At 39.6% G+C, this 45,195-nt stretch carries 32 protein-coding genes; 10 read left to right on the forward strand and 22 right to left on the reverse strand.

Going from position 1 to position 45,195, the window contains the following annotated elements; all coding sequences use genetic code 11:
- Positions 1 to 123 precede the first annotated feature (123 nt).
- The 12 genes from OLM34_RS10445 to OLM34_RS10495 form a co-directional block, all read right to left on the reverse strand.
- Positions 124 to 1,320, reverse strand: a complete 1,197-nt coding sequence (locus tag OLM34_RS10445) for a RagB/SusD family nutrient uptake outer membrane protein (protein ID WP_264407154.1) — start codon at positions 1,318 to 1,320, stop codon at positions 124 to 126.
- Positions 1,321 to 1,352: 32 nt separating this feature from the next.
- The gene (locus OLM34_RS11440; protein ID WP_320051513.1) at positions 1,353 to 1,688 is read right to left on the reverse strand and encodes a hypothetical protein; all 336 of its coding nucleotides are present in this window, start codon (positions 1,686 to 1,688) and stop codon (positions 1,353 to 1,355) included.
- A 3-nt stretch (positions 1,689 to 1,691) separates the two neighbouring features.
- Positions 1,692 to 4,250 (reverse strand): SusC/RagA family TonB-linked outer membrane protein, encoded by a 2,559-nt coding sequence (locus tag OLM34_RS10450; RefSeq protein ID WP_320051514.1) that lies wholly within the window; start codon positions 4,248 to 4,250, stop codon positions 1,692 to 1,694.
- 621 nt (positions 4,251 to 4,871) lie between these two features.
- Positions 4,872 to 6,491 carry a glycoside hydrolase family 43 protein gene (locus OLM34_RS10455; RefSeq protein WP_264407155.1) on the reverse strand — a complete coding sequence of 540 codons (1,620 nt, stop codon included), beginning with the start codon at positions 6,489 to 6,491 and terminating at the stop codon, positions 4,872 to 4,874.
- 16 nt (positions 6,492 to 6,507) lie between these two features.
- Positions 6,508 to 7,575 carry a pectinesterase family protein gene (locus OLM34_RS10460; RefSeq protein ID WP_264407156.1) on the reverse strand — a complete coding sequence of 356 codons (1,068 nt, stop codon included), beginning with the start codon at positions 7,573 to 7,575 and terminating at the stop codon, positions 6,508 to 6,510.
- A 25-nt stretch (positions 7,576 to 7,600) separates the two neighbouring features.
- The gene (locus OLM34_RS10465) at positions 7,601 to 8,980 is read right to left on the reverse strand and encodes a pectate lyase family protein (protein ID WP_264407157.1); all 1,380 of its coding nucleotides are present in this window, start codon (positions 8,978 to 8,980) and stop codon (positions 7,601 to 7,603) included.
- Positions 8,981 to 9,007: 27 nt separating this feature from the next.
- Positions 9,008 to 10,177 (reverse strand): glycoside hydrolase family 88/105 protein, encoded by a 1,170-nt coding sequence (locus OLM34_RS10470; protein ID WP_264407158.1) that lies wholly within the window; start codon positions 10,175 to 10,177, stop codon positions 9,008 to 9,010.
- 43 nt (positions 10,178 to 10,220) lie between these two features.
- Complete coding sequence (locus OLM34_RS10475) at positions 10,221 to 11,900, reverse strand: glycoside hydrolase family 28 protein (protein WP_264407159.1); 1,680 nt, start codon at positions 11,898 to 11,900, stop codon at positions 10,221 to 10,223.
- A gap of 68 nt (positions 11,901 to 11,968) precedes the next feature.
- Positions 11,969 to 13,594, reverse strand: a complete 1,626-nt coding sequence (locus OLM34_RS10480; RefSeq protein WP_264407161.1) for a fibronectin type III domain-containing protein — start codon at positions 13,592 to 13,594, stop codon at positions 11,969 to 11,971.
- Between the two features lie 20 nt (positions 13,595 to 13,614).
- The gene (locus OLM34_RS10485) at positions 13,615 to 15,579 is read right to left on the reverse strand and encodes a RagB/SusD family nutrient uptake outer membrane protein (RefSeq protein WP_264407163.1); all 1,965 of its coding nucleotides are present in this window, start codon (positions 15,577 to 15,579) and stop codon (positions 13,615 to 13,617) included.
- A gap of 27 nt (positions 15,580 to 15,606) precedes the next feature.
- Positions 15,607 to 18,843, reverse strand: a complete 3,237-nt coding sequence (locus OLM34_RS10490) for a SusC/RagA family TonB-linked outer membrane protein (RefSeq protein WP_264407165.1) — start codon at positions 18,841 to 18,843, stop codon at positions 15,607 to 15,609.
- 45 nt (positions 18,844 to 18,888) lie between these two features.
- Entirely contained in the window at positions 18,889 to 20,355 is a 1,467-nt protein-coding gene (locus OLM34_RS10495; protein ID WP_264407167.1) for a pectate lyase family protein, read from the reverse strand.
- Positions 20,356 to 20,783: 428 nt separating this feature from the next.
- Between OLM34_RS10495 and OLM34_RS10500 the strand changes: the two genes are divergently transcribed.
- From OLM34_RS10500 to OLM34_RS10515, 4 genes are read left to right on the forward strand one after another with little or no spacing between them, the layout of a single operon-like run.
- Positions 20,784 to 25,220, forward strand: a complete 4,437-nt coding sequence (locus tag OLM34_RS10500; protein WP_264407169.1) for a hybrid sensor histidine kinase/response regulator transcription factor — start codon at positions 20,784 to 20,786, stop codon at positions 25,218 to 25,220.
- Entirely contained in the window at positions 25,217 to 26,419 is a 1,203-nt protein-coding gene (locus tag OLM34_RS10505) for a DUF4861 domain-containing protein (protein WP_264407171.1), read from the forward strand. Before OLM34_RS10500 ends, OLM34_RS10505 begins: the two co-directional genes overlap by 4 nt.
- A gap of 35 nt (positions 26,420 to 26,454) precedes the next feature.
- Positions 26,455 to 27,864: a glucuronate isomerase gene (uxaC, locus tag OLM34_RS10510; RefSeq protein ID WP_264407172.1), complete on the forward strand. Its 1,410-nt coding sequence runs from the start codon at positions 26,455 to 26,457 to the stop codon at positions 27,862 to 27,864.
- Positions 27,865 to 27,895: 31 nt separating this feature from the next.
- The gene (locus OLM34_RS10515; RefSeq protein ID WP_413777225.1) at positions 27,896 to 29,146 is read left to right on the forward strand and encodes a tagaturonate epimerase family protein; all 1,251 of its coding nucleotides are present in this window, start codon (positions 27,896 to 27,898) and stop codon (positions 29,144 to 29,146) included.
- A 115-nt stretch (positions 29,147 to 29,261) separates the two neighbouring features.
- Here OLM34_RS10515 and OLM34_RS10520 read toward each other — a convergent pair whose 3' ends face one another.
- From OLM34_RS10520 to OLM34_RS10535, 4 genes are all read right to left on the reverse strand, one after another.
- The gene (locus tag OLM34_RS10520; RefSeq protein ID WP_264407174.1) at positions 29,262 to 30,389 is read right to left on the reverse strand and encodes a hypothetical protein; all 1,128 of its coding nucleotides are present in this window, start codon (positions 30,387 to 30,389) and stop codon (positions 29,262 to 29,264) included.
- Positions 30,390 to 30,516: 127 nt separating this feature from the next.
- On the reverse strand, positions 30,517 to 31,362 hold the full coding sequence (gene lipA / locus OLM34_RS10525; protein ID WP_264407175.1) for a lipoyl synthase: 846 nt from the start codon (positions 31,360 to 31,362) through the stop codon (positions 30,517 to 30,519).
- Between the two features lie 151 nt (positions 31,363 to 31,513).
- A complete protein-coding gene (locus OLM34_RS10530; RefSeq protein ID WP_264407177.1) occupies positions 31,514 to 33,673 on the reverse strand; it encodes a S9 family peptidase in 2,160 nt (719 codons plus the stop codon).
- Positions 33,674 to 33,855: 182 nt separating this feature from the next.
- Positions 33,856 to 34,116 carry a hypothetical protein gene (locus tag OLM34_RS10535; RefSeq protein WP_264407178.1) on the reverse strand — a complete coding sequence of 87 codons (261 nt, stop codon included), beginning with the start codon at positions 34,114 to 34,116 and terminating at the stop codon, positions 33,856 to 33,858.
- Positions 34,117 to 34,323: 207 nt separating this feature from the next.
- Between OLM34_RS10535 and OLM34_RS10540 the strand changes: the two genes are divergently transcribed.
- From OLM34_RS10540 to OLM34_RS10565, 6 genes are all read left to right on the forward strand, one after another.
- The gene (locus OLM34_RS10540) at positions 34,324 to 35,499 is read left to right on the forward strand and encodes a TlpA disulfide reductase family protein (RefSeq protein ID WP_264407179.1); all 1,176 of its coding nucleotides are present in this window, start codon (positions 34,324 to 34,326) and stop codon (positions 35,497 to 35,499) included.
- Between the two features lie 227 nt (positions 35,500 to 35,726).
- Positions 35,727 to 37,781, forward strand: coding sequence for a M3 family metallopeptidase (locus OLM34_RS10545; RefSeq protein WP_264407194.1), 2,055 nt, complete (start codon positions 35,727 to 35,729; stop codon positions 37,779 to 37,781).
- 276 nt (positions 37,782 to 38,057) lie between these two features.
- Positions 38,058 to 38,381 (forward strand): RNA recognition motif domain-containing protein, encoded by a 324-nt coding sequence (locus OLM34_RS10550; protein ID WP_264407180.1) that lies wholly within the window; start codon positions 38,058 to 38,060, stop codon positions 38,379 to 38,381.
- Between the two features lie 112 nt (positions 38,382 to 38,493).
- Complete coding sequence (gene tsaB, locus OLM34_RS10555) at positions 38,494 to 39,180, forward strand: tRNA (adenosine(37)-N6)-threonylcarbamoyltransferase complex dimerization subunit type 1 TsaB (RefSeq protein ID WP_264407182.1); 687 nt, start codon at positions 38,494 to 38,496, stop codon at positions 39,178 to 39,180.
- 25 nt (positions 39,181 to 39,205) lie between these two features.
- On the forward strand, positions 39,206 to 39,391 hold the full coding sequence (locus OLM34_RS10560) for a CDGSH iron-sulfur domain-containing protein (RefSeq protein ID WP_264407184.1): 186 nt from the start codon (positions 39,206 to 39,208) through the stop codon (positions 39,389 to 39,391).
- A gap of 174 nt (positions 39,392 to 39,565) precedes the next feature.
- On the forward strand, positions 39,566 to 40,642 hold the full coding sequence (locus OLM34_RS10565; protein WP_264407185.1) for a family 20 glycosylhydrolase: 1,077 nt from the start codon (positions 39,566 to 39,568) through the stop codon (positions 40,640 to 40,642).
- 18 nt (positions 40,643 to 40,660) lie between these two features.
- Here the strand turns inward: OLM34_RS10565 and folD are convergent, their stop codons facing one another.
- The 6 genes from folD to OLM34_RS10595 all read right to left on the reverse strand — a co-directional run bounded on the left by folD (position 40,661) and on the right by OLM34_RS10595 (position 44,892).
- Positions 40,661 to 41,542 carry a bifunctional methylenetetrahydrofolate dehydrogenase/methenyltetrahydrofolate cyclohydrolase FolD gene (gene folD / locus OLM34_RS10570; protein WP_413777226.1) on the reverse strand — a complete coding sequence of 294 codons (882 nt, stop codon included), beginning with the start codon at positions 41,540 to 41,542 and terminating at the stop codon, positions 40,661 to 40,663.
- An 11-nt stretch (positions 41,543 to 41,553) separates the two neighbouring features.
- Positions 41,554 to 42,879: a signal recognition particle protein gene (gene ffh / locus OLM34_RS10575; RefSeq protein WP_264407186.1), complete on the reverse strand. Its 1,326-nt coding sequence runs from the start codon at positions 42,877 to 42,879 to the stop codon at positions 41,554 to 41,556.
- Positions 42,880 to 43,065: 186 nt separating this feature from the next.
- Positions 43,066 to 43,404: a hypothetical protein gene (locus OLM34_RS10580; protein ID WP_264407189.1), complete on the reverse strand. Its 339-nt coding sequence runs from the start codon at positions 43,402 to 43,404 to the stop codon at positions 43,066 to 43,068.
- Between the two features lie 42 nt (positions 43,405 to 43,446).
- The gene (locus OLM34_RS10585; RefSeq protein ID WP_264407190.1) at positions 43,447 to 44,013 is read right to left on the reverse strand and encodes a hypothetical protein; all 567 of its coding nucleotides are present in this window, start codon (positions 44,011 to 44,013) and stop codon (positions 43,447 to 43,449) included.
- Positions 44,006 to 44,299 (reverse strand): hypothetical protein, encoded by a 294-nt coding sequence (locus OLM34_RS10590; RefSeq protein WP_264407191.1) that lies wholly within the window; start codon positions 44,297 to 44,299, stop codon positions 44,006 to 44,008. Before OLM34_RS10590 ends, OLM34_RS10585 begins: the two co-directional genes overlap by 8 nt.
- A gap of 35 nt (positions 44,300 to 44,334) precedes the next feature.
- Positions 44,335 to 44,892 carry an RNA polymerase sigma factor gene (locus OLM34_RS10595; protein WP_264407193.1) on the reverse strand — a complete coding sequence of 186 codons (558 nt, stop codon included), beginning with the start codon at positions 44,890 to 44,892 and terminating at the stop codon, positions 44,335 to 44,337.
- Positions 44,893 to 45,195 lie beyond the last annotated feature (303 nt).

Here is a 45,195-nt window from a genome sequence, read left to right on the forward strand (position 1 = left end):
AAATATAGATTAATATGCAAGCAAATAGGATACTGATTTTAGTGCATTTTTGAAAAATTTAAACCGTCCCTTCCGGGTGTCACTGAATTGAAAATAAAAAGTCAGAGACTTTTCGGAGTGGACTCAATCATTGAAATCTAATAATTGGTATTTAGTTGCAACAGCTGCTTTTTGTTCAGCAGAAGCGGTTCCTTTATACAGATAGATAGCCGTATCCGTCATATTTACGTACTTACCTTTATTTGCCGGATTATTCATCATCCAAACTTGTTTAAAAGAGCCGTTCCAACGCTGATCAACGGCTTCATCGAAAAGATTCACAAAATACAATGTCGGCATAAACCGATTGAATGGTCTGCCGTTCAAAATATCTCGTTTCATTCCGGGTTGATCATCATATTTCATGCAAAAAAGTAAATGTCCATTATGCCCCCCATTACGAATAGTATAATCATCGTATTCCGGTTTATTGTATAAATGATCGTTCGAAAATTCCACATACCAAATTACTTCCGAATTAGTTGGTCCGTCAGCATTAGACATATTCCAAATCGATTTATAATCAGGATTCAATGAGAATAAACCGCTTTCGATAATTTCAATGGCTAAGTCTGCCGCTTGTTTGTATAACTGAGAATTATCGGTTTCAGATGCTCTAGTTAAAGAAAGTCGAGCCTTAAGAGCTTTAGCAGCCCAAATCGTAATTCGTCCCCCATTGTTCTTTTTATCGGATAAATTACTGTTTATGCAAGAATCCAAATCATTAAAAATTTGTTCATATATCTCTTCAGGTGCCGTTTTATTAGCCGTTGTTTGAACGCCGATCGTTTCTTCTGTAGTAAAATGAGTTGCACCCCAAGTTTCAACAATATGCCAATAATAAAAAGCCCTCAAAAAACGAGCTTCGGCAACCCGTTGCTTTTTTAAATCAGCCGAAATTACTGCATTTTTTGCTCTGCCAATAGCTGCATTACATGAATTGATTCCACGATACAAATATTTCCAGTAATTGGTTAAAGGTGTATTCGTTCCATTGAAGGCTATAGGATCATAATCATTTAACGTGGTATTTGTATTTCCAGCAGCTTTAGTGAAAAGATCAGTCCCTGTTTCAGTAATGCCATAAGCATCTTCTCTTCCATACCATAACCGTAATGGAGTGTAACAAGAATTGATCAAACTTTCATATCCGCTTTGGGTAGTAAAAAAAGGATCAGATGTCAGACTGTTTCTGTTTTCTTCTTTCAGAAAATCTTCACATGAAGCAAGAAATAAAATTGCTCCAAAATACAAAAGATAAGATAATATTTTTGCTTTCATAATGTCTTAATTTAGATGGATATTAAACGCTTTTAAAAATCAAGATTAAGGCCAAATACAATTTGCCTTGTCATGGGAAAAGATTCCCCTCCTCCTCTTTCCGGATCATAATCTTTTAATTTGCTAAAGGTAAACAGATTTTGTCCGGTAACATAAAGTCTCAGATTATTAACGTGCCATTTGCCAATTAGATCTTTAGGTAAGTTGTATCCAAAATTTATATTTTTTATTTTAAGAAAAGAGCCTTTAACAATCCCTAATGTACTAAAATACAATCGACTAGTTTGTACTACACTGGCATCCGGACGCGGAAAATCATTGGAGGGATTTTCAGGAGTCCAATAATTAACTGCAGCTCCATTTTCCAACCCTTAAGCTTTATAACTTTTATAATAGGTATAATCAATATATTGCCCAATGCGCGCATATGCAAAAATAGAAAGATCGAAATCTTTATATACGAACGTGTTATTCATCCCCAATGTGAAATCGGGACGCTGCTTAAATTTTACACGATCGTCAATATCTATCTTGCCGTTTATATTTATATCTTCCACCTTAATTTCTCCGGGTTTTGTTCCATATTTTGTTGCCTCTTCTGCTTCATCTAATTGCCATATGCCTATTTTTTTATAATCGTAAAACACTTTTATAGGATAGCCTACAAACCAACGATTCTCTATATCGGCTGTTACACCTGACGAAAGTTGAGTAATTTTTTCTTTACTGGTTGAAAAATTCAAATCAGTAGTCCATTGAAAATTTTTATTATTTACATTCAACGTATTCAATGTTAAATCCAATCCCGTATTTTCCGTTTTACCAATATTTTGCATTATACCGTTATATCCACTTGACATGGGAAGAACACGTGAAAGCAACAAATCATCGGTATAAGATTTAAAAACATCTGCCGTTAAAGAAATGCGATTTAGAAACAATCCCAAATCAAGGCCTAAATCATAAACGTCAGTTGTTTCCCATCCCAAATCAGGATTGGGCACTGATTTTGGATAATATCCCAACGCCAGTTTATTGTTGAAAGAATATTGAGAAGAACCTAATCCGCCTAACGTAGTATAAGGATCAATAGCACTATTACCGGACTTTCCCCAACTTATGCGGAGTTTTAAATTGGATACGGCCGATACATCTTTCATAAAGAGTTCTTCATTAATTCGCCAACCTAAGGCGACAGATGGGTATGAAGCCCATTTATGACCCTCTGCCAATACAGAAGACCCATCTCTTCGCAAAGATGCCGTCAGTAAATACCGCTCTTTAAATTTGTAATTTAAACGTCCGAAATATGAAAAAGTGTTGGTTTTAGTATAATCGCTCCCTATTCTGATTTCCTGTGAATTAGACTCTAAAAAATGATACAACGTATAAGCAGATGGCTGATTTTTACCTGTCCCCAAATAATACTCATAAGTATTGCTAATTAACGAAGTTCCCATCATTGCCTGAATATTGTGATCTTCTTTTATCCTTTTGCTATAGTTCAAAATATTCTCCCAAGTGATATTGGAATTTGATGAAATGTATGCACCTGAACTTGAGGCAACACCTGCACCATCCAGGGTCATTTTATCATAAAAATATCCTTCCCTTTCGTTCGAAAAATCAATTCCAACGTTCGACCTGAATTTAAGATCATTTATAATATCCCAATCAACATAACCCGTACCGAAAAAACGTTTATTTAACACATTATCTGCAGTTGCTCCCGGTACATCATCTAACAACGGGTTCATTTGTGAAGGATAGCCGGGAGACGGATAGGGATTAATCGTCCCATCATCATTATAAGCTTTTGCAATGGGAACAATTTTGTTTGCCATATTCAACGGATCTCTGCGTTTATCCTGATCTTTGTAGGTATAAAGGATATTAGCTCCAATTTTAAAATTGTCAAAAATGGAATGGTCCAACGTGACTCTCCCGCTATACCTGCCATATTGATCGTTAACTTTGAAAATTCCCTTTTCATTCATGTAACCTAATGACAACGTATATGAGGTTTTGTTGTTTCCACCCGACATGGATAATTCATAATTTTGAACGTATCCGTCATTTATGAGCAGGCGGGGAAAATCTTCCATTTGCCCTTGATTCAGATACTCTAGCTCCAACGGCGCAAAAATCTTTGAATCATCATCTTTAGAACTCCATTTTCCAGTGGTTCGGTTTGCTTCTCTTTTCAAATCTGCATACTCATATCCATTCGAATAATGAGGATATTTAGACACGGTATTGAGCCCTCCATATGCATTGAGAGAAATCCGGGTCTTACCCTCTTTCCCTCGTTTGGTGGTAATTATTATTACTCCGTTTGCACCTTTTGATCCATATATAGCTGTAGAAGATGCATCTTTGAGAATCTCGATAGATTCAATATCTGTTGAATTAAGATCTATGCTGCTTCCATATGGAATACCATCAACCAAAATAAGCGGAGCATTACTTGCAGTGATGGATCGTTCGCCTCGAACTGTAAAGCTAAGTCCGGCACCTGCCTGTCCGCTTGACTTTACTAAATCGACACCGGAAACCCTCCCTTGTAAAGATTCCAAAACATTTGTAGTTACAACAGCAGTAATATCTTTGGGCTTAACGGTGGAGATTGCACCGGTCAAATCACTTTTTCTTTGTATGCCATATCCCACCACTACTAATTCGTCTATCATTCTGACATCTTCCGATAAACGAATGGTTAATTTAGTGTTATTACCTACTTTAACTTCTTGTGTTTTATATCCGATGTAAGAGATAACCAAAATATCTTCGGGATTCGCTTGCAATGAAAAATTGCCGTCGATATCCGAAACCGTACCAATTTGACTATTCTTAATTCTAATGGAGGCACCTACAATTGCCTGTCCATTTTCATCCGTAATAGTTCCCGAAATCATTCTAGTTTGAGCCATGCTCAAACTAGACCATAGCAATGCGAAAACCACACATACTATGTGTGAAATTTTTCTTTTGTGTTTGTTCATCATAATTTAGTCTAATTTAAAAAAATCAATATTAATACATTATAAAAATAAACTTATCGCCATATCGACTATTTTTTGAAAAATACAAATCAGAGATTTATTTTTAATTCCAATAAATTATTAATATTCCATTTACAATATAAATATAAATAAATTAAATATGGGTAGGAAAATTGATTTTTAAAAGGAGGCATATTGTTATTTAACAGATACTTTATGCAGTAATAGCAATTATTCATTTAATTTCTTCCATAAAATTCTCTTCCAAAACTTTTTCCCTGGGGTAATTTAAAGCTTCATCGTCTGACAATTGTCGCGACCATGCAACACGGTGTAAGGTATCACTTCCTTACCTGTGTTTTGATACTCTACAAATGTTGCTGTTTTTCTCTTTCTGATAGCAACTGTACAAGGTATAGCTTGTATCAGGGGCACTCCGTTTATCATTACCGTTTGCGAAAAAACAAGGAAACATGTCGGATATAAACATAGGATCACGAACAGAATATGCGAAAAAAATGCTTTCATGTTAAAATCGATATTTCAGGATTATTCCACTTTAAACCAATCGATTTCTACCCTTCCGCCATCGTTATTCTTTACGGGACGAGAACAGAAAAATCCCATTTTTGCTCCTATCCACTTGCCTTCTTTAGCCATAAATGGTTTTCCGAGTGTTTTAAAAATTTTTCCATCCAAACTGTAAGTGAATACGCAACGTGCTTCAGGAGACACGCGAACCTGAAGATAAAAAGTGGAATCTGTTAATGTCCGTTTTTCGTTGACGATTTCTTTCCCTCTTTTTTCTGCTTGTAAACATTCAATTTGAGAAAGGATGAGACCATCTTTTGTTTTCTCCAGCGACAGCATACCATAGTCCATTCCCATGATTATCAAACCGGTTCTCTCTCCGGTAATAACAGTTGAAGGACGAAAAGTCAACTTCACCGTAGCCGTAAAATTATCGGAAGGAAATTTTTGCAGCAATAAATTGGGAATATCCCATAAATTGATATAATCATCCGGAACAGGAACCGAATACAAAGACAATAAACCGGTTTGAGGATTTGCGAAATACCACCATTCACCAGGATTGGCGTTCCACTGCCATTGCAATCCGAGTGTAGGCGAATTGAAATCATCACTTTCAGGAGGCGTCGCTGCCGGATAATTTTTATCCGTTTTCGGCTTTCTGAAGCTCATAGCCGGTTCGCCACAACCATCATTATCTTTATCCACGCCGATAACGGGCCAATCGTTCTCCCAAGTCATGGGTTGCAAATGTACTACACGTCCAAAAGGACCTTTATCCTGAAAATGGATAAACCAGTCTTCTTCGAATGGTGTGACTACCCATCCACCCTGATGCGGGCCGTTTACAGGAGTATTACCCTGAGCCATAACCATTTTCCGCTCATAAGGACCAAAGATTTTTTCAGCCCTTAAGGCGATTTGCCAACCGGTTGAAACACCTCCGGCAGGAGCAAATATGTAATAGTAGCCGTTTCGTTTGTAAAATTTAGGGCCTTCAATGGTAGGGTCAATATCGTGTCCGTCGTAAACAATTCTACTTTGTCCAATAACCTTTGTTCCTTCGGCGTTCATCTCCTGAACAGCTAACAAACTTTTTATGCCGGCGCGACTACCTGCATAAGCATGGACTAAATATACCTTTCCATCATCATCCCACAAAGGACACGGGTCGATCAAACCTTTCCCCTTCTTTACCAACAATGGTTTCTCCCATTTTCCGGCCGGATCTTTACTTTTAACCATGAAAATACCATAATCAGGGTCGCCATAATAAATATAAAATTCTCCATTGTGATAGCGAATGGATGGGGCCCAAACACCATTGCCATGCTGAGGTTTTGAGAAAATACTATCGGGTTCCAATTTGTCGATCCCATAACCGATAATCTCCCAATTTACGAGATCATTTGAATGAAGAATCGGCAAACCGGGAATGCAATTGAAACTTGAAGCAGTCATATAATAATCGTTTTCTACACGACATATATCGGGGTCGGAATAATCGGCATGTAGTATAGGATTTTTATAGAAGTCGTTCCCTAAATCAGCTACCCATGACTTTGATATCTTATTCTGGGCAATAAGAGGAAGCGATAAGAACAATAAATATGGAAATATTTTTTTGAAAAATCTCATGATAAAATTTTTAAATTTAAGGGCGATTGAAAACCAAAATCAGTGATGGCAAAGGATTGAATTTCACAGAAAACTCTTGATTATTATCAACTTTTTTACGACATAAAAATGATACTATTTTCACAAAATCTTCTTTTAATACCTTTTCAATCGTAATTTGTGCCGCTTCTTCGGGGGTCAATATTTTTGCCCAATTAACCCGTTTGTCTGTATTAGCTCCGTCACCATAATTATTGAATTCGGCATACCGAGCCGTATTCTCATTTTCCGGATTCCCCCAATTGTGCCATCCAGAAGGATGAATCCCTGACGGAAGTTCACAATTCATAAACACGGTCATGGCATAAGGCCGCCACGGTCTTCCAAGATAAACCGACGTCACACCCTCGGCCAATGTTACCTTGCAACGATTGAATATATACCCATATTCAATGTTTTGAGGTGTACTTGCAGCAGTGATATACGAATTCTTTTTGCAATGAAGCACGCATTCTTCAAACCATGCGGTAGCCGAACCGAAAATAAAATCCGTCGTTCCTTCGATATAACACCGATAAAAACATAACCGGTTGCCTTCTCCACCGGTATAAACCGTATCCTGATTCCCCAGCAAACGACAATTCTTTATGATGATGCGATCGCCCTCTGTATGCAGAGCAACAGCCTGGCCTACAGGTCCTGCGGCATTTTCAATCGTAAGATTTTCGAGCCGGATATCATTCCCTCTCACTTGCAGTGTATAAGAACGGAAAGTTCCCATATTCTCTTTTCCTGCATAATCATCATAGCTAATGATGGTTTTTTCCTTGTCTTCGCCTATAATTGCTATGTTGCATACATAATCCGGAATCACAATTTTCTCACGATAAATACCGTTTTTTACATAAATGGTGGTTGGTCCCTCTGGATCAAATGCTCTAACCGAATGGATCGCTTCCTGCAAAGAAGTAAAATTCCCTCTTCCGGATTTATCAACCACAATTTTTTTAGTTATCCCTTTTTCAGTCCCGGAATTGGCACAAGCCACCAAAGGAAAAAACGTAAATCCCAATAAAAAAACAACTACATTAACAAACCTATTCATAATTTTTCGATTTAAATTATTCCTGTCATGGCATGAGATGAGTCACCAAACTATTTAAATACATTTCGAGATAGGTATAACCCTCTTTGGTTTTGTCCTCTGCCCTTTTCCCCGGATAATTTTTTTCCAACCATCCATCGGGAATACCGTCCTGATTGGAATCCCTTTTTAAATTAGAGGTCTTATACACAGGCCATCCACCAACATCTTCCTGACTATCTATCAATCCGCAAGTACTCCCGTTCGACCCTTCATACGTATATGTCCTGTTTGTCACTTCTCGTACATAACGCATATCCACTCTATCTCTTACCAAAGAACAACCACTATATTGTAAAACCATCTTGTAAGCCTTTTCTGCCGAATAAGTGGTAACGTAGAAACCTGGAAATTCTTGCGAAACAAGAATATCCGACAGCTTGACCTGCGGCGCATATTTCTCGAAAGAAGAACCCATCTCAACACCCAATACATTATTTGCAGTTACTTTCGGATTTTCATCAAGATAATTTCCTGAAACATAGAACCTGCCATATGTACCCGCAGGTTGACTGTTTTCTCCATTATCGGCGTCAGGATTCACTATTCGGTTCTTTGAAACTCTGCTTGTCGCCGGTCCGGGTTTATAATAATTATTGATAATATTGTAACTACCTCCTTCGGCTCCGTACACGTTGTTTGAGCCCCAGTTGTAAATCACATTGTTCCGAAAATCCACCTTTTCGAGATCAGGCCTGTTGGTATAACGGCTTCCACAAAACCGGGGATTGCGACTATCGTTATGAATGATAAGATTATGATGAAACGAAGCATTTTGTCCACCCCATATTCCGCCATAGCCATGTTTCCCTTTGGTGTGAGCAGAATTTCGTAAGGCTTCGGAAATGATGCACCATTGAAGGGTAAAGTTGCTGTTGTCGTAAAAAGAAGAAACTTCGTCTACACTCCAACTCATGCTGCAATGGTCGATTATGATGTTTTCATGCCCTTTTCCCGAAAAAGCGTCTATCCCCTCCTTTGCTCTGTCTCCCAATCGAAAACGAAGAAAACGGATAATGATATTATCGGCACTGATAATGGTTTCGTGATCGCTAATGCAAATACCATCTCCGGGCGCCGTCTGACCGGCAATGGTTAAATCCCCATTATCGATTTTTAAAGGACGGTTAAGTCGAATCAATCCCGATACCTCGAACACAATCGTCCTGGGGCCTTTTTGTTTGATAGCCCATCGCAAAGTACCGGGCATTTCGGTATCCTCCAACGAAGTTACAAAAAACACCTTTCCTCCGCGTCCCCCGTCAGCATACATGCCTGCACCCTCGGCACCGGGAAAAGCAGGAATTTGGGCAGAGGCCATCACCATCGATGACCATATAAAAAATAACGACAAATAGGTTTTCATTTCTTTACTTGGAAAACAATTAATACATCATTTATCGAGCAATACGCTCACTTTAATGAAAGGAGCAACAGCCTTTGGGTCATTATCGCGTCGCGGCGTGGAGATGTAATATGCATAACTACCGTCACGATATTCTTTTTCTCCACCCAAACCGGCTACTTCACAAGCATCTGTTACGGTAATAGTGCCATCCGGATTTTCTTTTACAAATCGCTTCACATATTGATCATAGGCGGTTCTCCCTTTTTCTTCGAATACTTTAGGTAAAAAACCGTTTTGCGCACCCTTAACCCAGGTATAAATAAACATGGCCGAACCCGACGATTCCAAGTAGTTTCCCTCAGCACCAACTTTATCCGTTACCTGATACCACATACCAGTGGCCGGATCGCGATATTTTTCGATAGTGCTGGAAATGTCGTTTAAAATACGGATGATTTCTGCCCTGCGGGGATGATTTTCGGGCATGAAATCCAATACATCTACCAACGCCATCATATACCATCCTATGGCTCTCGACCAAAAATTTGGCGATCTACCGGTTTCAGGGTCAGCCCAACGTTGTTGCCGACTCTCATCCCAACCGTGATACAATAAGCCTGTTTTTTTGTCTTTGGTCACCTTTTCTGTACCAATTATCTGATGAGCAACCTCATCGAACAATTGAGGTTCACCAAACCTGGCTCCATATTGGGCCAAGAAAGGGCAACCCATATAAATACCGTCCAACCAAACCTGATGTGGATAAATTTTTTTATGCCAAAATAAACCATCCGATGTTCTTGGATGAGTATTCATCTGGCTTCTCAATAAAGCCATAGCCAACCGATACTTCTTGTCTTTTGTTTCTTCGTAAATCGGGAAAAGCATTTTCCCGGAATTCAACCGGTCAATATTGTATTCTTCCAATCGATAGGTTTTTATCGTACCATCCTCGTTAACAACATTATCGGCATAACTCTCGGCATAATCGAAATATTTTCGATTACCGGTTTTATTCCAAACATCCAATATCGCTCCCAATTCCAAACCATGACAATAATTCCACTTCAACTCCTTTGAAAAATCGACCATCCAACTTTCAGGATTACGTTTCATTTCTGAATCAGCCATCCTTACGTAATAAGGATCGGCTGATTGAGTACAAACAGAAATAGAAAATGTCAATGCTACCATAAATATTCCAATTTTTCTCATTGATTACTTTTTTTGAAAAGTGTTTGTTTTAATAAATCCTTTTCTAGTCCTGACTTATCTTTATTTGATTTTTATCTACTTCCGGGCTTATTTCTATTTTATCTTCCAAAAAAGGTAATAATTCCACAGTTGATGTTCTGCTTCCTTTTACCCTCATCACTTCCTCAGTTGTGTTTTTATCGAAATAAAGATTTACTCCCTTGAAATTTTTCACGTTATTCAATATGTAAGAAGGACCTTCTTCGGCAATTACCGTAACATTATCGAAAACAATATCTTTAGCCTCAGAAAGCTCGGCGCCATAGCGAGCAGTAATGAAAGCATTTTCAAGCCGAATATTTTCAATATTCATCTCGGGTAAACCATTAAAAAACATGGCTCTACGCGCATTTTTAGACACAAGATCTTTAACGAAAATATTCCTAAACACCGGCGTTTCTTCCGTTACGGGATAAAGTTTCTCATCATCTGCACCCGTGTAACCTTCTTCCAATGCTTCAGAAGCCGATCTACCTCCGTAAAAAAGATCAAACAAAAAAGAATCGGTCAAAATATTAAACATATAAATATCCGAGATATAAATGTTTTCTACTATTCCACCACGTCCTCGCCTGCTTTTGAAACGCAAGCCTACATCGGTTCCTAAAAACTGACAATTACTTACCGATATGTTCCTTACTCCTCCCGACATTTCACTTCCTACTACAAACCCGCCGTGTCCCTGAAAAACTTTACAATTATCCACTATTACATTTTCGGTAGGACGCCCACGCAATCTTCCCTGTTCATCTTTACCTGATTTGATGCAGATGCCGTCATCTCCTACATCAAACAGGCTGTTTACAATAATAGAATTCACGCACGATTCCAAATCAAGGCCGTCTCCATTTTGTGCATAAGCTGGATTCCGTGAAAAAATGCCATCGATAATCACATTTTCACACATTAACGGATGAATATTCCAAGCAGGTGAATTTTCGAAAAGGACACCTTGCAAATAAACGTTTTTGCACTCGATAAAATTCACCATTACAGGCCGAAGAAAATCTTTAATTTCCAGCCATTCCTCTTCTGACAAATTACTTGCGGGAACGTTCATATCACTCATCTCGGCACCTTTGAGCGCACCTTCTGATGGATACCAACTATCACCTTTGACTACACCTCCTGAAGCCACAACTTTTTTCCAATGGCTTTCCGTAACTTTGCTTTTTTTAAGTGGGCGCCATGCTTCACCTGAGCCATTTATCGAACCTTCGCCCGTAATAGCAATATTTTCCAGATTTCTTCCCGAGATCGGCGATTGGCAGCGCCGGGTATCCAACCCTTCGAATACTGTTTTTACCAGAGGATATAAATCGAAATCGGGCGAAAACAATATCAGTGCACCTTTGTCGAGATACAAATTGATATTCGATTTAAATACGATAGGGCCGGTAAACCATACCCCTTTGGGTACGATTAATGTTCCTCCCCCTTTCTCTGAAAGACTTTGCATAGCTTTTTCAAAAGCCTCCGTATTAAGGGTAATGCCATCCGGCTTTCCTCCAAAATCCAAAAGGGACACTTTATTATCGGGAAATTCGGGAATCATTACCTTGGGCATCTCAAAAGGTAAGTCCGTATATAAAGAGTCATATTTATATCCTTTTTCATTTGTATTTCCCGCACAGGATATAAAAAGTAAAGCAAATGTCAATAGAAGAGCTGTCGTTTTCCTCATTATTTTTGAATTGATTGATTTTTTATTCTTTTATTTTTTATAGGAAATAGGAACGATAAAATAGAAAATTACCACCACCTTGGATCACCAACCTTATTAACTATCGATTCATGAGTAACTGTAAAATCTGAATGAAGAGGATCTTTGAACAATTCTTCAGAGGTCATGTTTAGAAGAATTACATCATTAATTGGCGAGGCAGGTTCGGTTGCTCCTTCAGGAACATACCAAATAAGATCGGAAGTTCGATAACAACCTGTAACAACGATATTTTGGCAAGAACTCCTCATTCCACCGACTCCGTTTACTGTATCCTGTCCTGCGCCAAAAAGACAATTTTTTAACGTAATCCCTCCAGGTACAGTATTCTTGTTATAATCCAGAAAATAAGAACTGCTGTTTGCTGGAGTATAACAAGTAGTCACATTTTGCATTGTTACTGAATTTACACCTAATGCTTTGCCGCAGACCAGCACTTTATCGGCATGTGCTATTGTTGAATTTACAACAACAATATCCCTAATATAAGCTGCATCGTGTCCATTATTCACAACACCATATCCGCCTATACTATCCATAACACAATTATTAATAGTTACACTATCAATTTGGGAAGCTGTCTGCATTCGTATCACTCCGCGCTTGTATTTGATATCACAATGATTCAATTCGATTTTGTTGGCATTTGCCCCAGATTGGTTGATATTGAAAACATAGGTTCCTCCATAATTTGAATCGGTTTTACGCTTTCCGGTTTGCGTTCCCTCAGTGAAAAATATTTTATCGAAACGTATGGTAGGTTTATCTGCCGCGCTCGATATTCCAAAATTCCCATTGATAGCCATAAGGGCTTTGCCTCTTAAACTTAAACCGGTAGTAAATCGAATGTTATGAGAGATTAAAACGGTTGAGATTTCGTAAGTATAACCACCCATAAGAACTACAGTAACACCTTGGGGATAAACTGTATGAATAGAATCAACAAAATCCTGCGTAATTACGTTCAATGATTCTTTCTCTGTCAAAGATCGAAGATCTATCGTATTTTCTCCAAAATTTTCAGACGCGGTTGTTTGGTACAATCTCTTACCACAATAATCATCATCCGAATAAATCTTTATGACATAGGTTTGTTGAGGTTGAAGTCCCTGAATAATTTTCTCACAGGCCTGGTTATCCGCTTCTGTCAGATCAACCGATTTAACCAATGTATCGTTTTTGAGCACATCAATTCTCGTATAAATCACATCGCTTGGCTCCCACCGTACCCTGACCGCAACATCAATCACATCAGTAGCAGTTGGCGTAATCAACTTAGTGGGATAATCAGCAGTCTTTACATCTTCCAATACATAATATGCTGAAGTGATATCACCTCCTATGGACTTAATACGTATTTGATATTGAGTATCATATTCGAGGTCTTCGAAAGTATATTCCGTTTGATCGGTTGTTACTTCTTTTAAAATGGTTGTAAAGGAGTCTGTAGAAATTTGCAACTGATAAGCCTCAACACCTTTGTACTTATCCCACATTACTTTGATCCATGTTCCCCCATAAGAAACTTCGCGTACAACAGGTCTGAATAAACGAGGAGGATTTCCTAACTCTTCATCTTCTTTACACCCTGACGTTACACAAAGTGCAACCAATATGCCGAAAAACAATATGTTGATATAAACTGATTTTTTCATTGTCTTATCTCTTTAGAAAATTAATTGCTGCTTAAAACATGTCCATACCCATCATTGTTGAGATATTTGCTAGCTCCTATCACTTGAGCCGGAATGGGCAATAAATAGGGAACAGCAGAAATACCTGTCGGATCTGCGTATCCTCGCCAGCTTCGCTCTACATAAGTTGATGGTTCATATGTAATTACGCCTGTTTTGGAATCGGTAATTTTACGATATAAACTTTTACACCAATTTATAGAAGCATACGTTCCCTGAATTTTCCCCAATTCCTCATCAGGAACAATATTTTCGGGTACAGTTTCAACTTTATAACGGGGATTCAAAATCGATATTGTTCCATTATTTCTCGTATAATAAAGAACATCGGCGTAGTTTATATATTTTGCTACTTTAGGGTTTTCCAATTCCAATTCATAAGCTGCCTTACCCATATTATTCAGATCATCTTTTATTTGAACAATTCGTTTTCCATAATTATTCCATCTAACAAGGTCAAACTTACGAAGACATTCTCCTCCAAATTCCCATGCACGTTCATTAACAACAGCTTCAAAAAAATCTTCTTTTGAATTGAGCTTATTGATATAATTCGTTACCTTTTCAGCTCTGTCCTTTTCTACAAATGCCCGACTTCGAACTTTCGTTAACATCTCTTTAGCCAGTGAAGTCGGTCCATTCAACTCATTCTCCGCTTCTGCCAACATAAGCAAAATGTCAGAATATCGCATCAAAGGCCAATTAATTCCGGTTGATTTTGAAGAGGAAGGTCCAAGATCTGCAGGAACCAGCAACCGATTCCATTTACCCGGTGTCATTTTGGTTATACTGTTCATGTTTTGTTGTGTATCAGAAGAATAATAAATCATAGAAATTGTTATTGGCAAACGAAGATCATTTTCATCAAACGAATAATAATAGGTAGGAGTAAAACAAATATACGAACTTCCGCTTCCTTTAGAACTATTTGTAACCGTTACGCCAATACACCAACCTACATCGCCTCCACCATTTACATTCGTAAATGCAACCTCATATAAAACGTCATCATTAACCGTAGTAATCCATCGACTTTCGTTTTCAAATATTTGAGAATAATTCGGATTTAATTCTCTACCTCTCAAAGAAATAAGTTTTTGAGTATAATCTTTTGCCAATTGATAATATTCTTTAGAAGTGCGTGCCGTTTTGGTCGTCTCCCCAATTGTATAGGTTACGGCAAGACTATCGTTGCTCAAGTCCAAGTAATCATCCGCACGTTTCATGGTTCCATCTTCCGTCATCCCATACCCTGCACGAAATAAAGCCAAGCGGGCAATGAAGCCCAAACAAAACTCCCGATTCATCCTTTCAATCCCGTCACTGTACTGATCGGCAAAATACATCCCTTCTTCATGATCAACCAAATCCTGTATCATCCCTGAATAAATGATGTTTTTGTCCGTCCGGGGTTTATCCAATTGCATTCCTGCTTTTGCCGATTCACGATGATAAGGAACATCTCCCCAATAATTGCATAAAAGAAAATATCGACAGGCACGTAAACAATATGCTTCACCAAGCAGCATTTTCATATCAGAATTTCCTTTTTTGTATTCTTCGCTGGCTTCTATTCCTTCGATACACTGATTGGCACGTTCGATTGCCAAATAATTATCGTTCCAACACTTTAAAATATCACCGAAATTTTGGAGTAAACCACCTTGTAATGACCACACGTCACGACGTGAACCATCAGGATTTGCCGAAGGCTCATTTGCCTCAACATCGGTATTTTGCATAAAAACATTCGACATGCGAGAAGTATAAGTATCCTGCGAAAATAAAGCATAGACTCCCAATACCATTTTTTTTGCATCGGAAGCGTTCGAAAAAACATAATCCGAATCGAAAGCCGATGGAGAATCCACATCCAAAAAATCGTTACATGATGCCATAATTAGTAAAGAACAACACACTATGGCTATATCTCTTATTATTTTCATGAGCTTATTTTTTAATTGATTTTTAATTTAAAAGGTAATATTTATACCCAACGTGTATGAAAAACTCTTCGGATAAGACGAATAGTCTACACCCGGAGTAAGTCCGCTTACCGAACTACTTCTAACCGGCGAGCTCACTTCAGGATCATAGCCGGTATAATTTGTCCAGATCCATACATTATTTAATGTACAATACAAACGGAATTGATTACAAGCAAATCTTCGTGTAAAATGTTGAGGAATGGTGTAGCCTACCGTTATATTTTGCAAACGCAGAAACGAACCATCTTCAATTGCCCATGAATGAGGGAACACAGTTGCATTTCCTATACAATGAGGAGACCAATATTTTTTTGGATGAGTTCCCTCGTTCATAGCCGCTAACATTTCGAGATCGGTAACCAATTGACCTTGATTATCCATATAGGTATAACGATTAGCAGAATTCATAAATCCCAATAAATTGGAATACGTGGTTCGATAAGTTTGCGACGAAGCAATCTTGTTGGCGTTATAGATATCGTTGCCATAGACATAATTGAAAAGAATGGTGGCATCTAAATTTTTATAAGAACCATTGAACCCAAAGCCACCGGTGAATTTCGGTGCAGCTTTGCCGATGATTGTTCTGTCGCTTTCATCTACAACACCATCACTTGTAAGATCTTTAAGTTTTAACGATCCCGGCCTTATGGTTACTAATCCGGTAGTAGGCACACCTTCTTTCAAAACATATTTTTTACTAGCCTCGTCATAACTTTCAAAATCTTCGGTCGTATAATAGCCATCCGTTACAAAACCCTGCATCAGACCTACCGGTTCTCCAATTTTTACCAGATAATCATAATATCCCTTCAGATCGGTTCCAGCCCATCCCGATGCATATTCTTGAAAAGTTATACCATCTGTCAACTTATCTACATTAGATCTATTAAATCCAATATTGAAGTTTGCCGAGAAAAAATAGTCTTTATGCTGGAGCAAATAGGCGTTTAATGCCAGTTCTATTCCCTTATTTGATGTCTGCCCCGCATTTTTAAGCTGCGTAGTATATCCCGGTGCTACAATAGGGGCATCCAACAACAAATCTTTTGTCGTATTCCAATAAGCATCTATGCTTCCGCTAAGACGTTCATTAAACAACCCGAAATCTAAACCAACATTGCGAGTGATCATTGTTTCCCAACGAAGATTGGGATTGGCTAATTGGGTGTTTGTCGACTCGTAATAGGAATTCGGTTTATCTCCAATCCCATATGTTTTATCGGTGCGAATCTTGTAATTTAATTTATATAGCGTACTTTTTATTCTGTCATTTCCGGCTTCCCCATAACTTGATCTCAACTTTAAATTCGATATTACATCCTGATTCTTCATAAATTCCTCTTCAGAAATTCTCCAACCTAAAGCAAAAGCCGGAAAATATCCCCATCGATTGTTTTTGGGGAATTTTGAAGAACCATCAGCTCTCAATGTAAAGGTAAAAAGGTATTTTTCAGCATAACTATAATTTAATCGTCCAAAAAATGAAGCTAATTTTGAATCCGGACTAACATAGCTTGTCGATTGTAGCGTTCCTCCGGCCAATCCGATATTTGCAAAAATTTTCTCCGGAGTGAGGTCTATACTATAGCCTGTTGCATACATATAGTTATTATTATCTGCAGAAACATATAATTCTTGCCCTACCATAGCATCTACACGATGATCCCCAAATAAATTTGTATAAGATAAGGTATTAGCCAAACGATAAGAATTTGTATTTTCTTTTTTCCAGTCAACAAGAGGTAATCCGCCAACGTATGATGCATTGGTAGTGTATTGTCCCCAATAGTTTTTTATCTCATTAAAACCATAATCATAATTAAATTCAGATCGAAATCGTAAAGATTTCAAGATATCCCATGTTAGTCCACCACCAAAATAAAAATACCGCTTATTCTGGCGTTTCCAATATTGATCTGCCTGTTCAGATAAAGTTAAATGACTTCGAATATATTCTTCACGTTCTTCTTCGGTTAATGTATTGAGATCAACCTCAATAAAATCGCTCAGTCCTCTCACTGCAGGGGAAGTTACAGCTTGGGTGGTACGTATTTTATATGTACCTCCGGATGTTCCTGAACCGTTTATCTCTGTATCCGATAATCTTGAATTAAAATCAAAGGAAAGGCCATCGGCAATCTTATGATTCAATTTGAAATTTAAATTTGTTCTCCCATAATTGTTATTTTTCATCAATCCGCCATCTTTGTTATAAGTTCCGCTGAGTGAAAACTTTGTTTTCTCGCTTCCCCCTGTTATACTGAGATTCTGTTGTTGAGAAATAACAGAATTTCCAAACATATCTTTTTGCCAGTCTATCCCTTTTTGGTACTTGTAAAGATCCAGATCTTCATATACGCCAAAAGTCCTTTCGAAATTTTTTATATCATCCTCGCCTCCTAATACCGCTTTTTCATAATTGTACATTACATATTCGTAAGGATCCAACACTTCCAATCTTTTAGATAATTGTTTGCTTTGAAAATACCCGTTATAAGAAACCTGCGTTTTCCCCGCTTTGGCACTTTTTGTAGTAATTAATACCACGCCATTTGCACCTCTTGCTCCATAGATTGCAGTAGATGAAGCATCTTTAAGTACATCTATACTTTCAATATCAGCTGGTGCAATATCGTTGATGTTATTCACAGGAAAACCATCGACGATATATAAAGGAGTATTGTCACCGGTAATTGATCCGCCCCCTCTTACTCGAACAATCATTTGAGCATCAGGAGAACCGTCTGCAGTAGTTATCTGAACACCTGCCAACCGGCCTGCCATAGCCTGTGCCGTATTTGTTACCGGTATCTTGGCTATTTGATCTCCTGAAACAGAAGAAACGGCTCCCGTAAGGTCTCTCTTTTTGGTGGTACCATACCCTATAACAACAATCTCATCAAGACTCGAAATATCTTCTTCCATTACAACATTGAGGGGTTCGTCCGTAATGGGAACCTCTACGTTTTTCATTCCAAGATACGAAATTTGCAATGTTCGTGCCGATTGAGGAACTTTTAGCATAAATTTCCCCTCTATATCGGTAACCGTACCAATCGTAGTGCCTTTTACTATCACATTAGCCCCTATTACAGGCTCATCATGAATGTCTTTAACGACACCCGAGATGGTCTTCTCCTGAGCAAAGGCACCTAACACACAAAAAATCAATAGAAAAAAACTGATGGAAAATTTCAGTTTTGCAGTTAATCCATTCATAATTCCATTTTTATAATTATCATTTATTGTTTATTAAACTCCCGATCATTTCTGTCGGTCAATAATTTGGCGGACAAGACTATTGATGTATACTTCAATATCATCATAGGCTAAGCTCAAATCCCTGTCATTGGCATTTGCTTTGTCCGGATCCAATTTCATTCTTATCTCCCACTCATCCGGCATACCATCGTTATCCTTATCTGCAAAAGGTGCAGCACTTTCCAACTTCGGCCATCCACCCACATCATTCTGACTGTCAATTATACCTTTTGTACTGCCATTTGATCCTTCGGCAGTATATGTCCCTTTACGTACATTTTCGATAATTCGTTTATCTACCGTATCGCGCATCAGGGATGCCCCTGCATAGTCGAGCACCTTCCCATATGCCTCTTGTGCCGTATGAGTAAATACATTATCCTCGATGGGATGAGGGGAAAATAACCTCATTGCGGCTTTCTCTTCATCAGAAACTACCCCATAAGAACTGTGAAATTGATTATATACCCCATATGTCCAATTGTCTTCGGTAGCCCTTTCGCTGCCTTCAATATAATTTCCGTCAATATAAAATTTACCCCACCTGTTATAAATCACGCTTGCAGAATCCTTGTTCTTATCGATGGAAATAATTCGCTCTCTGTTTTTGCTTGCGGGTCCGGATTTATAATAACAGTTTACAATATTGACATTCATGGCTTCACCACCATAACAGCTGTTACTTCCCCAATTATAGATTACATTGTTCCTTAAATCCACTAAATCGGTCAAGGCAAACGATTTTCGGGCTTCTTCTCCTAATCGGGGATTTCTACTGTCATGATGAGCTAAAAGATTGTGATGAAAAGAAGCATATCTGCCACCCCATATACCTCCGTAACCATGTGCCCCTTTCACATGCACCGAATTTCGCAGACTTTCGGAAACGATGCACCACTGTATAGTAGTGTTTTCATTGGCATAAAACGAGACACACTCATCGGTTGACCAACTCATCGAACAATGATCGATAATTATATTTTTATGAAACCTCCCTCCCAGCGCGTCAGCTTCTTGTTGTACTTCATCTCCCATACGGAAACGCAAAAAACGGATAATCACATTGTCTGCATTCACTTCAACCGGATAGTTTTTGATGCAAATGCCATCGCCGGGTGCAGTCTGGCCGGCTATAGTGATATTATTGTTCGTAATTTTTAGCGCAGACTTAAGTTCGATAGTACCCGATACGTTGAATATAACATACCGGTTACCCGAAGACTGGACGGCTGATCGTAAACTTCCCGTGCCTGAATCTTCCAGATTGGTAACAAATAACACTTTACCCCCTCGACCCCCCGTGACTTTTCGGCCGAAACCTTCCGCACCGGGAAAAGCATATGCTTCCTCTTCAACAGGAATAGGTTTTTCATCCACAACATCCACCACCCTATTTCCTTTTTCATTACATCCGTAAAAAGGCAACAAAATCCATTCGAAAAACAAACACCATAACAATATATTTCTCATTTTCTGATCCGGTTTAACGTTCGTTTAATGCAATATTTTCACATTTACAATCTATTAATTTGCCTTTCTTGATAATAGATTGTGCTTCATAATTTTACATTTTTATTATAAAAGTTCCTTATCAATATTATATTTTCTGCCCTTTACCGGAGAGATAAATAACTATCAGCGAAAAAATTCTCTTGATTGTACTGTTTTTTATGCACTACTCTTCGGTTAAATATATTTGCAATATTAATATAAATGATTAAAAATAAAGGGGGACAAATTGGTTTTTAAGGGGTGTCATTTTGTTTTAAATAATGAAAAAATGAACATCAAAAAACAAATAACCGTATATTTGTAGTATTAACTCATTTATAATATTGACTTCGGAGTTATTTTGACATTATTAATTTTGTATTTTTATCTGTACCGATATTACCGATATGAAGTCAGAAGCTAAATTTCTTTTCCGGGTGCTATATCTCCTGATTGCCTTACAGGTTAGTAGGACTGAATCATATGCACAATACGAATGCTATTTTGAGCATTACGGTGCAGAGGATGGTTTGCCCCAACATACCGTAATGGATATTTTACAGGATAAAAAAGGATTTATGTGGTTCACTACATGGGATGGATTATGCAAATTCGACGGTTACAAATTCATTACGTACCGTTTGTCTCCAAGCACTAATCCTGAAGCAAAAAGTAACCGGCTGGATTATATTTACGAAGATAAGTATAACACAATTTGGATTCTTTCTTATGACAAACAAGCTTATCGCTTTAATCCTCAAACAGAAGTATTTACAGGCGTTCACTCCCTGGAATATTATAAAGACAAGGAATTTTATACCTCGCAGATCATTATGGCAAAAAGCGGGAAAATCTGGTTGTTATCCGATGACAGTGGATGTATATGCGTAACCGACTCTACCTTTAAAGCGGAAATATTTAATACCCGGAACCAAAATTTAACCGATGATTTTGTAACAACGATTTACGAAGATAAAAAACGAAATTCATGGATCCTCACCGGAAAAGGCCTCACTTTTTTATCTCCCAACCATGATCAAAAGCTATTTTATTTTCATCCGAAATCCGATACGCCATACAAAAAATGTGAACCTTTTTTCGATGCATTGGAATTTGAAGATGAAATATGGTTTGCTTCAAGCAACGGTAGGATATGGCGATACGACAAAGATAACGGCGTATTCTCAGTATTGAAAACCCAGGCCACATCCGACATTATCACCCTAAAAAAAATTTCTTCTGAAAAAATTTTCATTGTTTCAGAAAACAGTGGATTCCTGATTTATAATACTTTTGACGGAAGCATCGACAAATACGATACACAGACCCTTCCCGGGATGAAATCCGACAAAATTTTGAATACCTTCATCGATAAATCGAAAAACATCTGGATGGAAACCGATCAATTGGGCGTTGCAAAATTCAATCCCTATACCAAAAAATACATTCATTTCACACCCTCTATCGAAAGTACAGAGTCTAATGTATTTCCCCCAAATTTCTTTATCTTCGAAGATAAAGAAAACCGCTTATGGGTTCATCCCCGAGGTGGAGGATTTTCCCTATACGATAAAACGGAGGATAAACTCCAACCTTTCTATAATGAACCTTTCGCTCCAAATTGGATGTTTTCCAACATGCTGCATTCGGCATATGCCGACCGGCAAGGAAATCTGTGGCTGGCCACTCGTTCATGCGGATTGGAAAAAGTGATTTTTTATGATTCCAAATTCAAAACCATTCACGTAAACAGCAATATTCACTCTGCAGTCAACAACGATGTACGACCCATTTTTCAGGATTCCGAAAAAAATATATGGATTGCAACAAAAGACGAAAAAATTCATATCTATGATCAAAATATGCAGAAAAAAGGGATCCTCACCGAAGATGGAATTATTGGTGAGGGGCCTTCATTGGCGGGAAGTGCCTATTGCATCATGGAAGACTCGAAAAAGAACATCTGGATAGGAACAAAAGGAAAAGGCGTTTACAAATTGATAAGAAAAAAAAATCCGAATACCTTCGAAATTCATCCTATCCAACACAACCCACACAACCCATTTTCGTTGAGCAACGATAATATTTATTCCATTTTTGAAGATAAAAATGGGAACATATGGATTGGGACATACGGTGGAGGGCTTAACCTGATACGTGGAGGCAACGAAAAATCAGGAATAATAAACGGCAACAACAACCTTAAAAACTATCCTTTGAAACAGGGAGCTCAAGTGAGAATACTATCTGCCGACAAACATGGGAATATATATGTCGGGACAACTTTTGGTTTAATCGTATTCGATGAAAATTTTACCAAACCCGAAGAGATTGTTTTCCGTGTTTATCTGAGAAAAGACAGAGCCAATTCAATTGGAGGAAACGACATATTCGATATCTGCACCACAAAATCGGGGGATACCTATATCGGAACTTTCGGAGGGGGAATAAGTAAAATAGAAGAGACCGACCAAAACGGCTTTCCCTTAACCTTTAAGTCCTTTGGCACATCAAACGGATTACCCTCAAACATTATACTTTCGCTCATGGAAGACAATGACGGTAACCTATGGATCGCAACAGAAGAAAAGCTTACCAAATTTAATCCGCAAAAAGAGACCTTCGAAAATTTCAGTGAAATCAAACGCTTGATGAAAAAACAGAGCTTCTCTGAAAATTCACGTTGCCGCATTCATAACGGAAGCATGCTTTTTGGCTTCTCTCACGGTATTGTCATTTTCGATCCAAAAGATATTGCACACCCCACATTTAATCCGTATCTCGCTTTAGTCCAATTGAAAATTTTTAATCAGAGAATACCCATTTCAACCAAGGGTCCACTGAAAAAAAACATCAATTACTTGGAAAAATTAGAGCTTAAACATGATCAGAATTTTTTCAGCATCGAATTTGCCGCATTGGATTATGTTGATCCCGAAAATATACTGTATGCTTACAAATTAGACGGATTCGATAAAGAGTGGATATATACGGGCAACAATCGAATAGCCAACTACACGAATCTTTCAAAAGGAAAATATACCTTCCGCGTCAAATCGACTAACAGTGAAGGGGTTTGGATGAACAACGAACGCACATTGGCCATTGAAGTATTGCCTCCTTTTTGGGATACGTCATGGGCACATTTCATCTACGTTCTGCTATCCCTTACCTTAATATATTTCGTATTCAAGATATTGCACACCTTTTATGAGATGCGCAATAAAATTATTCTGGAACAAAAAGAATCCGAAATCAAAACGACATTTTTCACCAATATTTCTCACGAAATACGTACTCCTCTCACCATGATCGTATCCCCTATCGAAAATATGCTGCAACGCAACGATACACCCGAACCAATAAAAAAACAACTGACTATCGTAACAAAAAACACCAACCGCCTGCTCAACATGGTGAATCAAATACTGGATTTCCAAAAAATTCAACAAACCTCTTCACTCACGGTAACCAAAATCGAAATCGTTCCTTTCGTTGAGAATATCTTTAATACTTTTTCAAAAAATGCCGAAATACAACACATTGAGTATACTTTTGTAAACAAAGCAGAAGGAGCAATCCTTTGGGCAGACCCGGAAGCAGTAGAAAAAATCCTTGTAAATCTGCTCTCCAACGCTTTCAAATATACTCCGATGGGCAAGTCCATCCGTTTGTCTGTATTCGAGCAAAATGACAAACTGGCCATTCAAGTTGCAGATACCGGTTTAGGAATCAATAAAGAAAAACAAAGCCGGCTGTTTAAACGATTCGAATCGTTTAACGAAGATAAAAGCAAACCCAGCACCGGTATCGGACTTTCTATCGTAAAAGACCTCGCAGATAAACACCATGCCGATATTCAGGTTGAAAGCGAAACGGGCAAAGGAACAACTTTTACGGTGCTGTTTAAAAAAGGTATATTGCATTACGATTCCGATGTTTTGATAAAAGATTCGACGGAAACAAAACAGGAAAATAAACCCTCATTCATAAATGAAGTTTTGAATAAAAATATATCCTTAAACGAAAAAACAAACGAAAAAACCTGTATCTTGATTGTTGAAGACGACGAAGATTTAAGACAATTCATAAAATCCCTCTTAGAAATAGATTATGAGGTGCACGAAGCTTCCAACGGAAAAGAAGGCATGAAAAAAGCGCTGGAGCTTATACCCGACTTCATTATCAGCGATATTATGATGCCTGAAATGGACGGCATCAAATTTCTTGAAAACGTTCGCAAGAACATTCAGACAAGTCATATTTTATTTTTGTTATTGACGGCAAAAACTACGATTGACAGCAAACTCGAAGGATTTGAACACGGTGCCGATGAGTACATAACCAAACCGTTCAGCGTCTCTTATTTTCAAACAAGAATAAAAAATTTATTGAAAAGACGAAATGAACTCCAACAATATTACCGCAATAAAGGATATTCCGAGCCCGATAAAGAAACCATCGAGACCTCTTCTCTGCATAATTTTATAAACCAACAAGATGCCGATTTTCTTAAATCGGTAGATGATTTCATACAAAATCACCTGGGTGAAAACGATTTTGTAGTAGAAGATCTTGCAAGAGAGATGGGGATGAGCCGTACGGTATTTTTCAAAAAAATAAAAGGACTAACCGGTTTATCACCCATTGAATACATTCACGAAGCAATGATGCAAAAAGCTGCCTGCTTATTGAAAACAGGAGAATTCACCGTTAAAGAAATTTCGTTTATGTTAGGTATCTCCGACACAAAATACTTTACGAAATGCTTTAAGAAAAAATACAGTGTCACTCCTGGTGAATATAAAAAGAAACATATAAATAGAACAATCAATAAAGTATGAAAACAAAACTAATTTTGCTTTTAATTACTATCTATTGGGGACAAGAAATTTATTCTCAGCACATAACGGTAAAAAATACGTCAAATCATCCCCTGAAAGATTATACAGTAGAGATCCCGATTGAAAAAATATCGCTATCTTTAGCTCATTATGTTGTTGTGACAGAAAAAGGGGAAGAAATACCGTTGGAAGTGGTTCCCGATCTGAAAGGAATTCAAAAAGCAGTTTTCCCGATTGCTGATTTATCGGCAAATGAAACACGGGTATTTTCCATTAAAAAAGGTTTCGCCCACAACTACCCAAAACGTACATACGCCGAATTGGCACATAAAATAGGAGGAAAATTTGTTAACAACAAATATGAAGGAGGTTTTTCGTGGGTTAAACCCAATTATCTCCGTGTTCCCGATGGATTTACCGATCATGCCTATTATATCAAATATGAAGGGCCCGGTTGGGAAAGCGATAAGGTGGGATTTCGATTTTATTTGGATTGGCGCAATGCTATAGATGTTTTCGGGAAAAAAACACCCCACATCGTATTGCCTTTTGTGGGAGTAGATGGCTACGACAACTATCATAAAATGGCCGACTGGGGAATGGACAATATGAAAGTGGGAGAATCACTCGGCTTGGGTTCTATTGCCATATGGGACGGGAACAAAGCCGTGAGAGTAGAAAAAAGAGATAGCGTGATCTGCTTCATCCCTGCCGACGGAAAAATTCGTTCACAGGTAATGACCACTTATTATGGATGGGATGCCAACAAAACGAAATGCAATTTACAATCACTGATAACCATAGATGCAGGAAGTAGAGCCTCACATATGGAACTAAAGGTGGATAAAAATATAGATAATATTGCCACCGGAATAATTAAAAATGAAAATGCAGAATTCATTCTTCCTGCCCAATCAAATGGCGAATGGTCATACATCGCAACTTTCGGCAAACAAAGCCTGAATAACGATAAGATGGGATTGGCCGTTTTCTACAAAACAAAGCAACTCGAAAAAATAACGGAAGACAACCTCAATCATGTGATCATACTCAAACCTGAAAACGGATATGTCGATTATTATTTCATGCCGACATGGGAACTCGATTGGGAACCGGTGAAAGATAAAGCAACTTTCGAAAATTGCATTAACGAAGTGCTGAACCGGTTAAATCATCCGGTTTCCGTTACCATAAAATAAAAACCATTCGGTTACTTATACAAAAACATATGTTTATGAAAAAAAGTTTTATTCACGAAGATTTCTTGCTTCAAACCGATGCAGCAAAAAAACTGTATCACGAACATGCCGCAAAAATGCCCATTATCGATTACCATTGTCATTTAAATCCGGCATACATCGCAAACGATCATCAATTTGACAACCTGGGGCAAATATGGCTCGAAGGCGATCATTACAAATGGCGCGCTATGCGAACCAATGGGGTTGATGAACGCTATTGTACGGGCAAAGACACCTCGGATTGGGAGAAATTCGAAAAGTGGGCGGAAACCGTTCCTTACACCATGCGAAATCCGCTGTACCACTGGACACATCTTGAACTGAAAACGGTATTCGGGGTAGAGGAAATTCTGAGTCCGAAAACGGCTAAAAAAATTTATGACATTTGTACCGAAAAACTGCGTACGCCGGAGTTTTCAGCACGTGGACTATTGAAAAAATTTAATGTTGAAACCGTATGCACAACAGACGATCCTGTTGACAGCCTCGAATATCATCTGGCTCTGAAAAAAGAAGGGTTCGAAGTAAAAGTACTACCCGCATGGCGTCCCGACAAAGCAATGGCAGTTGAAAATCCCGCCGAATATCGTACTTATGTGGAAAAACTCTCAAAAGTTTCCGGTGTAACCATCACCAAATTCTCCGACCTTATAGAAGCCTTGCGTAAACGTCACGATTTTTTTGCGAGCGTGGGATGCAAGTTGTCCGATCACGGGATAGAAGAATTCTACGCCGAACCATATACCCAAACAGAAATCGAATCCATATTCGACAAAGTATATGGCGGTACGAAACTGTCGAAAGAAGAAATCCTGAAATTCAAATCGGCCATGCTTTACGAAGGTGCTGTTATGGATTGGGAAAAAGGATGGACACAACAATTTCATTATGGAGCTATTCGTAACAACAACACCCGATTGTTCAAACAGTTGGGACCCGATACCGGATTTGACTCCATAGGCGATTTCACGGTGGCAAAAAACATGAGTCGTTTTCTCGATCGCCTGGATGTGGATAACAAACTGGCCAAAACGATTATTTACAACCTCAATCCAAGAGACAACGATCTTGTGGCCACTATGATAGGAAACTTCCAGGACGGATCTGTTCCCGGTAAAATCCAATTTGGCGCTGCATGGTGGTTTCTCGATCAGAAAACAGGCATTGAAGCGCAGTTAACTTCACTCTCCAATATGGGACTGTTGAGCCGTTTTGTGGGTATGCTCACCGACTCTCGCAGTTTTCTATCGTATCCGCGTCACGAATATTTTCGCCGAATCTTATGCAATCTTATCGGCAACGATGTGGAAAACGGCCTGCTCCCGGCATCCGAAATGGAATTCTTGGGAAAAATGGTCGAAAACATTTCGTATTACAATGCAAAAAACTATTTCAATTTTTAAAATTAGTAATTCACTAAAATATACAGGTATCATGATGAAATTAGGAAAATACAGCTTTGGCGTGGGTGACAGATTCTCTCACGAAGGCAAAGCCCAGTTAAGAGCATTAATGAAAGCAAACCATGCAGGATTGGAAATTATACCGGTATGGAATAAATCGAATCGGGAACACATCTATGTAAACTCCCACCCTTCCGATGTGCGAAAAGAAGCCGACGAAGCCGTAAAAGCATTGAATTACAGAGGACCGTACTTTGTAGATGCGGATCATATTAATCTGAAAACCGTTGCTCCTTTTGTTGAGGTTTCCGATTTTTTCACCCTCGATGTGGCTGCTTTCATAGGAAAAGAAAGCAAAAAAGAAGAGATAGAGGCTTTTATTTCTTCCTGCGAAAAGTATTTGGGACAATTACACGTACCGGGCATTGCAAAACCATTGGAAATCACCCGTCAACTGTTGGAAGAAATCGCCAATAAATTTTTGGCTGCAACACAGCAAGCATCCGAAATATATGCTTATCTGAAGAAAGAAAAAGGAGAAGGGAATTTTATTACCGAAGTATCCATGGATGAAGTGGAAACGCCTCAAACACCGGTAGAAATGCTGTTCATCCTGAAAATGCTGGCCGATAAGGGTGTTCCCGTCCAAACAATCGCTCCTAAATTTACAGGAAGATTCAACAAGGGAGTGGATTATGTAGGTGATCTTGATCAGTTTGCAAAGGAATTCGAAGAAGATGTGCTCGTCATTGATTTTGCAGTAAAAGAATTCGGTCTTCCTGAAGAATTAAAGCTCAGCGTACATTCGGGAAGCGATAAATTCTCCATTTATCCGATCATGGCAAAAATCATTAATAAATATAACAAGGGACTACACCTGAAAACAGCGGGAACTACCTGGCTGGAAGAAGTGATCGGTTTGGCCATTGCAGGAGATGACGGATTGACTGCTGCCAAAAAAATATATGCAAGTGCATATGGAAGAAGAGAAGAATTGTGCGCACCGTATGCCGATGTAATCGATATCGACCCGGATAAACTACCCTCTGTGAACGAGGTGAACAGCTGGTCGAACGAAAAATTTGCCAATACGCTGCGTCATATTCCCAATCATCCCGATTATAATCCCAACTTCCGCCAGTTAATTCATGTTGCCTATAAAGTGGCAGCCGAAATGGGTACTGAATATACCGATTTGCTTAAGAAGTATGCTGATATAATCGGTTCTTGCGTGGAAGAAAACATCTACGACCGACATTTAAAACGATTGTTCAATCTATAAGCGGTTATTTTCTCATACAAGAGGCCGCATCAAAATAATAATCAAGCCGCTGAGAATTGAATTTTGAAATTGTCCTCTGATAAAGGAGTACGAATGCAAAGAGGGTGAAAACACATTATGATACACCCTCTTTTTTATTGCCTTTTAAAGAGTAATCCGATTTACGCTTTAAATGTCGAACCATAAGAATGGTATTTTCCAGATATTCGTATTCCAATTCAAAACATTCCGAAAAAAGATTATTCCCGATATTTTCTTCTATCTGCGATTCCGTCCACAACTTTCCTCCCTCAAGATGCATGCTGTTGAACAGGTCTTCTTCTTCTATGTCGGACACATATAAAAAAATCAAGCGTTTGACTCGCTCGTTTTCGAAAACATATTTCAATAAAAACCGAACCGGAATATTTTCGTTTTTGCATTCCTCTTGGATGATGTTGCGTACTACTTCATCCGGATTTAGATTGTTGAAATCGATAAACCGTTCAAAAGGATAATCCAACTTACCGGGATCCAGCAACCGATCCTCATCGCGACACTTCAGATAAATTTTCCCTTTGTATATCACTGCAATTCTCACCACAGGATGCATAAATTTATTTTTCAAGTCTTTGGAAACAGATTTGGCTATTCTCCCTTTCACATCACCATGATCATCCACAACAGGCAGCCATTCTTCTTTTTTGAGTTGCCTGTCGAGCATACGCAAACGCATCATCTCCATCACAATAATGGTGATCAGAATAATTTGAAAAACGGTTTTTACTGCCAATCGATTAAGGAAAGGAGCATCGGGAGAAGAAAATATAAAAAAAGCCAACACAAAGAGCAAATGAATGGAAAGTCCGTATTGCGTTTGAAAAGCAACCCGGAAAGATTCACTCAAATAATTCTTAACCACCGGGCTGGGATTCCTTGCCATCCGAAAAATGATTTTCGAACGCGAAAGACGGGATACGATCAACGACAAAACAAAAATGATTTCTATCAGAACAAACGTTCTGAATTCGTCAATTCGAGGCGTAATAAAAAATGAAAATAGAAACGAGAGAACAAACGTGATAAGCGAAAGATCGTAAATCAACCTGCTTTGCTTTTTTACGACAAAAAAAGAGGTTCCCGCCAACGCAGACGATATGAGCAAAGCCAACCTTAAATTTATTCTCCCGACAAGAAAAGAAAAAACGAGAAAGGGAATGAGCCCGAAGGCAGGGTTTTTCAATAACTTTCGTATACCATTCATATTCACACAAAAAGACAATCAACAGTCTCCCTATAATAACAACTGCCAACCACTTTTGTTCCTTATGGGTAAAAATAAATGATCAACTGCGAACAATCGCGTTTTTGAAGCAGGGATCCCTTTCTCCTTAGTGTTGAAAATAAAGGTCGGCGTGATAAGACGAACGCACGAGCGGTCCGCTGACAGCGGTATCGAACCCTTTCTCAAGGGCTATCTTTCGAAATTCTTCAAACGTATCGGGATGGATGTATTCCCTCACGGGATAATGATTACGAGAAGGCTGCAAATACTGCCCTACAGTGAGCGAACGACAACCGACAGCCAATAAATCGTCCATCAGTTCATAAATTTCATCGCGGGTTTCACCCAACCCCACCATGATACCCGATTTGGATAAAATGCCGTTTTCAGCAATACGAGCCAGCGTTTTGAGGCTCACATCGTACTTGGCCGCACTGCGAATCTGTGGAGTCAAACGACGAACAGTTTCCATGTTATGCGCCATGACATCGGGTCGGGCAGCACAAACCCGGTCAATGAGTTCTACTCTTCCCTGAAAATCGGGCACCAGAATTTCGACAGTTGTTTCCGGATTTTCCCGACGAACTGTCTCAATGGTTTTCGCCCAATGTTCTGCACCAAAATCCGGCAAATCGTCCCGATCGACCGAAGTAATGACAACGTACTTCAACTTCATCAGTTTAACCGATTGCGCCACATTTTCCGGCTCTTCATGATCCAACGGAAGAGGGCGTCCCGTCCGCGTATTGCAAAACTTACACGACCGAGTACAAATATCGCCCCCGATCATAAAAGTAGCTGTCCCCCTATCCCAACACTCTCCCATATTCGGGCAGCGACCGCTGGAACAAATGGTGTGCAATCCGTGCGATTCCACAATCTTTTTCGTTTGCGTAAAACGTTCGGTCTCACCGAGTTTTATTTTCAGCCAATCGGGTTTTTTTATATGCATTGAAGAATGCGGGTTTTTTGCATCACCGCCCGCTCTGTTGCGCTCATTTAAGGGAAAAGAGTAAGACTGTTTTTTCATTGTTTTCCGGGAGATTTCAACACATTATTTAACTATACAGCAAAAAACGCACAATCAATTTCTGAAACAAAAATTACAGGTTTTTTTTATAAAAATCGATCACCTTTTTATACAGATACGTACGTGCGTTGCCGCCATAAATGGAATGATCTTTGTCGGGAAATACAAACACCTCAAACGGCTTATCTGCCGCAATAAGTGCCCGAGCATATTCTATTGTATGCTGAAAATGCACATTATCGTCGGCCGTTCCATGAATCAGAAGCAAATTACCCTGCAACTTATCGGCAAGTTTCACTGCAGAACCGTTATCGTATCCTTGCGAATTTTGTTGAGGTGTCCGCATATACCGTTCTGTATAAACCGTATCGTAAAAGCGCCAATCGGTAACCGGAGCTATGGCCACACCGGCTTTGAAAACACCATTACCGCGACTCATGCTCATCAATACATTATATCCCCCATAACTCCATCCCCAAATCCCAATGCAATTTTTATCGATATAGGGAAGATTGCCCAAGTGGCGAGCAGCCATCACCTGATCATCCGCTTCTTTTGTACCAAGATTCAAATAGATTTGCTTTCTGAACTCTTCCCCGCGTGCAGCCGTTCCGCGCCCATCTACACATGCCACCACAAACCCTTCGTTCAACAAGGCATATTCCCAATCGACCTCATAACAATCGGCAACTTGCTGCGAATTGGGCCCCCCGTACTGAATCATTATCAACGGATATTTTTTAGAAGGGTCAACGTTTGCAGGCTTCAATATCCAACCGTTTAGCTGCGTTATACCATCGGCAGCAGGTACGGTTATAAATTCTTTCTTCGGCACTCCGGCTTCGGCCACTCGCTGTGCTACATCTGCATTATCTTCGAGCGTCCGTATCATTTTTCCGTTGGCATCGTGCAACGAAATCACGGTAGGCGTATGGAGATCGGACCACCGATTAATAAAATACTTCCCGTTCTTGCTGAACGAAGCCGTATTGTAACCCGGTTTCGGGGAAAGTTTTTCGGGCCGTCCTTTATCGATATTGATCTTATATACATTTCGGCGCAAAGGACTTTCATCGGCTGCCACATAAAATACGGTATGGGTTTGTGGATCAACCATCGGCAAATCCGTTACATCATAACTGCCGGAGGTGAGTTGTTTCTGCAACGTACCTGTCAACCCATAAATATAGATGTGACTGTAACCGTCTTTCTCGGAAACATAGGTGAATCTGTCGGGCAAAAAATGAATGGTCTTGAGAAAATCGGAATCGATATAATACGTGTTTTCGTCGCGAAGAATCAATTTTGCAATCGTGGTGCGCGGATTGGCAAAATACATATCGAAACGGTTCTGATCGCGATTGAGCGTCATCACAGCCAGTTGATCGGGACTATTCGTAAAGGCAATCCTTGGAATATATCCGCCTTCTTCCAACGGTACGTCCAACGTTCGGGTGGTTTTTGCTTCTATATTGAATACGCGACATTCTACTTGCGGATTTTTCTCTCCGGCTTTGGGGTATTTGTACGCATAAAAATCGGGATACAATTGACCGTTAAACGTCTGAAAACGATATTGCGGCACCTCCGATTCGTCGGTACGCACATAAGCCAAAAATTTGTTGTCGGGCGAAAATTCCAGCAACCGTGTCACTCCAAACTCTTCTTCATACACCCAACATGTGGTGCCATTGAGAATCTTATGGGTTTCACCATCTTTCGTCACCTGCGATTCGGTATCGAAATCGAATTTTGCCAACCATATATTGTTGTCGCACACGTAAGCCAGCATCTTGCTGTCGGGAGAAAAAACAGGGACCATCTGTTTGCTTTCATTATCGGTAAGTTTGCGCACCAGGTTACGGCGCACATCATGATAATAATAGGTAGCTTTAAATGAATGCCGGTAAATCTGTTCCCGATCGCGATACACCAACACGCGCTTTTCATCGGGGCTCACCAAAAATCCCTCAAACGTATCGAAGGTGCATTCACGGGCCTTGCGTGTATTAAAAAGTGTATCCACCGCCTTGCCGGATGCATACGAAAACTTGATCACGGCAGTATTAGCGGCATCTGTCTGATAATAATACAACCCATCTGCCGAAGACTCCATCGGTTTTATTCCGCGGGCAGAAAACTTTCCTCCCAAAATATCTTGCAGGGTATAATGCTGCGCCTGCAAAGTCATCATACTTGCTATGCCAAAAAGCAAAACGAATATTTTTCTCATCCGCATCTCTCTAAATTCTTGTATAAATTCACACGTAACAATTCAACTTTCTTGCAAAAATACAGGATTATTTTCAATTTACACAGTAACCCGTTAAAATTCCGTCCCGGACAGATTCCACTCACAGATTCAGAAGTTATACAATACACCCCTCATACCTTGCAGTCTGATTTTATCAACGATTAGGATTGATTTGCAAGTTTCTTGATACTTCTTCTTCGCTCTTCCTTCGCTCTTCCTTCGCTCTTTGTTCGCTCCAAGGCAGGAACGACAACACCAAATTCCCCGGGTTTGGGATAAGGTAAACCTGCAGATTTTCCGCATGTGAAGCGGGATACAGCAGCGGAGACGGAGCGAACTTTATGCGTGAACGACGCAAGCCTGATGCAAGCATGGAGCGAGGAAGGTGCAGCCTTGGTACGGACTTGGTGCGAGGAAAGCATGTCTTGTTCTTGTCTAGTCCTGAAATACGTTTACAGTAAATGTAAACAAAAAACAGAACAATGCAGCTTTGTTTGTAAAATCTCGATTCTTTTATCTATGTTTGTATGTCGAAATCAAAAAATTGCAGTAAATCAAAACAAAAACTTTTCAACGCATTATTTTAAAGTTTTACCTTTCATCCGGAACAAAAATCAACTATGATACACATGAAACCGACAAATTATTTACCTATCATCCTGCTCGCCTTTACAATGTGCACCCAACGAAGCAACACCTTCAAAATCGCAGGGCATATACAAAACGTTCCCGATAGCGGTATCGTCATGCTACACAAAGTGGAAGGAAACTTGGGAAGACTTTTTATGAAAGATACCATCCGTAACGGAACTTTCTCATTCGAAGGAAAAACCGACTCGATTGAAATGCTTAGATTGGTTGTATTGGGCGATAAATATCCATTGAAAACCATAGAAATATGGATCGCTCCGGGGGCAAAAACCAACATAACCGGAAAAGGTCATTTCATCAGTACGTGGGATGTCAAAAGCAACGTTAAAGAACAGCAAGAAGAAGAATTGTATCGGAATGCTATCAAAGAATTAGGTGCAGAATCGGATTCTTTGTTCCGACTATATTATGATAAAATTGACCAGATAGAGAAAGCCGATAATGAAGAAGAACAACACCGATTGAGGACAGAAATTCGATTGGTTCGTAAACAATTGGACAGTTTAGATTTTATGGCACATCGTAAAATTTTTGAAACGATGGCAAAAGAACCTGTAGCGCAAAGTTGGATTAAGCGACTTGCCGATTTTGCCGGTTACTCGGTAGGCTATGCAAGCGTAACCAGATATCCCGAAGACAATATAAAACTAATGCAGGAATTATATAACCGGCTGGATGAAGCACAAAAACAAAGTCCTAAAGGACAACTTATCTATCGATATATTTTTCCTATGCAAATAATAAAAGAAGGAGATCCGATGGCGGATGGCATATTATTCGACCCTGAAGGCAACTCTCATGAGATTGAGCAAGAATATAAGGGAAAATATATTTTACTTGATTTTTGGAGTTTAGGATGCAAACCCTGTATTGAAGCATTCCCCGAAATGAAAGAAATTTACAGGGAGAAAAAAGACAGGCTCTTCATTATCAGTATTACCACCGATACTGAAAACGCTTGGAAAGAGGGATTGAAAAAATATCAATTACCTTGGGTTAATCTTACAGATTATTTGGCAATTGAAGGATACGCCAGTTTGTATGGCGTACGTGGAGTCCCTTATTATGTACTTATTTCTCCCGATGGAATTGTGCAAAAAATGTGGTCTGGATACGCTAAAGGCTCATTAAAAGAAAAACTTAAAGAGATATAAGCCCATTGCTGCAGAAGACCCCAAGTCAGTTCTGTCGCGTAATCATAGAAAACCAAAGGCATAACATTGGAGCAACACATCCAAGAGTGAAGAGAGACTACGTTAGATTTATCATTGGGAAAATTGAAAATTATCATGTAAATTTGTCAGCCTTTATTGAACTTTCAATGAAAATTATTATGAGAAAAATTCTATGGATAATTATATTTATGGCATTTATGGTTACGATGACAACGATGAAAGCGAGCGATAATCCGTTTTTCAACTCCTTTTCCACACCCCACGGGACTGCCCCGTTCGACAAAATCAAAACAGAACACTATGAACCGGCATTTGAAAAAGCAATTGCCGAACACCAACAGGAAATCGACGCTATTGCCGACAATCCTGAACCGCCTACCTTTGCAAACACCATTGAGGCAATGGAGTATTCGGGCGAAATGCTGAATCGGGTAAGCAACGTGTTCTTTAATCTGCTGAGTGCCGAAAGCAATGACGAAATGATGAAAATTTCGCAACGCTTAAGCCCCAAACTATCGGAACATGCCAACAATATCTATCTCAACGAAAAACTTTTCGAAAAGATAAAAAGCATATACAACAACCGCCTCAACCAAGGGCTGACACCCGAACAAGTCCGACTGGTAGAAAAATATTATCACGATTTTGAGCGGAGCGGAGCTACGCTTTCACCCGAAGAAAAAGAACGCTATCGGCAACTTACGATGGAATTGAGTCTTGCAACGCTCGATTTTGGGCAGAATGTACTTAAAGAGACCAATAAATATGAAATGTTGCTGACCGATAAAGCCGACTTGGCGGGGTTGCCCGAAAGTGTGTTGGAAGCCGCCAAGGCGCGAGCCGAAGCAAAGGGTAAAGAAGGATGGCTTTTTGACTTATCTGCTCCCAGCTACACATCGTTCATGAAATACTCCACGCGGCGCGATCTTCGCGAAAAACTCTATAGGGCATACAACACCAAATGCGTTACCGGAGGCGAATTTGACAATCAAGACAATGTAAAGAAAATTGTCAATCTCCGATTGGAAATCGCCAATTTGTTGGGATATGAAAACTACGCCGAATATGTACTGAGATACCGGATGGCCAAAAACACCGAAGACGTTTACGGTTTACTCGATAAACTGGCAGAGGCATACACACCGACAGCAAAAAAAGAAGTTGCCGACGTGCAGGCTTATGCATTGAAAGTTGAAGCCAAACCGATTGAAATTCAACCCTGGGATTGGAGCTTTTATGCCGACAAACTCAAAGATGAGCGTTTTAAGCTGAACGACGAGATGTTGCGCCCCTATTTCGAGCTGGAACAGGTTAAAAAAGGAGTTTTTGGTTTGGCGACCAATCTATACGGTCTGCAATTTGTAAAAAATCCGGATATTCCGGTATATCATCCCGAAGTGGAAGCTTTTGACGTGCTGGACGAAAACGGTCAATTCTTGGCCGTCCTCTATACCGACTTTCACCCTCGTCCGGGGAAACAGTCCGGCGCTTGGATGACCGAATTTAAAGGTCAATGGATAAAAGACGGCGTGGATAGTCGTCCGCATGTATCTTTGGTGATGAATTTCACCCGACCGACCGAAACGAAACCCGCTCTGCTCACCTTCGACGAGGTTGAAACTTTTCTCCACGAATTTGGCCATGCTTTACATGGTATGCTGTCGCGCTGCACATATCAATCGCTTTCGGGAACGAATGTCTATCGCGATTTTGTGGAACTGCCTTCTCAGATTATGGAAAACTGGCTGACGGAAAAAGAATATCTCGACCAATTTGCCTTCCATTATCAAACGGGAGAAAAAATACCTGCCGAACTGATACAGCGGATTATCGATGCTTCGAATTACATTGCGGGATATCTCTGCTTGCGACAATTATCGTTTGGCTATCTCGATATGGCATATCATACCCTCATGCAGCCTTTTTCGAGCGATATCCGCGAATTCGAAAGAAATGCCATTCAGCATGTGCAGCTTCTTCCGGTAATACCCGAAACATGCATCTCAACATCGTTTGGGCATATTTTCTCGGGGGGATATGCTGCAGGATATTACAGCTATAAGTGGGCCGAAGTGCTAGACGCCGACGCTTTTTCGGTATTCAAGGAAAACGGCATCTTCGATAAAAAAACAGCTCAATCGTTCAGAAAGAACATTCTTGAAAAAGGAAATACCGAAGATCCGATGATGCTCTATATCCGCTTTCGCGGACAGGAACCGACTATTGACGCACTCTTGAAAAGAAATGGAATAATAAACTGACAATCGGATCGGCATCATAGCAATAGAAAAAGTGCCTTTCGGAGATGTTGTTTCGAAAGGCACTTTTGTTAATTTGAACTTTTAAAGAAAAAAATTCGTCCAAAATTTGCAAATACTTCAAATATTATTTCTATCTTTGTCAACGCAAAAGGTTTATAAAGGCAAATAGTTTTCCCGGTTTCTTTCCAGTCATTGCGAAGTACGTGTTAACCTATTTCTTGGTATAATCTCTTCTGCTAATTTCATTCATTTATTTTTTTTAATTATTTATTTTACATGAACATTTTCATTGCAGGGCTTAGCTATCAGATTAGCGATGCCGATTTAAGAGAACTTTTTGAGGAATATGGTGAAGTATCCTCAGCCCGAATCATTACCGACAGAGATACCCATCGTTCGAAAGGCTACGGCTTTGTCGAAATGGGTGATGATGCAGACGGACAGCATGCTATTGACGAATTGAATGGAGCAGAATATGACGGACGTACCCTATCTGTTTCGGTTGCCCGCCCGCGTCCTGAAGGAGATCGTTCTCGCCAAAGAAGCCAGAACAATCGTAGCTACGGCAATCGCGACTATCGCGAAAGAAACAGGTATTGATTTAAAGTAAATACTTTTCGGATTTTAAAGACTGTATCCAATCGATGCAGTCTTTTTTATTTGAACCAAAATTCATACTAAACTGTTATTACTATAAATATTGATGCCAAAAATGAGTGTTCTTTTGTCTATCGAGACCGCTACAGAAGTATGTTCTTGTGCCTTATCCCGCAATGGGGAAATAGTGATGAATAAAGAAAATGACGCAAAGCAATCGCATGCTGCATCGTTGGGAGTTTTTGCGGATGAAATCATGCAGTTCGCGAGAAAAAACAATATGCCTATTGATGCAATAGCCGTGAGCAGCGGACCGGGTTCTTATACCGGTTTGCGTATCGGCGTATCGGAAGCCAAAGGATTGGCCTATGGACTGAATGTACCGCTCATTGCCATTCCTACGCCAACAATTATGGCTGCTATCGTGAAAGACAGGGTAGAAAAAAACACCCTCCTGTGCCCGATGATTGATGCGCGAAGAATGGAAATATACGCTACTTTTTTCGATACATCGTTGCACACGATTCGCAAAACATCGGCAGATATTGTTGAGGAGAACAGTTATCGCGATTTGCTCGATAAACAAAAGGTTGCTTTTTTTGGCAACGGAGCAGAAAAATGCAAGAGCGTCATTCACCATCCCAATGCCCTGTTTATACCTGATATTAAGCCGCGGGCATCGGTATTGGCCCTATTGGCGGAAAAAGCATTCGATGAACAGGATTTTGTGGATATTGCTTATTTTGAGCCTTTTTATCTGAAAGAATTTGTGGCTACTGTGCCAAAAAATAAATTACGCTAAGTCTAACATTTAAAACCAAAAAATTATGTCGGTAGTAGAAATCAAAATGATTCCCAATGGTCCGCTGGAAATGAAGGGCGATTTCAAAATCATCCGCCCCGACGGGAAAGAAGAAGAAAAGAGCGGAACAATCCACCTCTGCCGTTGCGGCCATTCCAATAAGAAACCTTATTGCGACGGTTCACATGTGAAAGCAGGGTTCAAAGATTAATGGTTTTTCCCGTTAAACGAAGGTTGTCCGAGAATTTAGATCGAAAAAGCCTTAAAAATTGCATTTTTTTTATTTCCTTATTTTCTTAAACTGAAGTGAATAAGAAAAAGGAGATGCATGTAATAATTTGCGGACAACCTTTCCTATTTTTCTACATTTAAAAATAATGAAATCATGAAAACAACCCAACAAATATTCTTGCTTATCTCTTTGTTATTAATCCCCTTAGGGATTTTTTCGCAAGCTACTTTTACCGTTAAAGGTTTATGTATAAATGCGCCGGCCAAACAAGATGTGGATGATTTTATTGAGCTCATCGATAAAAAGTTGGCGCCGGCAGGAGTAAACACACTGGTTTTGCGTATCGATTACCGCTACGAGTACGTTTCTCATCCTGAATTGAGAGCTCAAGAGCCATTATCGGAAAAAGACGTGAAGAAAATAGTGAATAGCTGCCGAAAGAACCAAATCCGCCTGATTCCTCAAATCAACTTATTGGGTCATCAATCATGGGCGGGGCAGATCGGAAAACTGTTAGAGGTTTATCCTCAATTTGACGAAACACCCTCCATATCTCTCCCAAAAGAATACACCTGGCCAAATGCAGACGGGTTATATTGCAAAAGCTATTGTCCACAACATCCCGAAGTTCATGATGTTGTTTTTGATGTAGTGGACGAAATCATAAGTGTGTTTGAAGCTGACGCTTTCCATGCAGGTATGGATGAAGTTTTTTACCTTGCACATCCCGATTGCCCTCGTTGTCACGGATGCGATCCGGCGGTATTGTTTGCCGGGGAAGTCATGCTTATCCGGAACCATTTGACTCAAAACGGAAAAGAATTGTGGATTTGGGGTGACCGGCTGATCGACGGGAAAACCACAGGAATCGGTCTATGGGAAGGAAGCTACAACAATACCTACCGAGCAATAGACATGATCCCGAAAGATGTAATCATTTGCGATTGGCATTACGAAAAAGCGCACCCTACGCCTGTTTTGTTTGCCGCAAAAGGTTTTAATGTGGTCGCCTGCCCTTGGCGAAATGCCGATGTAGCTCTCAATCAGGTAAAAATGATGAATAGGTTTAAAGAAAATGCATCAGATGAAATGAAACCGCGCTATGCCGGCATCATGCATACCTTCTGGAGCAATACCCGCATTTTTATAGACGGCATGAATGATGCTTGCGAAGAAAGCAAAAACGATCCTTCGGTACAAACATTTAAAGAATTGATAAAAGCCTGGTAAGAAAAACAAAAAATCCCTTTATTTGTAAATTTCCTTTTTAGCTGCCAAAAGGGTGTTCTTCATTAACGAAACAATGGTCATGGGTCCCACACCACCGGGAACCGGCGTAATGTAAGCACATTTAGGAGCAACTTCATCAAAAGCAACATCGCCGGTAAGTTTAAATCCCGATTTGGTTTTGGGGGAAGGAACGCGGGTTGTCCCCACATCAATCACCACAACTCCCTCTTTTACCATATCGCCTTTCACAAACTCGGGAACCCCGAGGGCTGCAATAATAATATCGGCCTGAAGGCACATATCTTTGATGTTTTTGGTACGGCTGTGACAAACGGTTACGGTGCAATCGCCGGGATAAGTTTTCTGCAACATCAACATGGCTACAGGTTTACCCACAATGTTGCTGCGTCCCAATACCACACAGTGCTTACCCTTGGTTTCGATTTCGTATCGTTTAAGCAGTTCCAAAATACCTGATGGTGTGGCAGGCAAAAAACAAGGCAAACCAATCGACATGCGTCCGACGTTGACGGGATGAAAACCGTCGACATCTTTACGATAATCGATAGCCTCGATGATTTTATCTTCGGAAATATGCTTCGGCAAGGGCAACTGCACAATAAAGCCATCCACATCATCGTCCCTGTTAAGTCGATCTACACAAGCAAGAAGTTCCTCCTCGCTCACATTGTATTCGTAACGAATGAGCGTGGATTTGAATCCCAATTCTTCGCAGGTTCTCACCTTATTGGCCACATACGTTTCGCTTCCGCCATCATGCCCCACGAGAACAGCGGCTAAATGAGGAACTTTTGCTCCTGTCGCTTTTATTTCCTCAACTTCTGCCGCAATTTCTTTTTTTATTTGTGCTGCTACGGCCTTACCATCAATAAGCTCCATATCTTTCTTATTTATCTTCGCCTTACATTTTTCATCATGGCTTTGGGACCGCCCTGCGTCATCAACCGCATCATTTTGCGTGTTTCATCAAATTGTTTGATGAGTTTGTTCACTTCCTGAACATTGGTACCGCTTCCTTTAGCAATGCGTGCCCGCCTACTTCCGTTTAAGATTTCGGGATGAGCGCGTTCGTCGGGGGTCATAGACTGTATAATGGCTTCTATCCCTTTGAAGGCATTATCGTCGATATCGAGATCCTTAATCTGTTTTCCGACACCGGGAATCATCGATGCCAAATCTTTCAGGTTCCCCATTTTTTTGATTTGTCGGATTTGAGAAAGGAAATCGTTGAAATCGAACTGATTCTTTGCAATTTTTTTCTGAAGACGACGGGCTTCTTCTTCGTCATATTGCTCCTGGGCTTTTTCTACCAATGAAACAATATCGCCCATTCCGAGAATACGATCGGCCATACGTTCCGGATGAAATACGTCGATTGCATCAAATTTTTCACCGGTTCCTATAAACTTAATCGGTTTGTTTACGACGGAACGAATGGATAAGGCCGCTCCACCTCGTGTATCCCCATCGAGCTTGGTAAGAACCACTCCGTCAAAATCGAGCCGCTCATTGAATTCTTTCGCTGTATTTACCGCATCTTGTCCGGTCATGGCATCCACCACGAAAAGAATTTCCTGTGGGTTCACGGCTTTTTTGATGGATTCGATCTCGTTCATCATTTGCTCGTCGATAGCCAACCGACCCGCCGTATCGATAATGATAAGGTCCTTGCCGTGCTGTTTGGCATACTGCATGGCATTCTGTGCAATTTTTACCGGATTTTTGTTGTCCTCCTCGGCATAAACCGAAACACCGATTTGTTCTCCCAAAACCTTTAATTGCTCAATAGCTGCCGGACGATACACGTCGCCTGCAACCAAAAGCGGATTTTTACCCCGTTTCGATTTCAACATATTGGCCAACTTGGCCGAAAAAGTGGTTTTACCCGACCCTTGAAGTCCCGACATAAGAATAATGGCAGGACTTCCCTTTATGTTGATATCGACCGCCGCTCCTCCCATGAGGGTAGCAAGCTCATCATGAACAATTTTAATCATCAATTGTTCCGGCTTAATGGCGGTAAGCACATTTTGGCCGAGTGCTTTTTGCTTTACGGTTTCTGTAAACTCTTTGGCTGTTTTATAATTAACGTCGGCATCAAGTAAAGCACGACGAACATCTTTTAGGGTTTCGGCAACATTGATTTCGGTGATTTTCCCCTCACCCTTCAATATTTTAAACGATCTTTCAAGTCTATCGCTCAGATTCTCAAACATACTATTTTATGGGTTTATTATGAGAGTACAAAGATAATGAAAAATCGGGATTATTTCAATCCTGTCCCGATTCAATAGAAGAGGTTGACAAGCAAAGGTTTCAAACACGCAATGGTGCACAAATACCTACATAAAAACCCTGTCGGAAGATTGTCCCTCCCGACAGGGTTAAGCCAATTATGCCATTCATTTTACTTCTCTACGATCGCAAATACCGTTTTTATTGGTATCGACAAAATTCACTCCACTTCCCTTACCATTGCGGAGGCCGGTTCTGTTGTTCTGTGCGCGACCCTGTCCTTTCCCACTGCCGTCGCGAAGAGCCTGTCTGCCATTTGCTTTGGGATTTCCGGGCGTACCGTTTTCAAAATTATCGCAAACCCCATTATTGTTGGTATCGACAAATGCCGGCCCACGTTGAGTAGATGTTGTTTCCTGTTTTTTTGTTTGATTCTGATTTTGCGCAGTTGCCACACCTATCGTAGCAACAAATGCCAATGCTGTGATGATCAATTTTGTTTTCATTGTTCAATAATTTTTAGCAGGTTTATTAACTGATTATCTATTTTATGGTTGTGGATTACGCCCATACTGCCGCCTGTAACCCGAATTTATTCCGGTACTGTCGGCACGAATGTGTCGATATCCTCTCCGGGAATGAATATTTTCATTGTAATACAGCGGTAAAAAAAGTTGTTGGAGCTGAGCACATTGTGAAGAATCACATACCGATTTCATATTCAGATAAAAACGATTCGTAATTTTTTTAAGTTCGGCATGTTGCCTTCCCAATAGTTCCGACAAATAATTCAACTTTGTCGAATCGGGTTGAGCTTTATTCAGTTCCTTAAACATTTCTATTTTAATCGAATCCATTCGAATAATTAATCTTGCTGCTTGCGGTTGAAATTCCCGATTTGCAAGACGAAATGCCTCCATTTGCCTGTCATTAAAACCCAGCGTTTGTCTGAAATATCTCCCTGTAAGTCGCACCTCTCCTTCTTCAGAAAGAACCGTTACCATATCATCTTCTCTTTCCTTCCAATGGTGATAAAGAATGGTACCAACCGTGGTTAAATTCAGCACCACCAACAATACCACCACCCATATCCATATTTTATTGGTTTTATTCATTATTTTCAAACAAATAATAGTCAAGTTTTTCGATTTCGTTATCGTTAATATTCATTGTTATTTCTTGCGAAACACTGTCGACATAAGCGTTGCCGATAGTTATTCCCAATAAGGAAATGGCAGCAATACTTATCGCAACCATAACAGCTTGCCACCGTGGCGTTTTCTCAGCCTTTGCCTGTTGCCTTTTCTCAATCTCGGCTACAACACGCGTACTCAGAAACGGATTGGGTCGGATTTGTTTTTCACCCTCGATGAAATTATCTATATAATCGTCTATTCTCATTTCGATGATTCTTTATAAATTAGACATTTCTTCTTTTAATTTCCTATGGATGGTCCCAATTTTTTTCGCAGATTATTTTTTGCTCTTTGCAGCAATTGTTCTACGGCACCTTCGGTGATATTCATGATCGCTGCAACTTCCTTTTGGGAAAGATCTTCATATTTGCTCAGGACAAAAGCACTGCGTTGTTTAGCAGGTAACGAATCGATCGCTTGTTTTATGAGCAAATTGCGTTCCGATACTTCTATTTTTTCCAATGGGCTTTTCTCATTATCATGTTGGCCAAAGGCGCTTTGCCAAACATCCTCTATGGATTGCAAGAATCGTTTGCCGCGATTACGATTTACAAAATTTATGCAAGTATTGATAGTTAGTCGATAAAGCCAGGTTGAAAACTCAGAATGGTGATTAAAAGTCGATAATGACAGATAGACCTTAATAAACACCTCTTGAGTAAGGTCTTCTGCATCTTCCTTCAAATGAACAAAACCCATCGCTACATGAAACACCCTTTCCCGGTATTTTTCCATCAACGTTTTAAAAGCAAGAGTATTACCGGAAATTATTTCTTGTATGAGTTGTTCGTCAGTCATGCACACTTTACCATATTTGATAAGTTAGACAGCAACATTATCGTTTTCCTATGGAATGAATTTATAAATTGCCCGCAATTTCATTAAAAAAAATGAAATACAAAACACATTGTCTTTTTTATCTGTATTTTTATTCTAAATTTGTATGAAAAGTTTAGAACGATTATAATTAACAATCACTACTGTCCCGTTAAGATTTGAGGTCTCGAAATAATTCGAGTTGACCGTCGTCAGACGAGACATTTAAATTTGGTTTGTTGAACAATTCACGAACCGGTATCTTCTCAAACAACATAGTTCCTA

It is taken from the genome of Anaerorudis cellulosivorans, assembly GCF_025943985.1.
GTDB classification, from domain to species: domain Bacteria; phylum Bacteroidota; class Bacteroidia; order Bacteroidales; family Dysgonomonadaceae; genus Anaerorudis; species Anaerorudis cellulosivorans.

Excerpts from the sequence above, each read along its gene's own strand:
- OLM34_RS10565 (WP_264407185.1), top strand. The coding sequence starts at position 39,566 with ATGAAAACAACCCAACAAATATTCTTGCTTATCTCTTTGTTATTAATC.
- OLM34_RS10585 (WP_264407190.1), bottom strand. The coding sequence starts at position 44,013 with ATGAATAAAACCAATAAAATATGGATATGGGTGGTGGTATTGTTGGTG.
- OLM34_RS10515 (WP_413777225.1), top strand. The coding sequence starts at position 27,896 with ATGATGAAATTAGGAAAATACAGCTTTGGCGTGGGTGACAGATTCTCT.
- OLM34_RS10540 (WP_264407179.1), top strand. The coding sequence starts at position 34,324 with ATGAAACCGACAAATTATTTACCTATCATCCTGCTCGCCTTTACAATG.
- lipA (WP_264407175.1), bottom strand. The coding sequence starts at position 31,362 with ATGCATATAAAAAAACCCGATTGGCTGAAAATAAAACTCGGTGAGACC.
- OLM34_RS10470 (WP_264407158.1), bottom strand. The coding sequence starts at position 10,177 with ATGAGAAAAATTGGAATATTTATGGTAGCATTGACATTTTCTATTTCT.
- OLM34_RS10545 (WP_264407194.1), top strand. The coding sequence starts at position 35,727 with ATGACAACGATGAAAGCGAGCGATAATCCGTTTTTCAACTCCTTTTCC.
- OLM34_RS10535 (WP_264407178.1), bottom strand. The coding sequence starts at position 34,116 with ATGCTTTCCTCGCACCAAGTCCGTACCAAGGCTGCACCTTCCTCGCTC.
- OLM34_RS10500 (WP_264407169.1), top strand. The coding sequence starts at position 20,784 with ATGAAGTCAGAAGCTAAATTTCTTTTCCGGGTGCTATATCTCCTGATT.
- tsaB (WP_264407182.1), top strand. The coding sequence starts at position 38,494 with ATGAGTGTTCTTTTGTCTATCGAGACCGCTACAGAAGTATGTTCTTGT.
- OLM34_RS10485 (WP_264407163.1), bottom strand. The coding sequence starts at position 15,579 with ATGAAAATAATAAGAGATATAGCCATAGTGTGTTGTTCTTTACTAATT.
- OLM34_RS10580 (WP_264407189.1), bottom strand. The coding sequence starts at position 43,404 with ATGAAAACAAAATTGATCATCACAGCATTGGCATTTGTTGCTACGATA.
- OLM34_RS10530 (WP_264407177.1), bottom strand. The coding sequence starts at position 33,673 with ATGAGAAAAATATTCGTTTTGCTTTTTGGCATAGCAAGTATGATGACT.
- OLM34_RS10505 (WP_264407171.1), top strand. The coding sequence starts at position 25,217 with ATGAAAACAAAACTAATTTTGCTTTTAATTACTATCTATTGGGGACAA.
- folD (WP_413777226.1), bottom strand. The coding sequence starts at position 41,542 with ATGGAGCTTATTGATGGTAAGGCCGTAGCAGCACAAATAAAAAAAGAA.
- ffh (WP_264407186.1), bottom strand. The coding sequence starts at position 42,879 with ATGTTTGAGAATCTGAGCGATAGACTTGAAAGATCGTTTAAAATATTG.
- OLM34_RS10550 (WP_264407180.1), top strand. The coding sequence starts at position 38,058 with ATGAACATTTTCATTGCAGGGCTTAGCTATCAGATTAGCGATGCCGAT.
- OLM34_RS10450 (WP_320051514.1), bottom strand. The coding sequence starts at position 4,250 with ATGGCTCAAACTAGAATGATTTCGGGAACTATTACGGATGAAAATGGA.
- OLM34_RS10520 (WP_264407174.1), bottom strand. The coding sequence starts at position 30,389 with ATGAATGGTATACGAAAGTTATTGAAAAACCCTGCCTTCGGGCTCATT.
- OLM34_RS10560 (WP_264407184.1), top strand. The coding sequence starts at position 39,206 with ATGTCGGTAGTAGAAATCAAAATGATTCCCAATGGTCCGCTGGAAATG.
- OLM34_RS10480 (WP_264407161.1), bottom strand. The coding sequence starts at position 13,594 with ATGAAAAAATCAGTTTATATCAACATATTGTTTTTCGGCATATTGGTT.
- OLM34_RS10595 (WP_264407193.1), bottom strand. The coding sequence starts at position 44,892 with ATGACTGACGAACAACTCATACAAGAAATAATTTCCGGTAATACTCTT.
- OLM34_RS10475 (WP_264407159.1), bottom strand. The coding sequence starts at position 11,900 with ATGAGGAAAACGACAGCTCTTCTATTGACATTTGCTTTACTTTTTATA.
- uxaC (WP_264407172.1), top strand. The coding sequence starts at position 26,455 with ATGAAAAAAAGTTTTATTCACGAAGATTTCTTGCTTCAAACCGATGCA.
- OLM34_RS10590 (WP_264407191.1), bottom strand. The coding sequence starts at position 44,299 with ATGAGAATAGACGATTATATAGATAATTTCATCGAGGGTGAAAAACAA.
- OLM34_RS10460 (WP_264407156.1), bottom strand. The coding sequence starts at position 7,575 with ATGAATAGGTTTGTTAATGTAGTTGTTTTTTTATTGGGATTTACGTTT.
- OLM34_RS10465 (WP_264407157.1), bottom strand. The coding sequence starts at position 8,980 with ATGAAAACCTATTTGTCGTTATTTTTTATATGGTCATCGATGGTGATG.
- OLM34_RS10495 (WP_264407167.1), bottom strand. The coding sequence starts at position 20,355 with ATGAGAAATATATTGTTATGGTGTTTGTTTTTCGAATGGATTTTGTTG.
- OLM34_RS10455 (WP_264407155.1), bottom strand. The coding sequence starts at position 6,491 with ATGAGATTTTTCAAAAAAATATTTCCATATTTATTGTTCTTATCGCTT.
- OLM34_RS10445 (WP_264407154.1), bottom strand. The coding sequence starts at position 1,320 with ATGAAAGCAAAAATATTATCTTATCTTTTGTATTTTGGAGCAATTTTA.
- OLM34_RS10490 (WP_264407165.1), bottom strand. The coding sequence starts at position 18,843 with ATGAATGGATTAACTGCAAAACTGAAATTTTCCATCAGTTTTTTTCTA.